Origin of the sequence: Gehongia tenuis, assembly GCF_014384795.1 — a bacterium.
GTDB classification, from domain to species: domain Bacteria; phylum Bacillota; class Clostridia; order Christensenellales; family NSJ-53; genus Gehongia; species Gehongia tenuis.
The window spans coordinates 115,344-173,014 of sequence record NZ_JACRSR010000004.1 but is presented as its reverse complement, the minus strand read 5'-3'; the positions used below and the strand labels follow the sequence as shown (position 1 = coordinate 173,014).

54 protein-coding genes and 2 tRNA genes (2 of these 56 cut by a window edge) are annotated in these 57,671 nt (G+C 56.9%); 18 read left to right on the top strand and 38 right to left on the bottom strand.

The annotated features are described in order from the left end of the window. Positions 1–403, top strand: partial view of a glutamine--tRNA ligase/YqeY domain fusion protein gene (locus H8696_RS09855; RefSeq protein ID WP_407926380.1) — the 3' portion only. The gene continues 1,277 nt to the left of window position 1, outside the view; only the last 403 of its 1,680 coding nucleotides appear in the window; the start codon falls outside the window, past its left edge; it ends in the stop codon at positions 401–403. Between the two features lie 36 nt (positions 404–439). Here the strand turns inward: H8696_RS09855 and H8696_RS09850 are convergent, their stop codons facing one another. Beyond that, complete coding sequence (locus H8696_RS09850; RefSeq protein ID WP_249317257.1) at positions 440–604, bottom strand: hypothetical protein; 165 nt, start codon at positions 602–604, stop codon at positions 440–442. Positions 605–742: 138 nt separating this feature from the next. Between H8696_RS09850 and H8696_RS09845 the strand changes: the two genes are divergently transcribed. Further along, positions 743–831, top strand: a tRNA-Ser gene (locus H8696_RS09845). Between the two features lie 41 nt (positions 832–872). Continuing rightward, a tRNA-Ser gene (locus H8696_RS09840) sits at positions 873–966 on the top strand. Between the two features lie 107 nt (positions 967–1,073). On the opposite strand, the gene H8696_RS09835 is transcribed toward H8696_RS09840, so the two are convergent. The 9 genes from H8696_RS09835 to H8696_RS09795 form a co-directional block, all read right to left on the bottom strand. Continuing rightward, positions 1,074–1,616 carry a pyruvate kinase alpha/beta domain-containing protein gene (locus tag H8696_RS09835; RefSeq protein WP_249317256.1) on the bottom strand — a complete coding sequence of 181 codons (543 nt, stop codon included), beginning with the start codon at positions 1,614–1,616 and terminating at the stop codon, positions 1,074–1,076. A gap of 258 nt (positions 1,617–1,874) precedes the next feature. Next, positions 1,875–2,855 carry an NADH-dependent methylglyoxal reductase gene (ydjG, locus tag H8696_RS09830; RefSeq protein WP_249317267.1) on the bottom strand — a complete coding sequence of 327 codons (981 nt, stop codon included), beginning with the start codon at positions 2,853–2,855 and terminating at the stop codon, positions 1,875–1,877. Then, the gene (locus tag H8696_RS09825; protein WP_249317255.1) at positions 2,855–3,820 is read right to left on the bottom strand and encodes a carbohydrate kinase family protein; all 966 of its coding nucleotides are present in this window, start codon (positions 3,818–3,820) and stop codon (positions 2,855–2,857) included. The genes ydjG and H8696_RS09825 overlap by 1 nt, the downstream gene beginning before the upstream one ends. Continuing rightward, positions 3,820–4,659 (bottom strand): class II fructose-bisphosphate aldolase, encoded by an 840-nt coding sequence (locus H8696_RS09820; protein WP_249317254.1) that lies wholly within the window; start codon positions 4,657–4,659, stop codon positions 3,820–3,822. The genes H8696_RS09825 and H8696_RS09820 overlap by 1 nt, the downstream gene beginning before the upstream one ends. A gap of 14 nt (positions 4,660–4,673) precedes the next feature. Next, entirely contained in the window at positions 4,674–5,717 is a 1,044-nt protein-coding gene (locus tag H8696_RS09815) for an NAD(P)-dependent alcohol dehydrogenase (RefSeq protein ID WP_249317253.1), read from the bottom strand. Between the two features lie 15 nt (positions 5,718–5,732). Beyond that, entirely contained in the window at positions 5,733–6,806 is a 1,074-nt protein-coding gene (locus tag H8696_RS09810; protein WP_249317252.1) for a zinc-binding dehydrogenase, read from the bottom strand. A 150-nt stretch (positions 6,807–6,956) separates the two neighbouring features. Continuing rightward, positions 6,957–7,718 carry a DeoR/GlpR family DNA-binding transcription regulator gene (locus H8696_RS09805; RefSeq protein ID WP_249317251.1) on the bottom strand — a complete coding sequence of 254 codons (762 nt, stop codon included), beginning with the start codon at positions 7,716–7,718 and terminating at the stop codon, positions 6,957–6,959. Between the two features lie 171 nt (positions 7,719–7,889). After that, positions 7,890–8,660 carry an IclR family transcriptional regulator gene (locus H8696_RS09800; RefSeq protein ID WP_249317250.1) on the bottom strand — a complete coding sequence of 257 codons (771 nt, stop codon included), beginning with the start codon at positions 8,658–8,660 and terminating at the stop codon, positions 7,890–7,892. 4 nt (positions 8,661–8,664) lie between these two features. Then, a complete protein-coding gene (locus H8696_RS09795) occupies positions 8,665–9,954 on the bottom strand; it encodes an L-cysteine desulfidase family protein (protein ID WP_249317249.1) in 1,290 nt (429 codons plus the stop codon). 121 nt (positions 9,955–10,075) lie between these two features. Between H8696_RS09795 and H8696_RS09790 the strand changes: the two genes are divergently transcribed. Beyond that, positions 10,076–11,302 (top strand): M20 family metallo-hydrolase, encoded by a 1,227-nt coding sequence (locus tag H8696_RS09790; RefSeq protein WP_249317248.1) that lies wholly within the window; start codon positions 10,076–10,078, stop codon positions 11,300–11,302. Between the two features lie 47 nt (positions 11,303–11,349). Here H8696_RS09790 and H8696_RS09785 read toward each other — a convergent pair whose 3' ends face one another. The 8 genes from H8696_RS09785 to H8696_RS09750 all read right to left on the bottom strand — a co-directional run bounded on the left by H8696_RS09785 (position 11,350) and on the right by H8696_RS09750 (position 26,579). Next, positions 11,350–12,573 (bottom strand): Gfo/Idh/MocA family protein, encoded by a 1,224-nt coding sequence (locus H8696_RS09785; RefSeq protein ID WP_249317247.1) that lies wholly within the window; start codon positions 12,571–12,573, stop codon positions 11,350–11,352. Continuing rightward, a complete protein-coding gene (locus H8696_RS09780; protein WP_249317246.1) occupies positions 12,574–13,401 on the bottom strand; it encodes a sugar phosphate isomerase/epimerase family protein in 828 nt (275 codons plus the stop codon). It lies immediately after the preceding gene. Between the two features lie 90 nt (positions 13,402–13,491). Further along, a complete protein-coding gene (locus tag H8696_RS09775; protein ID WP_249317245.1) occupies positions 13,492–14,043 on the bottom strand; it encodes a 4'-phosphopantetheinyl transferase family protein in 552 nt (183 codons plus the stop codon). Beyond that, positions 14,040–14,267, bottom strand: coding sequence for an acyl carrier protein (locus H8696_RS09770; protein WP_249317244.1), 228 nt, complete (start codon positions 14,265–14,267; stop codon positions 14,040–14,042). Before H8696_RS09770 ends, H8696_RS09775 begins: the two co-directional genes overlap by 4 nt. Before the next feature lie 16 nt (positions 14,268–14,283). Then, positions 14,284–15,933 (bottom strand): AMP-binding protein, encoded by a 1,650-nt coding sequence (locus H8696_RS09765; RefSeq protein WP_249317243.1) that lies wholly within the window; start codon positions 15,931–15,933, stop codon positions 14,284–14,286. Beyond that, entirely contained in the window at positions 15,930–17,384 is a 1,455-nt protein-coding gene (locus H8696_RS09760) for an HD domain-containing response regulator (RefSeq protein ID WP_249317242.1), read from the bottom strand. Before H8696_RS09760 ends, H8696_RS09765 begins: the two co-directional genes overlap by 4 nt. A 13-nt stretch (positions 17,385–17,397) precedes the next feature. Then, positions 17,398–19,254: a histidine kinase N-terminal 7TM domain-containing protein gene (locus H8696_RS09755; protein ID WP_249317241.1), complete on the bottom strand. Its 1,857-nt coding sequence runs from the start codon at positions 19,252–19,254 to the stop codon at positions 17,398–17,400. A 32-nt stretch (positions 19,255–19,286) separates the two neighbouring features. Next, on the bottom strand, positions 19,287–26,579 hold the full coding sequence (locus H8696_RS09750) for a non-ribosomal peptide synthetase (RefSeq protein WP_249317266.1): 7,293 nt from the start codon (positions 26,577–26,579) through the stop codon (positions 19,287–19,289). Between the two features lie 252 nt (positions 26,580–26,831). On the opposite strand from H8696_RS09750, the gene H8696_RS09745 reads away from it, so the two are divergent. Genes H8696_RS09745 through H8696_RS09730 form a run of 4 tightly spaced genes read left to right on the top strand, consistent with a single transcriptional unit; the run spans position 26,832 to position 29,540 of the window. After that, positions 26,832–27,320 carry an L-2-amino-thiazoline-4-carboxylic acid hydrolase gene (locus H8696_RS09745; RefSeq protein WP_249317240.1) on the top strand — a complete coding sequence of 163 codons (489 nt, stop codon included), beginning with the start codon at positions 26,832–26,834 and terminating at the stop codon, positions 27,318–27,320. A 3-nt stretch (positions 27,321–27,323) separates the two neighbouring features. Next, entirely contained in the window at positions 27,324–27,878 is a 555-nt protein-coding gene (locus H8696_RS09740) for a TIGR01440 family protein (protein ID WP_249317239.1), read from the top strand. 18 nt (positions 27,879–27,896) lie between these two features. Next, positions 27,897–28,169 carry an ACT domain-containing protein gene (locus H8696_RS09735; RefSeq protein ID WP_249317238.1) on the top strand — a complete coding sequence of 91 codons (273 nt, stop codon included), beginning with the start codon at positions 27,897–27,899 and terminating at the stop codon, positions 28,167–28,169. Between the two features lie 12 nt (positions 28,170–28,181). Next, positions 28,182–29,540, top strand: coding sequence for a PFL family protein (locus H8696_RS09730; RefSeq protein WP_249317237.1), 1,359 nt, complete (start codon positions 28,182–28,184; stop codon positions 29,538–29,540). Positions 29,541–29,586: 46 nt separating this feature from the next. Here the strand turns inward: H8696_RS09730 and H8696_RS09725 are convergent, their stop codons facing one another. Genes H8696_RS09725 through H8696_RS09715 form a run of 3 tightly spaced genes read right to left on the bottom strand, consistent with a single transcriptional unit; the run spans position 29,587 to position 32,179 of the window. Next, complete coding sequence (locus tag H8696_RS09725) at positions 29,587–30,774, bottom strand: aminotransferase-like domain-containing protein (RefSeq protein WP_249317236.1); 1,188 nt, start codon at positions 30,772–30,774, stop codon at positions 29,587–29,589. A 14-nt stretch (positions 30,775–30,788) separates the two neighbouring features. Next, a complete protein-coding gene (locus tag H8696_RS09720; RefSeq protein WP_249317235.1) occupies positions 30,789–31,343 on the bottom strand; it encodes a FumA C-terminus/TtdB family hydratase beta subunit in 555 nt (184 codons plus the stop codon). Then, a complete protein-coding gene (locus tag H8696_RS09715) occupies positions 31,340–32,179 on the bottom strand; it encodes a fumarate hydratase (RefSeq protein ID WP_249317234.1) in 840 nt (279 codons plus the stop codon). The genes H8696_RS09720 and H8696_RS09715 overlap by 4 nt, the downstream gene beginning before the upstream one ends. A 127-nt stretch (positions 32,180–32,306) precedes the next feature. On the opposite strand from H8696_RS09715, the gene H8696_RS09710 reads away from it, so the two are divergent. Beyond that, positions 32,307–32,765, top strand: a complete 459-nt coding sequence (locus H8696_RS09710; protein WP_249317233.1) for an SH3 domain-containing protein — start codon at positions 32,307–32,309, stop codon at positions 32,763–32,765. Between the two features lie 13 nt (positions 32,766–32,778). On the opposite strand, the gene tadA is transcribed toward H8696_RS09710, so the two are convergent. From tadA to H8696_RS11355, 12 genes are all read right to left on the bottom strand, one after another. Continuing rightward, positions 32,779–33,240, bottom strand: coding sequence for a tRNA adenosine(34) deaminase TadA (tadA, locus tag H8696_RS09705; RefSeq protein WP_249317232.1), 462 nt, complete (start codon positions 33,238–33,240; stop codon positions 32,779–32,781). 9 nt (positions 33,241–33,249) lie between these two features. Beyond that, positions 33,250–33,732 (bottom strand): 23S rRNA (pseudouridine(1915)-N(3))-methyltransferase RlmH, encoded by a 483-nt coding sequence (rlmH, locus tag H8696_RS09700; protein WP_249317231.1) that lies wholly within the window; start codon positions 33,730–33,732, stop codon positions 33,250–33,252. Next, on the bottom strand, positions 33,729–34,640 hold the full coding sequence (locus H8696_RS09695) for a CPBP family intramembrane glutamic endopeptidase (protein ID WP_249317230.1): 912 nt from the start codon (positions 34,638–34,640) through the stop codon (positions 33,729–33,731). Before H8696_RS09695 ends, rlmH begins: the two co-directional genes overlap by 4 nt. Next, a complete protein-coding gene (locus tag H8696_RS09690; protein ID WP_249317227.1) occupies positions 34,637–35,140 on the bottom strand; it encodes a Gx transporter family protein in 504 nt (167 codons plus the stop codon). Before H8696_RS09690 ends, H8696_RS09695 begins: the two co-directional genes overlap by 4 nt. Continuing rightward, positions 35,137–35,505, bottom strand: a complete 369-nt coding sequence (locus tag H8696_RS09685; protein WP_249317225.1) for a NusG domain II-containing protein — start codon at positions 35,503–35,505, stop codon at positions 35,137–35,139. The genes H8696_RS09690 and H8696_RS09685 overlap by 4 nt, the downstream gene beginning before the upstream one ends. Continuing rightward, on the bottom strand, positions 35,502–36,482 hold the full coding sequence (locus H8696_RS09680) for an FAD:protein FMN transferase (RefSeq protein WP_249317223.1): 981 nt from the start codon (positions 36,480–36,482) through the stop codon (positions 35,502–35,504). Before H8696_RS09680 ends, H8696_RS09685 begins: the two co-directional genes overlap by 4 nt. Positions 36,483–36,487: 5 nt before the next feature. Continuing rightward, entirely contained in the window at positions 36,488–37,744 is a 1,257-nt protein-coding gene (locus tag H8696_RS09675; protein ID WP_249317221.1) for a UDP-N-acetylglucosamine 1-carboxyvinyltransferase, read from the bottom strand. A 104-nt stretch (positions 37,745–37,848) separates the two neighbouring features. Then, positions 37,849–38,055, bottom strand: coding sequence for an FmdB family zinc ribbon protein (locus H8696_RS09670; RefSeq protein WP_249317218.1), 207 nt, complete (start codon positions 38,053–38,055; stop codon positions 37,849–37,851). A 21-nt stretch (positions 38,056–38,076) separates the two neighbouring features. Beyond that, entirely contained in the window at positions 38,077–39,012 is a 936-nt protein-coding gene (locus tag H8696_RS09665) for a magnesium transporter CorA family protein (RefSeq protein ID WP_249317215.1), read from the bottom strand. 306 nt (positions 39,013–39,318) lie between these two features. Next, positions 39,319–40,839, bottom strand: coding sequence for a peptidoglycan DD-metalloendopeptidase family protein (locus tag H8696_RS09660; protein ID WP_249317211.1), 1,521 nt, complete (start codon positions 40,837–40,839; stop codon positions 39,319–39,321). Between the two features lie 201 nt (positions 40,840–41,040). Next, a complete protein-coding gene (locus H8696_RS09655) occupies positions 41,041–41,598 on the bottom strand; it encodes a biotin transporter BioY (RefSeq protein ID WP_249317209.1) in 558 nt (185 codons plus the stop codon). Between the two features lie 76 nt (positions 41,599–41,674). Beyond that, positions 41,675–43,189, bottom strand: coding sequence for a M1 family metallopeptidase (locus H8696_RS11355; RefSeq protein ID WP_249317207.1), 1,515 nt, complete (start codon positions 43,187–43,189; stop codon positions 41,675–41,677). A 144-nt stretch (positions 43,190–43,333) separates the two neighbouring features. Between H8696_RS11355 and H8696_RS09645 the strand changes: the two genes are divergently transcribed. Next, positions 43,334–44,782, top strand: coding sequence for a DnaD domain protein (locus H8696_RS09645; protein ID WP_249317205.1), 1,449 nt, complete (start codon positions 43,334–43,336; stop codon positions 44,780–44,782). Between the two features lie 12 nt (positions 44,783–44,794). Continuing rightward, positions 44,795–45,736, top strand: a complete 942-nt coding sequence (locus H8696_RS09640) for an ATP-binding protein (RefSeq protein WP_249317203.1) — start codon at positions 44,795–44,797, stop codon at positions 45,734–45,736. Between the two features lie 27 nt (positions 45,737–45,763). On the opposite strand, the gene H8696_RS09635 is transcribed toward H8696_RS09640, so the two are convergent. Beyond that, positions 45,764–46,363 (bottom strand): YdcF family protein, encoded by a 600-nt coding sequence (locus H8696_RS09635; RefSeq protein ID WP_249317202.1) that lies wholly within the window; start codon positions 46,361–46,363, stop codon positions 45,764–45,766. A 13-nt stretch (positions 46,364–46,376) separates the two neighbouring features. Further along, the gene (gene radC, locus H8696_RS09630) at positions 46,377–47,102 is read right to left on the bottom strand and encodes a RadC family protein (RefSeq protein WP_249317200.1); all 726 of its coding nucleotides are present in this window, start codon (positions 47,100–47,102) and stop codon (positions 46,377–46,379) included. Between the two features lie 152 nt (positions 47,103–47,254). Between radC and pepV the strand changes: the two genes are divergently transcribed. The 6 genes from pepV to H8696_RS09600 all read left to right on the top strand — a co-directional run bounded on the left by pepV (position 47,255) and on the right by H8696_RS09600 (position 53,130). Next, complete coding sequence (pepV, locus tag H8696_RS09625) at positions 47,255–48,619, top strand: dipeptidase PepV (RefSeq protein WP_249317198.1); 1,365 nt, start codon at positions 47,255–47,257, stop codon at positions 48,617–48,619. A 61-nt stretch (positions 48,620–48,680) separates the two neighbouring features. After that, on the top strand, positions 48,681–49,532 hold the full coding sequence (locus tag H8696_RS09620; protein WP_249317196.1) for a mechanosensitive ion channel family protein: 852 nt from the start codon (positions 48,681–48,683) through the stop codon (positions 49,530–49,532). Positions 49,533–49,537: 5 nt separating this feature from the next. Continuing rightward, a complete protein-coding gene (locus H8696_RS09615) occupies positions 49,538–49,732 on the top strand; it encodes a DUF951 domain-containing protein (protein ID WP_330605420.1) in 195 nt (64 codons plus the stop codon). Positions 49,733–49,757: 25 nt separating this feature from the next. Then, entirely contained in the window at positions 49,758–50,309 is a 552-nt protein-coding gene (gene lepB, locus H8696_RS09610) for a signal peptidase I (protein WP_249317191.1), read from the top strand. Beyond that, complete coding sequence (gene cimA / locus H8696_RS09605) at positions 50,310–51,872, top strand: citramalate synthase (protein ID WP_249317189.1); 1,563 nt, start codon at positions 50,310–50,312, stop codon at positions 51,870–51,872. 28 nt (positions 51,873–51,900) lie between these two features. Next, a complete protein-coding gene (locus H8696_RS09600) occupies positions 51,901–53,130 on the top strand; it encodes a glycosyltransferase (protein WP_249317186.1) in 1,230 nt (409 codons plus the stop codon). Positions 53,131–53,208: 78 nt separating this feature from the next. Here H8696_RS09600 and H8696_RS09595 read toward each other — a convergent pair whose 3' ends face one another. From H8696_RS09595 to H8696_RS09585, 3 genes are all read right to left on the bottom strand, one after another. Then, the gene (locus H8696_RS09595) at positions 53,209–54,588 is read right to left on the bottom strand and encodes a M24 family metallopeptidase (RefSeq protein ID WP_249317184.1); all 1,380 of its coding nucleotides are present in this window, start codon (positions 54,586–54,588) and stop codon (positions 53,209–53,211) included. 67 nt (positions 54,589–54,655) lie between these two features. Next, positions 54,656–55,597, bottom strand: coding sequence for an ROK family glucokinase (locus H8696_RS09590; protein WP_330605419.1), 942 nt, complete (start codon positions 55,595–55,597; stop codon positions 54,656–54,658). Between the two features lie 43 nt (positions 55,598–55,640). Beyond that, entirely contained in the window at positions 55,641–57,428 is a 1,788-nt protein-coding gene (locus tag H8696_RS09585) for an alanine--tRNA ligase (protein ID WP_249317181.1), read from the bottom strand. 206 nt (positions 57,429–57,634) lie between these two features. Here H8696_RS09585 and H8696_RS09580 point away from each other — a divergent pair, with 206 nt between their 5' ends. Beyond that, positions 57,635–57,671: the 5' portion of a methylated-DNA--[protein]-cysteine S-methyltransferase gene (locus H8696_RS09580; protein WP_249317178.1), read on the top strand. 458 nt of this gene lie beyond the right edge of the window; only the first 37 of its 495 coding nucleotides appear in the window; it begins with the start codon at positions 57,635–57,637; the stop codon falls past the right edge of the window.

Here is a 57,671-nt window from a genome sequence, read left to right as displayed (position 1 = left end):
ATGCGAGGAAGTGCTCAAGGACGCCAATGGCCGCATCGTGGAGCTGCGCTGCACCTATGATCCCACCAGCAAGAGTGGCGAACCGGGCAGCGAGCGCAAGGTAAAGGGCACCCTGCACTGGGTGGACGCGTCAACCGCCCTTGATGCCACCGTTCGTCTGTACGACTATCTCCTGGACGAGGACGAAAGCAAGGATTATATGGAGCGGCTCAATCCCGACTCCGTTTCGATCGTCCAGGCAAAGGTGGAGGCCTCCTTGGCCAAAGCCCAGCCCGAGCAGTCCTTCCAGTTCCTGCGTCAGGGGTATTTCGTGGCGGACCGTCATCTTTTCACAGCCGGCAATCTGGTGTTCAACCGGATCGTGGGGCTTCGGGACAGCTGGGCCAAGGCCAACAAAAAATAACGAAGAAAAAGCGGCGTCCTTTGGACGCCGCTTTTTTTACTGCCGCCAGTAGAAATGATCCTCGTCTTCGTAGCAGTTTTCGCAATAACCGCCATAAGTTTTGGCGCATTCATTGCAGATATAAGCATGGCATTCGGGACACACTTGCATGGACCTGGAATCAAACTGCGCCTGACACACGCTGCAAGTTACTTGGGCCACAACCATCCCTTCCTTTCACGGATATTTGCCCTTAGTATAGCCATATTCATGCAAAATAAAATGATTTTATCCGGGGAATGCTTGTTCTAGGACCGTTGACAGTCCGATGGGTTTTTGTTATACTAATTAAGCCTTTATGGAGAGATGTCCGAGAGGTTTATGGAGCTGGTCTTGAAAACCAGTGATGCTGCAAAGCACCGAGGGTTCGAATCCCTCTCTCTCCGCCAGCATCTTCCATGATAATAGGAAATACTTGTAGGGCAAACGTGGAGAAATACCCAAGTTTGGCTGAAGGGGCGCCCCTGCTAAGGGTGTAGGTCGGGTTTACCGGCGCGAGGGTTCAAATCCCTCTTTCTCCGCCAAAACGCGCAGGCAATGAGTCTGCGCGTTTTTATTCGTTTCAGGCCGAATGGCCCCATTACGCTGTGCGCCGAAGCTCGCATCCGTTAAACTGCATGTCCGCAGTTACCTACAAAGACGGTTTGCAGATGATTTCATTTATTTTAAAGCTGAAGATATCCGCCGCGTGGGCAGGAGTTAGAATCATAGCCGTATCAGCGCCATGACCCGTTCCGGCAATCGCAACTATTTTTTCTCCATAGGGTATCAATCCCGCATCCAGAGCCATTATGGCAATCTCAACGCAGACCTTAACTCCCTGACCAAACATGTACAGCGTATTCGCAATCATTTCGGCGGGATAAATCCCGCTGAATTTTCTGCTTATGCCGCCCTCAACGCCGCTCAGCGCATGGGACGCGGTAAGCACCTTGATGCCCATTTCCTTCAGCCGCACACGCTGTTCCGAAGGCATCATATTTTCACCCTTGTTCTTAAATCCATTAACAAGTGTAACGCAGACGATATTCTCGTCCATTCCCGTGAAGCGCAAGGCTGTCTGCCCCGTCGTCGACGCCACTACAATGTGATGAATGTTCTTGTCTTTGGCAGCTTGACACGCCAGCTCCAAGGTCTTTTCCGTATTCATGCTGCCGGCCTTTTCAAAATACATGAAATTCAATCCTCCTTTTAAGTGCGCGGCTTCTTTGCTGAATGGAAGGGCTCCTCCGGTCCCTCCGTTAATTCATGCTTCGCGGGGCCAGACGCAAACCAGCCGCGCCGCTCAACCATTGTATAATTATATCTCCTTTTTTAAGGAAATGAAAGAAGCATCGGTAAGGCCGGCATTTCACAGCATCAATTTTTTCGGCAACAGCAAAGGCTCCTGATGTACAGGAGCCCTCGCACTTTTATAAGGATCTACAAGGATCTAGTTGTCAATATCCTGGGCCATCTTGCGCATGATCTCAGCATCCTCATGGGACAGCTCAATGTTGGCTGCATTGATATTCTCTTTAAGCTGATCCACGGTGATGGCGCCGGACAGCACGGTAATGAAGTCGCCCTGGGCCATCACCCAGGCAAGAGCCAGGGCGGGAATGGTGCAGTTGTATTTTTGGGTAAGCGGCGTCCAGGCATCCATCATATCCATGGCCTTCAGCATATTCTCCCGCTGGAACCATTTCTTATTGCACTGTGCACCCTGGGGCTCGTAGTCGCGGCCCAGAGCGCCGCTTAAAAGTCCCTGTTCCAAAGGGGAATAGGCCTGTAGGGTGATGCCATGCTTTTTCAGCACGGGGATGAGTTCTTCCTCCACCGCCCGGTCCAGTACGCTGTATTTTCCTTGGACGATATCCAGTTCCCCATAATTTGAATACTCCTCCACTTGAGCAGGAGAGAGGTTCGCCGCACCGATGGCTCGGATGAGGCCTTGTCTTTTGAGATCGTTCAGTGCGTCCATAGTCTCCTTGATGGGCGTATTGAAGGGTTCCACCGAAGGCCAATGCACCATGTACACATCAATGTAATCGGTGCCCAGACGTTCAAGGGACATTTGGATCTCCTCGAAGATGGATTCCCGGGTCAAATTTTTATAGAGCTGACGGTCGCCCACCTTGTTGAACAGGCTGCCCAGCCGCGTCCACACGATACCGCACTTGGTGATGAGCACCATCTCTTCGCGGTTCATCCCAGAAAGGGCTTTGCCCACGATCTCCTCGCTTTGGCCAAAGTTATAGCCCGGCGCCGTATCCACCAGATTGATGCCCAGCTCCGGACACGCCCGGATGGTGCTGATGCATTCATCGAGATCCTTATCCCCGCCCCAGGCAGGCCCGCCCCCAATGGCCCAGGTACCCAAGCCCAGACGGGAAATGGATCGGTCGGTCTTACCCAACTTGATTTGCTTCATCATCTATCCCCTCCTTGCATCCTGTACGCCTCGTAACGCTCCTTCACCTGTTCCCGGCTTCTCACGCCGGACGTGGCGCCCACACCCTCCACGGACAGAGAGGCCACGGCGTTGGCGTATTCGCCGCATTCCTTTACGGAACGGCCATCCAAAATCGCCCGGATAAAACCGGCGGCGAAATTGTCCCCGGCGCCGATGGTGTCCGCCATTTTTGCGCCCTTAAAAGCTGGGATAGAATAAGCCTGCTCAGCATTTTGAATATAGCAGCCATCCTTGCCCACCTTGATGATGATGTTTCGAACGCCCGCGACTAAAAAGACATCCGCAATCTCCTGCAGGCTTTCCTTTTGCGCCAAAAGCGCCGCCTCATCGCGGTTCGCAAAAAAATAATCCACATAGGATAGCGCTTCCCGCACATCCTCCAGAGTTTCACCCAGTCGAGGGAAGATCATATCCGCACAGATGATAAGGCCTGCATCCTTGGCCCTTCGGAAAACCTCCACCAGCGCTTTGCCGTCCAGTCTGGGATTGTTGAAGAAGCTGGCCAAAGACAGAACCCTGGCTTGCGCAATAAGCTCCATGTTCACATGCTGGAGCTCCATCTTCCACAGGCTTCCATTGCGGTTTGTGACAAAGGTTCTTTCGCCATCGGCGGCCACCAGGCCGATATTGATGGAGGTGTTCACCGCTTCATCCACCGTCAGGCCCTTGGTGTCCACCCCGTTTTTCTCACAGAAGCTTCGGATGTACCACCCTGCAGGATCGTTACCTACCAGAGCATTCAGCGCCACTTTGGCGCCCAGCCGGGACAGAATGGTCGCCTCATTGATGGCATCGCCGCCGATGGTCATGGCGATGTTATCCAGCGGATAGGACTCATGATCGAAGATGCTTTTGTCCACCGGTTTGAGGGGAACGTCCACCAGGGCCGCCCCCACGCAAATGACATCCCAGTTTTGGGCCATTACCGATCCGCCTTTCCATCGCTGCCAAACAGCAAAATCTTTTCCATGGCCCGCTGCTTGATGGCCGCCCGCACCTTCTGCTCCAAATCCAGGAAGGTGGTGCCGGGGTTCGCCGCCACAGCCTGCATGGCGGCTTCGCACAGTTCAGTATGAATATTGATCTTGGCGATGCCGAGGGAAATCGCCGTTTTGATATCCTCGTCACTGATTCCCGAAGCCCCATGAAGAACCAGCGGCACCGATACGGCTCGGCGCACCTTCCGCACCACGTCAAAGTTCAGCTTGGGCGGCGACGTGTAAACACCGTGCTGATTGCCGATGGCCACCGCCAGGGAATCGCAGCCCGTGCGCTCCACAAACTCCGCGGCCTGATCGGGATCGGTGTATTTGTAGTTGGCCAGCGCTTCCTCGTACACGGTTTCATTGCCCACATGGCCCAATTCTGCCTCTACCGGTACGCCCATGGGATGGAAATGGTCCACCACTTCCTTGGTCAGCCGGATATTGGTTTCAAAATCCTCGGCGGACTTATCAATCATCACCGAATTCATGCCCATGGCATAAGCATGCTTCACAATATCAAAGCTGCGGCCGTGATCCCAGTGCAGAATCACCGGTACCGGCGCTTCCATGCCTGCTTTCACCATGGCGGGAGCATAATTTTCAAAGACCGTATTTTGCAAGAAGCCGGTGCCCATGGAGATAATCACGGGGCTATGAAGCTCCGTGGCGGCATCCAAGGCTCCCTGCAGCATCTCCATATTCCATACGTTGAAGTGCGGCACAGCATAGCCCTTCGCCTGGGCATCGGTTTCCCAGAATTTCATATTGGCAAACATTGAGAATCTCCTCTCTAACCTTTGATTTCGATAGCGCCCTTGATGATATCGGCCTTATTCTTCACCGACTCCTCGAAAGCACGCTGGCTCTCCCCATAAGGGAAAATGTGGGTGACCATGGACGCCACATCCAAACGCTTCTCCGCAATGGCCCGGATGGTCATGGGATAGCGGTTGGCGTAACGAAAAACGGTCTGAATGCTCACCTCGCGGTTGATCTTCAGAAAATCGATGGGGGTTTCGCCGGGAATGGTACCCACGATCATAATTTTGCCGCCCCGCATGACCAGGCTGGGCGCCTGGGCCGCCGTGACACGGCTGCCTGCAGTTTCAAAGACGACATCCGCACCCAGCTCACCCAGAATGGCTTTGCAGGCGGAGACGGTGTCCTCCCTGGAAGCGTCCACCGTGGCCGTGGCGCCCAGGCGTCTGGCCATCTCCAGACGTTTCTCCATCATATCCACCACCACGATGTCATCGGCGCCCATGAGCCTGGCCGCCTGCAAGGTCATCAGTCCAATGCAGCCCGCGCCGAGAATGACCACCTTTTTGCCCGGACCCACCTGGGCCTCCATGGCGGCGTGCATGCCCACGGAAGCGGGCTCCACCAGTGCGCCCTCCAGAAAGCTCATGGTATCGGGCAGATGATAGGTCATGCTGGCGGGATGAACCAGATAGTTGGTCAGCGCGCCCCGGTAATTGGGCTGCGTAGCCATGAAATCCATCTTGAGACAAAGGTTGTAGCGTCCCTCATGGCAGAACCGGCATTCGCCGCAGGGTACGCCGGGCTCGATGCACACCCGGTCGCCGGCCTTAAAGTCCTCCACCTCTTCGCCCACGGACACCACCGTGCCGGCGCATTCGTGGCCAAGACCTATTTTCTGATTCGGATCTTTGGGCGGAATGAAGGGTCCCGATTCAAAGCTGTGCACGTCCGAACCGCAGATACCCACGGTGTCCACCTGAATCAGCACCTCGCCCCTGCCGGGCTTGGGCACGGGCACCTCCTCAATCTTGGTGGTGCCGGGAACGACCAGAGTCACTTGTGTATTCTTCATTGCTGCTGCCCCCGTTCAATCACAATCGTAATGCATGATAACCTTGATGGCCGATTTGTTGGCCATGGCCTCGAAGCCCTCCTCCCAGTGGGAGAGGCCGATGCGGTGGGTGATCATGGGCTTAACCTGAATTTTGCCCGCCGCCAATAGGCGCAGAGCGTTGCGCCAGGAAGTGGAGTCGTAAGCCATATGTCCGATGATGGAGATGGCATTGGTGCTGATATCATTGATGGAATATTCCAGGGGCTTGAAGCCCATGCCCACACGGACCACTTCGCCGTTGGGCCGAAGCATTTCAATGGCCTGCTTGAGAGCGATATTGGCGCCAGAGCATTCCACCACCAGCCCCAGGTTATCCTTGCCGCAGATCTTTTGGCAGGTGGCCACCACGTCCTCCCGGGAGCCGTTGACCACGTGGGTGGCGCCCAGCTGCTTGGCCACGCCGAAACGGACCTTGGTATCCTCCTCCAGACCCACCATCACAATATTGACGGCGCCCATGAGCTTTGCAATCTGCAGGGAGAACAGTCCAAGAGGGCCTGTGCCGAAGACCACCACGTCCTGACCGGGCAGCAGCGACGAACGCTGGGCCACAGCCTTGTAGGCGTTGCTGATGGGGTCCATGACGCACACCTCCTCATAGGAGAGGTTCTCTGGAACCTCCCAGATGGCGTGCTTATGAATGCGCAGAATTTCGCCCGGGATCTTGCAGTATTTGGTGAATCCACCGCCCCAGGTATTGTTGTCAAGGCCCAAATTCACCTTCTCCCGGCAGGTGAGAAAGTCCCCCGCGTCACAGGAGGGGCACACGCCGCATACGTGGCCGGAATTGTCCGAAACCACCCGCTGACCCACATGCCAATCCTTCACCTTTTTGCCCACTTCCACAATTTCGCCGGCAAACTCATGGCCGCGAATGGAGTTGAATTCGTCCGATCCGTTCTCCACACGAAAATGCTTCATGTCCGCGCCGCAAATGGCGGCCGCCTTGATCTCGACAATGATGTCCTCGTCCCCGCAGGTGGGTTCAGGCACATCCATAAACCGATAGCCTCCGAACTCCTTGCCAAATCGCGTCAGCGCCTTCAAGCAATCATCTCCTTCATGATGTTTCGTAGTCCTCTTCCAGAATACTCATTTGATATTGTATTGTCAACAAAAATAGCTTCATAATCAAAGAAAAAATGTCCGAAACAAAGATTATCGAATAAAAAATAGCCCCATTCCGGGGAGTGAGGTTCAACAGATCAGTTCAATATGGCGGTCCGCCAGAAAAGCGCACCACTCCTGGGAGGGCTGCTCATCGGTGATAAGGGCATGGACCTTCTCGAAACCCATCAGCCGTACGAAGGATATGCGGTCAAACTTGGTGTGGTCCGCCACCAGCACCACCTTTTGACTCTGCGCCACCATGGCGTTTTTGATCAGAGCCTCATATTCATTGGAGTCAAAAATACCGGACGTCATGGACAGGGCCTTGCAACCCAGAAAAGCTATATCCATATGATAATGCTGGATGGTGTTCTGCGCCGCTACGCCGTAAAGGGACATGGATTTTCGGTTGAGAAATCCGCCGGTGGACAGCACATTGATGCTGCTTTGGGAGGTTTCCAGCAGCACCTCCACCGAATTGGTCACCAGCGTCTTGCCCGCGCCGTCCCCCATATGCCGCACGATCTCCATGGCCGTGGAGCTGGAGTCAAATCCGATAGTCGTTTCTTTCGCCATAAGCTGGACGGCCTTCTCCGCGATAATCCGCTTTTCTTTCAAGTTAATCTGGGCCCTTTGATTGAAATGGATGGAGTTTTGATTGAGATAGTCCGGATTGAGCACCGCGCCGCCATAGGTGCGGGTAGCTATTCCCCGCTTCTCCAGTTTCTCCAAATCCCTGCGGATCGTCTCCTCGGTGACCCCAAAACGGCCGCTGAGCTCGGAGACCGAAACGGACCGATCCTGCAGGAGTGTTCTTTCAATGAGTTCAATCCGATCTTTTTGCGCCATGAAATATCCTCCCAAGTTATTACCTATTTCCATTATAGACCATGTACTTTATAATTCCAAGCGTATTTTTGTTGATTCCAAAGATTATTAATCTGGAAACAACAAATGTAGTATTTTCCCAATACCGGAGGCAATAAAAAGGCCGCCCCCTCCGGAAGCGGCTTTCATCTGCTATGACTGCATGGCCCGAACGATCTGATCGGCGGCCTGCTGGAGTTTTGGAATCACACCGCCCAGCAGCGGGATCAAAAGCGGCGTAGGCGCCACGATGCTGAGCGTACCCGTAAAATGCTCCCCTTCAAGAAGGGGGACCCCCACCCCGCTCATGCCAATATCCGTTTCCTCTCGAACCAGGGAATAGCCCCGCTCCCGGGTCTTTTGGATCTCCCTGGCAAAAAGCCCGGGATCGGTGATGGTGTGATCCGTAAGCTTTGGATAATCCATGCTTTGCAGGAGCGTGTCCCGCTCCCGTTCGGGAAGATAAGCGATATGGAGCTTACCGGAAACCGTCGCATGATGCGGAACGTTGGAGCCCGGCCGAGGCGTGTAGGTGTAATGCTTATCCGGCGCCTCAGCGATATCCACCGTATAGATGCGATCGAAAAGGCACGCCTGAAGCCAGACGGACAGATCAAACTCCTCGGCGATGCGCACCATATGGGGATAGGCCGCGGTGCGCATGAATCGAACATACTCATCGTAAACCTGCCGCCCATTCACCAAAAAGGAGAGGCCCAGATGATACCGGCCCGTTTCCTCATTGCGCATCAGATAGCCGCAGGACACCAGTGTCTGTGCCAAGCCCCGTACGGTGTTCTCATTGAGATCCAGCCGTCCGCTGATTTCCCGCAGGGTGAGCCCCTCCCGCGAACCGCCGATTGAGTCCACGATATCCAATGCCCGCTGAACCGATTGTATCGGCTTTCCCTTGCCCGCTGTCATGCTCTCATTCCTTTTCTCCGTCGGGCTCCTCGCCCAGCATGATTTTTAAAATTTCCTCGTCGGTGGACTTCATGCCCACCCGGCCGACATAGCCCAGGTTCTCTATCGTCTTTTCCACATCCTCCTGCACAAGCCCTTCTCCGGACTTAAAAAACTTTTCATGGGCACTCATATGATGGGCCAAAATGGCGGCGTCCACGGCGGAAGCAATCTTCGCCGCACAGGAGGGCTTGGCACCGTCGCAGACAATGCCGCCCACATTGGCGATGGTGTTAATAATGGTCTTGGAAATCTGTTCATAGTCCCCACCGTAAAGGTAGGTGATGGCGGCGCCGCTGCCGCAGGCCGCGCACACCGCTCCGCAGTATGCGGAAAGGCTTCCAATATACCGCTTTTGATGGAGGGCCACCAAATTGCTCACCACCAGCGCCCGGTACAATTTGTCCCCGTCCACCTTCAATTCCTTGGCATACTCGATCACCGGCAGCGATGCGGCCATGCCTTGGTTGCCGCTTCCCGAATTGATCACCACCGGTAAAGGACAGCCGCTCATCCGAGCATCGGACCCTGCCGCCGCCATGGCACAGGCCCTCACCTTCACGTCATCACCGTAAGCGCTAAGCAGGGTTTGTCCCACACATGCGCCATAGCTGTGATCCAGCCCTTCCCGGGAAATGGCCATGTTCATTGCAATTTGATCGTCTAAAACCGCCCGAACATCTGCTAGATCCACCTCATCAGCAAAACTGAGAATATCCCGCAGATTCAGCAGATCCTTGTCCGCTCCCGGGGATGCCGCCCGGAACGATTCATCCTGAAAAATGATCCCATCGTTTTTCCAGATGCGGGAAATGTGGGTATGACGGTTCACGATCTCCACCGCCGCCTTTTGGGCGCCGCACTCTGCCTGGACCAGGATATATAGATTGGCTACGCCCTCCGCCAGTTTGCAGGTGCAGTAGCCCGTTCCCAAAAGCTTTGATGTTTCAGCAACGGCTTCCGGCCTCACATCCTGCAAGGCCTCCAGCTCCCTTCCGGCGTCCCCGCCCAGAGCGCCCAGAATGGCCGCCGCCTCGATTCCCTTCAGGCCTCCCGAGTTGGGCACCACCACACCCTGCACATTCTTGATCACATTGCCGCTGCAATGGGCGGTCAGATGCTCCGGCCTCGCGCCCAGAACCTCCGCCGCTTTAGCCGCCGCATAGGCGATAGCAATGGGTTCCGTACATCCCAATGCCGGCACAAGTTCGCTATGAAGAATTTGAACGTAATTATCATAGATGCGTTGATCCATTTCCCAACCTCCCATGTGGCTCTTTCCCATTGACATTCTCGGTCCATGTTGTTATAATACAAAATATAAACGATAATGTCAATTTATTTTTTATATTGTCGTGCACGAAAGGAGCTTGTTCATGGCCAACGCGAAACGTATTCAAAAGGATTTGGAAACCCTGCGGGACATCTCCGCCGGTTCCGGCGAAGGCACCACCCGACTCAGCTATACACCTGCCTATCGAAAAGGGGTGGAGTATCTGAAGGAGCAGATGCGTGCTTTCGGTCTCGTTCCCCATGAGGACGGGGTGGGCAACCTTTATGGCGATCTCACGGGCCAAAACCCCGATGCTCCCAAGATCATTTCCGGCTCCCATCTCGATACGGTGCACTGCTCCGGTTATTTTGACGGCCAGGCGGGCATCATCTGTGCGCTGGAGGCGGCCCGGATGCTGAAGGAGAGCGGCGAACCTTTGAACAGCACTTTTCAGGTGATGGCCACCATTATGGAGGAGGGCGCCCGCTTTCCCAGTCTCGGCGGCAGCCGGTTCGCCATTGGCGAACACACGGAGGAGACGATGGAAAACACCTTCGATATGGATGGGGTCAAGCTGGGAGATGCCATCCGGGAATACGGTCTATCCGGGAATCTTGAGGAAACCCGGCGCCGCCCCGAGGATGCCAAGGCTTTTCTGGAGCTGCATATGGAGCAGGGTCTGAAGCTGGATCAAACGGGCACCGATCTTGGCATTGTGGAAACCATTTACGGTTCCCGCTGGTTTATTCTGACCTGCCACGGCGCCACTTCCCATCCTTCCACGCCCATGGATATCCGCAAGGACACGGCTCTTGCCGCCTATAAGCTGATCACAAACATTGCCGATACCGTCGCTCGGGACTATGCCGGCAAAGCGACGGTAACCTCGGGAAGGATGCAGCTTTATCCCAACGATATCAACGCCATTCCCAGCCGCTCCCAGTTCTCCATTGACTTCCGTTCCGGAAAGCTGGAGCATCTCGATGCTCTGGAGGCCCTGATGCGGGAGCAGGTAAGGCTGATCGAAAAGGCCTATCGGGTGCGCTTTGATATTGCCCTGCATTCCGCGGCCCCGCCCACGGACAACAATCCCGTTCTTTCCAAGATGCTGGAGGATTCGGCGGAGGAACTGGGTTACAGCCATATGCGCATGGATTCCGGCGCCGGCCACGACGCCATGATCTTCGCCAAGATCTGGAACATTGCCATGCTGTTCGTGCCCAGCAGGGACGGCTATACCCACTGCCGCCAGGAATGGACCGACTATGAGAACCTGGCCAAGGGCGCCGATGTCCTGTATCGCGCCATTCGCAAGATTGACAAGCTTTAAGTAATAAAAAGCGTAGGACCGCTGGTCCTACGCTTTTTTTATGGCTGTTAGTCGTCCAGGGTAATCTCCTGGCCGCGGCCGGCCAATGCGGAGGGACGAATGGGCTTCGGCCGCTCGCAGCGAGTGGTCATGTTGTAGACCTGACCGGTCTCGCCGGAGGTGATGATGCCATGGATGACCTCGATGGCATGATAGCCGATGTCGTAGTGGGCGCGGGGCCGGCGGTTGTTGCGAAGGGCATAAGCCATGTCCGCAAGGCCCACACCGCGGCTGGAATCGTAGTAGCCGTGAAGCAGGGGAAGCTTCATGGTGCCGATCTTGGCGCGTTCACCCAGCTGGGCAGGCTTGGAACCCGGTTCCGGGGGTACATAGTTGGCCACGTCCAGCGGTTCCTCAATGCCGGCGCGGCGCAGGTACATCTCACCGCCAAAGTAGTTGGGATTGCCCAGGATGATGGTTCCGTCGGTGCCGTTGATCTCGAAGATGTCGGAGATGGTGGCATCGGAGGTCACCTGGAAGGTGCCATGGCAGCCGTTCGCAAACTCCAGAGCGCCGAACAACGAGGTGGGCGTATCCACATGGAAGTTTTCCTTGTACTTGGGATGGGCCGGATGGGTGTAAGGCCGGTCGGGGTTGATGGTGCCGCCGAAGCCGGCCACACGATTGATCGTGCCCAGGAAATTGATCATGGCATGGAGATAATAGCCGCCCCAGTCAAAGGGCAGGCCGCCGCCCCGATGAAGCGGGAAGAAGAAGGTATCCGGACCGAGGTCAAACTGCTCGGTGTTGGGCTGATAGCTGCAGTTATGCTGAGCATGGATGGCGATGGGCGTGCCAATGAAGCCGTCGTCAATGTACTTGCGGGCGGACTGGATCCAGGCACCCAGGAAGGTATCGGGAGCGGTGGTGAACATCAGTCCCTTTTCCTCAGCCAGGTTGACCAGCTTGGTGGCCTCCTCAAAATCACAGGCCATCATCTTCTCACAGTACACATGCTTGCCGTGCATCAAAGCGTCCCGGGTTACCTCAAAGTGGGATTCAGGATAGGTGAGGTTGCAGACCACTTCGATTTCCGGATCGTTGTAGATCTCCTCGTTGCTCATCTGCTTGACGCCCCACTGCTCCGCCATGGCGGCCGAGCGCTCCGGAATGAGGTCGGCCACGCCCACCACTTCAATGATATTGAATTTGGTCATCAGATTGGGCATGTAGGTGCGCCTGCAGATCGTGCCGCAGCCGATCACGCCGACTTTCACTTTCTTCACTTGCATTTACCAGTTTCCTCCTTTAAGATAATCTAGATCTTCCTTTAAACTATCGAACGTATCGGGCAGATAGCTGTGCCGGCGCTCGACAATAAACTCTTTGACGCCGATGGCTTTGCCGGTGGGAATCACCTCGTTCCAATCGAGAAGTCCCTTGCCCAGCGGGCAGTCGGCCTCGTCCTTAACCTTTCGGAAGGCCAGTTCCTCCGGCGTAAAAATGGGCCTGCCATTCTCATCCAAATTCATCTTGGCGGGGAAAGGCTTTTCCGGCCCTATTTCCAGGTCGCTCTCATTGACATGGAGCAGCTCGATGCGGCCCGCATGTTCTTTGAGATAATTCACCACATCCACTCCCGCCGCCGCGGCCCAGCCGGCATCCAATTCAAAAATTACCGTTTCAGGATCCGTATTTTGAATGAGAATATCCAGCAGATAGTCTCCGCCGTCCCGGTGGAACTCCGGCGTATGGTTGTGGTAGCCCGCTTTAAGGCCCTCCGCCTTGCAGATGCGGCCCCATTCATTGAGGCTTTCGGCCAGTTTCAGGCAGTCCTCCCGGTTCGTCAGCCTGTGGGAGGCAATGATCATGTACCGTCCGCCAACCGCCTTCACATAGGGCAGGTCCCGAAGCAGGGTATCCGCACGCACATGGGCTCCCAGCGGCTCAAGCTTCAAATCCTTGAGCAGGTTCTTCATCCCGGCCTCGTCCATGCCGCCGTAATTGGAGCCGGCGAACTCGACGCCTGCGTAGCCCAGCCCGGCAATGCGCTCCAGCATTTCCGGCATGGGACGGGTCTCATTGTGGAGTGAAAACATCTGCAGATAAACCTTGTTCATCAAAGCCACCCCTTTCAGGTTGCAGGTCCAACGGTCGCTATCATTATACCAAAGTCCATCTTGAATTGGAATAGAAAAATGTAATGCTTTTTATTTTCTTAGAAAAATTTTGGAATTCACAGGACCGGACGAGCATACACACAGACTGTAGCCCGCCGCCAGGGGGAAATGGGTAAGGATTACATCTTTTCCTTGGATCTTACAGTCCCGCACCACGGAGAACTGGGCAAAACGATCGGTAATGCCTTCGCCCGTATACTTCACATAGCTCTCCTTCGCCGTCCAAAGATCAAAGAAGTCAAGATAGGCTGTGCTTTCAAGATAGGCCTGCTCTAAGGGATGAAAGAAACGTTTGGCAATGGCGGCCGCATCACAGGGGCGATGCTGCTGCACATCCACGCCGATAGGTTCCGTGCTGAAACCCAGCACCCAATATTCACCGCTGTGCGAAATGGAAAATTGGATTTGCGGCGCATGCGGGAAACAGGGCTTTTGGCCCTGGGAAAACTCGCCGAGACTGAGATCCGGCTCCAGGCCCAAGTGGGCGGCAAAAGCCTTCGCCCCCTCCGTCAGGCGGGGGGATGGCCGCACGCCGCCCGTCTGTTTGGGGTAGATATACAGCCATAATTCCGCAGGATTCACGGCTCGATTCCCTTTTCTTCCATGTATTCGATAACGTCCTTGACCTGATGCATCTGCCACACGTCCCGTGTGGGAATGGAGGTGTCAAAACGCTCCTCAAAGGCGCATACGATATTCATGATATCAAAGGAGTTGAGTTCCAGATCTTTAATGAAATCGGTTTCATAATTGACATTCCTTTTGCCCGTCACCTGATAGATAATGTCTTGAATCAGTTCCAACATGGGTCCGCCTCCTTGATTAAATCATTTGCCGCTTGATCTTGCGGGAGGAAGTTTTCTCAAATTCGCTCTCTCGGATATGGATCATCTGGATCTGTTTGTAGGAGGGCAGTTTGGCGTTGATGCGGTCAACCTCCTTTTGCAGCGTCTGAAGAATATCGTAGGAGGTCATGCCTTCCACCTCCCTGGGATTGGGATAAACCATCACCGCCAGTTTCACATCGTCCGTGGAACTGCCCTGAGTAACGCCGTAGGCGATCACTTCCTGGACGATGGGTATGGAACTCAGATATCCTTCAATCTCCTCCGGAGAAATCTTCTTGCCATTTTTCATCACGATCAGGTTCTTCTTTCGTCCGGTGATAAAAAGCTGCCCTTTCTTATTCACATAGCCCAAATCTCCGGTGCCGAACCAGCCGTCCGAGAGAGCTGCCTGCGTCAGTTCCGGCCGTTTGTAATAGCCATTCATCAAGGACACGCCCTTGACATAAATTTCTCCATCCCTAATATCTATTTCATAGCCTGGGACAACATACCCCACGGAGGCAAAATCATAGTCAAAGGGGTCGTTAACTGAGACCAGCGGCGAGCACTCGGTGATTCCGTAGCCCTGCATGACCAGGATGCCGAAAGCTTCGAGCTCCTCCCCGATCACGCTGTCCAGATGGGCTCCACCGCTCACAATGATGCGCAGACTGCCAATGGGGGAGCTGCGGATCCCCTCGATCAGCTTTGCAGGCATGAACATCGAGGGTCTTCCCAGCGCCCGGCCCATGCGGATAAGCCGCTGAACGGTACTTTTCTTCACCGATTTCTCAATTCCTGCCCAGATCATGCGGTGAAGGGTTTCCACAATAAGGGGCACCGCCACCAGCGTTCTTGGCTGAAAACGCTGGATATCCCGCAGGATGGTCTTTAGATTGCCGATGCAGATATTGTAGCCGCCGATCAGGCTTCCGATGACCGCGCAGGTCAGCCCGTAGGTGTGATAGAAGGGCAGAGAGCAGAAGGATTTCTTATCCACCGGCGCGATGGCAATGGAAACGGCCGCGTTGGCCATGAGCGCACGATGGCTGAGCATGACCGGCTTGGCTGTGCTGGTGGTGCCGGAGGTGTAGACGATGACCGCCGTCTGTTCACCGGACAGCTCCGGACGGGTCCAGCCCCCTCTTTCCTCATAGGCAGCCTCCCCCAGGGCAACGAAGGCATCAAAACCCTCCTCACCTTCCCGGTCCACCACCACCATCCGGTCCACATCTTCGTCCAAGAGAGGCTGACAGATGGACACAAAGTCGCAGGAGACCACCATGAGCCTGACGTCCGCCTCCCGAATCATGCTTTGTATGGTTTCATCGGACTGCTCCACGTCGATGCACACAGCCACCGAGCCGCTGGCAATGGTGCCGAGATAAGCGATCAGCCATTCATAGCTGTTTTCCCCCACAATGGCCACATGCTGGCCGCCGAATCCGGCTTCTATGAGGCTTTGGCCAAAGGCCATTGCGTGGTGCGCCACCTCTTCGTAGCTGAAGGTCCGTTCCTCCCCCCGGCGCGTGTAGCTGGTCACCGCCGGCCGCTTCGCGTATCTTGCAGCGATATCGCAGAGAAATGCCCCGAAATGCTCGTGATTCAGCACCGGCTTCGGGGGAATCTTGTGGATCGTATTCATGCTTCCTCCTTTGGCAGTTCGGGATAGGTCCAGGCGATATCTTTGCGGATGGCCTCGTAATTCTTCAGGATATCCAAAAACACATCCACCACCCGGCTGTCGAACTGGGTGGCCCTGCCCCGTTTGAGCTCCGCGACGGCCTCGTCCAGCTTGAGGCCGGCGTGGTATTTGCGGTCGGAGGTCATAGCGTCAAAGGCATCGGCCACGCTGATGATCCGTGCCTCGTCGGGGATCTCCTCCCCTTTGAGCCCGTTTGGATACCCCTTGCCGTCAAAGCGCTCATGATGACTTTCCACGATGGGCGCAATGGGCTTAAAACGGCTTATGGCGGACAGAATTTCGGCGCCCCGGGCGGGATGCTCCTTGATCACATCGTACTCGGTGGGGGTCAGCCGCGTATCCTTTTGCAGAATCTGATCGGCGGTGCCGATCTTGCCCACGTCATGAAACAGCCCGGCCAGCCGGATCCGCTCCAGGAACGCCTCATCCTTGCCCATTGCCTCGGCGATAAGCACCGCATAGTGACTCACACGGTCCGAATGGCCTCGGGTGTAGATGTCTTTGGCGTCCACCATCGCCCGGATAGCCTGCACCACCTCAAGGTAACTATCCCTGAGGGTGCCGTAAGCATCGCTCAGCGCATCATGCAAAAGGACGTTGCTGAGCGCCGCAGTCACCTGCCGGCCATAGATTTCAAATAGCTGCAGGCCTTCCGCCGGAAGATCCAGGCCAAGATCCGCAGCCAGAATGCCGATGCGCTGCCGCTGTTCATCCAGCAGGGGCACCAGCACCCAGCCCTTTTTGCATAGGAGCTCGCTCCCGAGTTCAGCCGCAAGCTCCTCGGGGAAAGCCGCCTCATCCGCCGCTTCCCTCAGCATGAGCTCCGGCCCATGCTGCAGCCGGATCCAGAACCTGCCCCTCGGGAAAATCTTTTTGGCCTCCATTAGAATCGTATCCAGGATTTCCTTCACCGGCTTCAACTGATGAACCTTGGCCGAGGAGGCCACCACCTGGCTCAGCCCCTCCTGGTAGCGCCGGATGGTGCGCATCTGGCGTATGGATTTGACGCAGGACTCCACCAAAAGCTCCAGCTGATCGAAACGGTCGCTCTTTTCATAGTAGCCCTGGATGGCCAGCTCCCGGATCGTCTTGATGGGCGGCGCCATACTCTTGTGACCGGTGAGCAGGATGATATAGAGCTCATCGTTGAATTCACGGATTCTCGAGACCACCTCATCGCCGCAGATGGGACGCATCAAAAAGTCCAGCAGCATGATATCATATCGGCCTTCCCGCACCCGCTCCACCGCCCGTTCCGGGTCGTTCTCCGTTTCCACACGGAATCCGGATGACTGGAAGTAAGCCTGCAGGGTCTCGGTCATGATGACGTCGTCGTCCACCGTCAGGATGGAAAACTCATTTTGTTGTTTGCCAATCTTATTCTTTCTCATGTCAACTCCCTCGTCAGCCCTTGGCCCTAAAAGCCACATTGGTTAATGGTATGGATATTCCAAAGATGGATCCGCCTTCCGGATTGTCCTCCAGCCACATGAATCCACCAAATTTTCCTTTGATAACCGCGTTGGAGATATAGATGCCAAGGCCCGTGCCCTGCGCACCCTTGCTGGTGATCATCTGTTTGAACAGCCGTTTTTTGATCTCCGGCGCCACGCCGCTGCCCCAGTCCTTCACCTGAATTTTGAGATGCTCCTCGTCCCTGTCGATCCCGATGACGATATCGCCATTTCTGCCCTTCTGGGCGTCAATGGCGTTGGAGACCAGATTGTTCAGTACCTGCACCATGTTATTGATATCGCCCTGAAGATAGATCTCATCCTTGAAGGCGTTCTCCACCCTGAGCCCGCAGTGGCTGTTCAACAGCTCATGGCGAAGAAGCAAAGACACCCGCCGGATGAGTTCACTGAGGGAGAACTCCACCCCCTCCGATACATTGGCGTTGGTGGCCTGTCCCTTCACGGCGCTGATGATATCGGACATGTAGGCGCAGGCTTCCCGGATCTTCACCAGCCACTCTGCGATCTCCTGCCGGATCTCCGCATAATCCTCCGCCGTCACATCGGGATCGCCCATGCTGAGCGTGCATTCCTCCACCAGATTCTCCACCGCCACCGCGCTGCCGGAAATGCTCATGATGGGGGTCTTGAGATTGTGGGCCAGTCCGCCCACCATCTGGCCCAGCGAAGCCAGGCGTTCCTGCTCCATGATGCGGGTATAACTGTCCTGAAGCTTTTGCATGCTCTCCTTGATCTTGGTCACATCCTTGAAGATGGCAACAAAACCATGGATTTCGCCATCAATGAAAAGGGGCGTGATTTCCACCATGTAAAAGAGTTTGACCGCTTCACCGTCCGTCTCCTTGAAGATGGACTGCTCATAGGAGATGTTTGAAGCCGTCCTGCGGCAGGACTCCACCGCTGAAATGAGATTGTAAAGACCCGTCCTGTTCTCCACCCCCTCCCGGGCGGCGCAGTCCTGGAGATAACGATTCTCGTCAATACCGTACTGCTTCCCAAAAAGATGGGCAAAGGGCAGGTTGTAGCTGATAATAAGGCCGTCCTCGTTGATGACCAGATAACAGTCGGAGATCCAGTCCAGCACCCGCTGGGTGGCCACCGGCTTGATGTCCAGCAAATGGAAGTGGTAGATGGCCAGCCCATGACAGACGATGGTCACGATAAAGCTGAGAGGCGTGGCCACGATGGAAAAGTAGGGCACCCGCAGCATGGCCAGAAAATTCACCACCAGCGGCACCGTGCTGCCAATGGAAAAGAGCACCGCCTGTTTCATATAGAGCTTGTTGTCATGCCGGAGGGCGAAGCTGTAAATCACCACATTGGTCATCACTCCCATGATGAAGCCATAGATACCGGACACGGCGACCATGGGTCCGAACACCACGGTGTTCACATCCACCGAGAACACCCTGTAGAACAGATGATGAAGGGGATTGGTCCACACCATGATGTTAATAAACAGGGGCACCGCAAAAAGGAGGTAGTAGCTTCTTGGCAGTTTCTCCAGGCTCTTCGCGTAGGTGAGCACGATGAGAAGTCCCAAAACCGGAGCGCCGGCACAGCCGATATACACCACGGCATCCCAAACGTACAGCATGGTGGTATCGGCGAGATCGGTGAACTTCATGGCGATGAGGGCCAGCATCCAGATGATGATGACCGCACCCACCGTGATGTACAGCCGATGGATCAGAAAGATCTTGGTGGACAGGCTGTTCCTGATGATAAAGGCCGCAATACATACCACGGCCATGATCAGGCACACCAGTTCGAAATCAGAATACACACCTGCACCTCCCTTCCCAATCCCCTGTACCTCTAAAACGCCTTGAGCAGCATCCCAATATCGGTCTTGGGCCAGATGAAGCCCAGCTTTTCCATCTCCTCCGCCGTCCGCTTGGCGGAGGGCCGAATGCGCATGGGCACGAGTTTGGTTCTCGTCCAAAAGTCAAGTAGCATGGAAAGCTCCTGGGCCAATCCTTCATTCAGCTTGGCGCCGAGATGGCGTTCAAAGACCTCCACCGGCACCTGGGGCACCGGTCCCCGAAAGGCCTCCACCATTTCCTTCAGCGTCAGCGTATCGGGATTGAAGGCGTGATAGACTCGTGCTTCTCCTTTGAGCAGCGTCACAATGGCTTCAGCGCAGAGATCCACCGCCGTCAGCTCCATGGGAAGCTCCCCATAGCCCTCCGGCATGCAGTCCATGTGCCGGATGCCCTGCACGAAAGCATAGAGGGAATTGCCCTCCGGATTTTTCTGAAACACACCGTCATCGCTTCGGCCGACCAGGTGACCCACCCGGAAGATTTTCCCGCGAAGGCCCCGGTCCATGGCCTCCCGCACCAGCTGTTCGGCCATGAACTTGCCCCGGACGTAGATGTTTTCCCGCCAATTCTGACCGATTTCAAAGTCATCCTCGGTGTAAACCACCTCCCGGCCGGGGTCCCGCAGCAGATGCTCGCCGCTGACGCTCACCGTGGAAATATGATACAGCGGCGCCTGCCGCTCCTCAGCGAATGCAATGACATGCGCCGTGCCCTCCCGGTTGGTCCGAAGGGAAGCCGCCTTGTCCCCATAGTGGCGCACATCCGCCGCCGCATGAAGCACGCCCGCTATGGGGCCGGGGTCCGCTGAAAGGCCGAGGCCCGCCAAGGAGATATCCCCGGCCAAAACCTCCACGTCCCGTTCATGGGCCGCCGTCCAGCCCTTTCCGAAATACCATATCAGCCCTTCAAGCAGCCGTTCGCGGCTTCCGCCCCGAATGGGGCAGATCACACGATAGCCCGCCTCCATCAGAGCGCGGATGAGATGCGCGCCGAGATAACCCGTGCCGCCGGTGAGCAGCATGGCCTTCCCCTTAGCAAATGCCGGTGAGGACAGCGACCGGTCCGCCGTTGAGGCCGACCCCGCTGAAAGGGGTCCCGCCGTCCCCCCCGACGGCAAAAACAGGTCCCCGTCCAAGGCGGCCGGCAAAGCCGCGGTTTTCTCCGGCGGCGCCGTTACTCCGATCTCCCCATCTCCAACCCGATTTCCTCCATCCGCCGCGCCCAGAAGCGCCGCCTGCTCCGTCAAAGTGGGATGATCATAGAACTGCTCCAAGGTCAGCGTCCAGTGCCGATTGAAGTACTGTCCCAGCAGATTGAGGGCGGACAGGGAGGTTCCTCCCTGTTCGAAAAAGGATTTCGCCGGATCCACCGGCCCGCCCAGCGCCTTCTCCCAAAGGGCGGTAAGTTCGCCGCAGGCGCTGGAGGACGCCGCCGCAGGCGCGTCCGCTGTCAGTCCCTTCTCCAGCGCCTTGAGATCGGTTTTGCCGCTGGCCGTGCGGGGCAGCGCCTCCACCGCCTCGATGCGGGAGGGCACCATCACCCGGGGCAGATTCTTGGCCAAATAATTTCGAAGCTTGTCCTCTCCATAACCGGCCTCCGGTACCACAAAGGCCCGCAGTTCCTTGGTGCCCGCCGAAGGCACGGCGATCACGGCACTTTCCCGCACCAGGCCGGAAGCCATCATCTCGCCGGCGATTTCCGACAGCTCAATCCGCTGGCCGTTGATCTTCACCTGACCGTCCCGCCGTCCCAGAAAGTCAAAGGTGCCGTCAAGGCGCAGCCGCGCCAGATCCCCGCTCCTGTACATCCGCTGACCCGGGAAAAAGGGGTCGGGCAGAAAAGCTTCCTCCGTCAGGTCCGGACGGTTGATGTATCCTTGGGCCAGGCATTCCCCAGCCAGATACAGCTCGCCCTGAGCCGTGGGCAGCGCCAGCCCGCCATCCTTGTCCAGCACATACAACCGGCAGTTGTGCAGGGGCTTTCCAATGGTCACCTGCTTTTCCTTGGTCATATCGCCCACCGTCACATACACCGCCGCTTCCGTGGGTCCGTACATGTTGAAGATCTGCACATCACCGGTATCCTGCAGCTTTTTCAGCAACTGGGCGGACAGGGCTTCGCCCACCAGAATGATTCCCTTCACCCTAGCCATAGCCCTGCGGAAAGCATCGTTGCCAAGACACATCTGCAATCGTGAAGGAGTGAACTGCACAAATTCGGCGCCCTGGGTTTCGATGAGCTCCGCCAGCTTCCAGGGCAGCATCATTTCCTCGTCATCGGCAAGCACCACACCCCTCCCCAGCGCCAAAGGCAGCAGGTTCTCCGTGATGAAGGTGTCAAAGACGATGCTGGTGGAACAAAGCACCGGGCCTGCCGACGGCGCCATGATCTCCTCTATGCTGACCAGAAGGTTTTCCAGCGCTCTATGCTGGAGCATCACTCCTTTGGGCTGTCCGGTGGAACCGGACGTATAAAGCACATACATCAGATCCTCGCCGGTGCGGCCTTCCACCGCCGGCACGCCCTCCGCCTCCGCCGCAGCAAGCGCGGGGCAGGGCAAATCAGGCAGTTCTATTCCCGGCTCGTGGAGCAGAAACTTAGCGCCGCCATTCTCCAGCATGTAGGAAATCCGTTTTTCCGGATAGGAAGCCAGAACGGGAAGGTAAGCGCAGCCCGCCTTCAGGATGGCCAGCATGGCCGCGATCATTCCCGGGGTTCTCGTCATAAGAAGGCCGATCACATCCCCCCGCAGGGCGCCGGAACGGATGAGGTGCATGGCCAGCCGGTCGGAGCGCGTCTTGAGCTCGCCAAAGGATATCCGCTCTCCATGGAAGACAAGGGCCGTTCGTTTTGGATCCACGGCTGCCACCTGGTCAATCTGCCGGTCCAGCGGCAGATCCATGTAGGGCGTGCGCCGCCGCCACGGCTTTTCAAAAAATTCGTATTGGTCGGCAACGGGCAGAATCTGGAGTTTCTCCACCGGTCCGCCCGCCCGAACGGCATCCAGAAGCGTCAAATAGCACCGCCCGTAAAAATCAATGGTTCCTTCATCGAACAGAGCGGTGGCGTATTCGAAATAAAAGTCCAGCCCGTCCTCACTCTGGGCGGCCTCCAGGCTCAGATCCAGTTTGGCCGTACCCGTGTCAATAGCAAGATAGGAAAGGGCGTGGCCATCCAGCGCGAAACCCCTGTCCGAGATGGGTCTCAGTGAGAAAAGCGTGTTATAGAGCACGTTCTGCCCAAAGCTGCGCCTGACGCCCGCCGCCGTCATCACATCGTCCAGCGACACGTCCTGATGGTCCAGCATGGCGATCACCCGGCGGTGGGTCCCGGCAAGATACTCCTCCACGTCCCCTTTCGGGCAAAGACGCAGGGGCAGAGTCTGTATAAACAGGCCCAGCATGTCCTGCAGCTCGCTGTGGCCGCGGCCCGCCACCGGCGTGCCGACGGCAAAGTCACCGTTCCCGGATACCCGGGAAAGAAGAATGCCGAACGTCCCCATGAGCAGGGAAAACAGGGAGATCTGCCGCTTTTTGCAGTAGACAAGAAGATCTTCCGTCTTTTCCTTGTCCAGATGGAAGGCCCGCTTCCGGCCCCGGCCGTCCGGGGTCTTTGGCCGGGGATGGTCCAGCGGCAGTTCCAGGGAGGGAACATCCCGAAGGGCCTCCTTCCAGTAGTTCAGCTTCTCCGGCTTCCTGCCGTGTTCGGTCCTCCAGCAGGCATAATCAAGATAATTCAGCCGCCGCTTCACTGATCGTCCAGCCAATAAATCGTTCAGCCGCTGGGTCACCAGCGCACTGGATAGTCCATCACTGACAATATGATGGATATCCATAAAAAGCACATCCCCCTCCGAATCCCGCCACAGGGCGGCACGGATCAGGGGCGGCGCACTCAGATCAAAGGGTCTCACGAAGGCCCGAACAGCCTCATCGTAGGTGCCGCTTAAAATATTCACATCGAAAGGAACGCTGTCCAGCACCACCTGGCGCAGCTCGTTTTCCTCCAAACGGAAAGCGGTGCGGAAGATGGGCTCCTCGTCGATGAGCCGGCGGAAGGCCTTCTCCAGGACCTCCCGGTCCAAACTTCCCTGCATGCGGAAAGCACCGGGCATGTTGTAGCTGAGCCCGGTGGGATCGATGCGGGTCTCGAAATAGATGCTCTGCTGCGCCGGCGTCAGGGGATAGCTGGATTGAGCCGGCGCCGGCTGAATGCCAGATGCCGCCTGGACGCCGCCGTCCAAAAGCCGCTCCAAGCGGCGGGCCGTGCGGCAGGTGGCCAGGTCCTCCACCTTCAGCAGAACGCCCAACTTCTTCTCGATTAATCCCAACGTCTCCAGCGCGTTCAGCGAATCCCCGCCAAAAAGGAAGTAATCGCTGCTCCCGTCCATTTCCGGGCGGCCCAGCACCTGTCGAAAGATCCCCACGATCCGTTCCCCCATCTCGCCCACGATGGACAGACCCGCTTCTTCCTCCGGTTCCGGCAGCCTGTCGTAGTCCACCTTGCCATTGGCGGTGAGCGGGATCTCCCGAACCCATTGCAGACGGGAGGGAATCATGTAGCCTGGCAGATAGCCGGCCAAAAAACGCAGAAGCTCCGTTTCCTCAATGGCACTTTCCGCAGCATAATAAGCGATGAGGACCGTGCTTTGCCCGCTCACCTTCGCCTTGACCGCCGCAGCCTTCACCGCGGGATAGGCCTCCAGTCGGGAGGCGATTTCCTGGGGCTCGATGCGAAGGCCCCGAAGCTTGATCTGGCTGTCCCGACGCCCCGCCAGCATCACTTCTCCCTCCGCGGTCCAGCAGGCCACGTCCCCCGTGCGGTACATGCGCTCGCCATGGACGAAGGGGCTCGGCATAAAGGCGCTTCTTGTCAGCTCCGGCGCCCCATGATAGCCCCGGCCCACACACAGCCCGCCAATGTAGAGTTCGCCATAGACGCCCACCGGCAGAGGATGCCGCTGCTCGTCCAGCACATACAGCCGGCAGTTGTCCATGGGCCGGCCGATAGTGATGGCGGAAGCGCCGTTCATCCGTTTATAGCTGACCCCTATGGTGGCTTCCGAGGGGCCGTATTGGTTGTAGATCCGCGCAGAGGTAACATTTTGAAGCTCCTGCAGAAGGGAGCCCGTCAGGCTTTCGCCACCGCACACGATGCTTTCTATGCGCTGCAGCGCCTTCAAAAAATCGGGATGTTTCATGTAGGCGGCGAGCCGCGAGGGGGTCAGCGCCAAAAAACCCACGCCGTAGTCCCGGATAAGGCGGGCCAAGCCGGCCGGTCTATGCTCATCCTCCTTTTCCGGCAGAACGATGGTCTGCCCGTTCAAAAGGGACACCATGCTCTCCAGAATGAACACGTCAAAGCCAATATTGCAAAGGGACAGGACCGCTCCGTGCCCGTAAAGGGGCCTCATGGCGGCGGCAAAATTGATGAGATTGCGGTGCTCGATCTCCACACCCTTGGGTTTGCCCGTGCTGCCCGAGGTGTAGACGATATACGCCAGGTCCTTGGGCGACGCCGGACAGGCATAGGGCGAGCACGCCCCCGCTTTGGTGAGATCGAGGTAGGGACCGCTGGGCAGCCGCTCATCCCGTTCCCCCTCGCCCACCATCACAGCCCCGCTGCTTTGGAGTATCTCGTGAATTCTGCCCTCCGGCAATTCCGGCGGCACGATCACCCAAGGCCTGCCCGCCGCCGCCGCGCCGGCCATGGCCTTGAGAAGGGCGTAGCTCCTGGGTAAAAACAGTGCCACCGGTTGATCCGGTTCCGGCGTCATTGCCAAGATTGCTCCGCCGATTCTGCGGGCATCCTCCAGAAATGCCCGGTAGGTGTGGCGCACGCCCCTTTCAATCACCGCAGCGCGGCTGGGGAACTCGCCGGCCACCCCTGCAAGGCGGCCATAGACCGTGTCCTCCTTCAGGGGGCGGTTGGTCCGATTGAACCGGAAAAGCACCGTCTCCTGTTCCTCAATGCCCACCACCGACAGATTTTGAATGGGCTCCTCCGGATGGGAGAGCGCCTGAAACAAAATGTTGACCAAATATTGATGGAGGCTTTCAATCTCGGGATCGGTAAAGAACTGGGCCAGATAGTCATAGCTCACCGAGTAGTGGCGAATATCTTCCATATTACTGAGATGAATACACAGCTGTTCCGCCTGATAGCCGCTGTAATGCCATTGACCGGAGAAGCTGACTGACGCGTCGGCGCCGGTGATCACCGTTCCGTTCTGGTAGGACAGCACGATGTGGAACAGGCGGTCCATGGCGGGATGATGCTCTCTGGCCAGCCTTCCGATCTCCTCAAAGGGGAACCGCTGATGGCGCAGCAGTTCAAACCAGGCTTCCGCCAGATGGTCATTGAATTCCACAAGACTCCAGCTCTCCTTGAGTTCCCCAAAAAAGGGCAGGGTACTCACGAACATGCCGGTGGTCTCCCGGTCGGTGCGGTCCGCACGGTTGAAGATGGGAACGCCAATGCTGAACGCATCCCCGCCGCCCATCCGTTTCAGGTAGATGGCAAGGGCCATATAGAATACGGCAAAGGGTGAAACCCTAAATTTTTCACAAAAACCATAGATGGCGAGGTTGAGCACCTCTGGAAGCTCATAGGATTTGCGCTGGCCCACCGGACTGATATGGGCGCTTCGGCACTCCTTGAGGGCGGCGGGCTCCACTGGACCCGCCACTTTCCCGCTCCAGAATTTCAGATCCCGGCCATATGCCGATGAATCCATGTACGCCCGCTCCTTTTCAAGATGCAGACGGTAGCTGGGCGTTCCTTCCAGCTGGGGCTTTTTGCCCGCCAGAAGCTCCAGATAGACCTTTGCGATGCGGTTGCTGATCAGCATCTGGGACCAGCCGTCGGAGATCAGATGATGGGTTTTGAGCAGGATCCCCCCCTCCGACTCCCCCAGCCGAAAGATATAAAAATGGAAAAGGGGCGCGTCAACGAGCCCCATCACTTCCCGGGTGACCGCCTGCTCCCAATGATGGAAGCCGCTTTCCGAGGCCATGGAAAAATCATACACCGGAAAGGTGCTGTTCTCAAAGGGCACGACGTACTGCAGGGGCGTGCCCTCCACCACGCGGATGCGGGTGCGCAAGGTCTCGTCCGCCTCCAGAATGAGATTCAGCGTCTGCTGGATGCAAAAGATGTCGAACCGGCCCTTAATCCGAATGGTCTCACAGATATTGTTGATGGAGGTAGCAGGAAAAGATTTTTCTAAATTCCAGATATTGCTTTGGTTTTGGGACAAAAGATAGGCGTCCTCCATCCTTCCCATTGTATTCACCACCGCAATCATCCTTTATATTATAATTATCATTATCCATGATTCGACAGATACCTATGTTAATTATAAATTTTTTATTACAAATAGCAAGCTTTTTGTAACTTATTTTTGAAGAGATTGGCTTCGCATGGCCAAAATGCTATAATGTCTTTGATTCAAGGGTTTAAAAATGGACCGCTTATTTGAAGGGTGCTATAATAAATCATTGAGAAAAAGTTATGATTCCAATAAGGAGTGAGCAAAATGGCAGCTGAAAAGGATAGGGATCTCGATCTCGAACCGGTATCCATGTATGTTTTGTTTGCGCGGCTGTTCGCGCATATCACCAAGGAAGTGGGCGAGCAGTGCGGTGAGGTGGGCATCCAGGCCGTGCGGGAAGGCGTGCGTCAGTTTGGCCTCGAGCGGGGCCGGGACATCGCCCGGCGAGCCAAGGCTCTCGGTCACGAGAACGACCTTGAGCATTATCTGTCCAGCTATGACATGGGCCGGGCCGACGACTTCAATTCCGTGAACACCCTCTGCGACGAGGGACTGATCCAGGATTTCTCCGGCTGCGTCTTTGCCGAGCAGTGGCAGAAGGACGGCACCGAAAAGTATGGCATCCATTACTGCGAGGTCATCGATCCCTCCATCGCCGAGGGCTATAATGCGAACATGGAATGCATTCACGACCAGCATTTCTTCAAGGACGGCAAATGCCATTTTTGTTTCCGCATGAAAAAGGAGTCTTAAATCATGTACGATACTTTGAAAGCCGAGGCCCGCAAGGCCATGAGCGAGCTGGTGGAGGCGGCCAGGCTCAAAGAGGGCGATCTTGTGGTGGTGGGCTGTTCCTCTAGCGAAGTGGCTGGCCGCGACATTGGTTCCTATTCCAGCGTGGATATCGCCGAAGCCCTCTTCGACGGTCTGTATCCGGTCCTTGAGGAACGGGGAATCTATCTTGCGGCCCAATGCTGCGAGCATTTAAACCGCGCCCTCATTCTTGAGGCTGAAGCGGCCGAGAAGCGGGGTCTTGACGTGGTCAATGTGGTGCCCCAGCCCAAGGCCGGCGGCTCCTTCGCCACCACGGCTTACCGCGGGTTCCGTCATCCCGCAGCCGTGGAGGGCGGCGTTCGGGCTGATGCGGGTATGGATATCGGCGGTACGCTGATCGGCATGCATCTCATGCCCGTGGCCGTGCCCATCCGGCTTTCCCTTTCCCGCATCGGGGAAGCCATCGTGCTCTATGCCCGAACCCGGCCCAAATACATCGGCGGGGAACGGGCCCACTACGACGAAACCTTAGCTTGAAAAGAAAGGGGAGCGCCCATGCGAGCCATTGTAACGGTCATTGGCAAGGACCAATACGGCATCATCGCCAAGGTCAGCCAAAAGCTTTTGGACTACAACATCAACATTCTGGACATCACCCAGACGGTCATGCAAGGTAATCTTTTTACCATGATTCTGCTTGCGGATATTGCCAAGATGAATTGCCCCTTTGAGGTCCTGAAGGACGGCCTCAAGGAGCTGGGCGACAGCCTTGATCTGTCCATTCGGGTGCAGCGGGAGGAAATCTTCCAGGCCATGCACCGCATCTAGAAGGAGGCCGTCATGATCGAACAGCAAGAGATCCTGCAAACCATGCGGATGATCGATGAGCTCCATCTGGACATCCGCACCATCACCATGGGCATCAGTTTATTGGACTGCGCCCATGCCGATCCCGCCGTGGCCTGCCGGAAAATCCGGGATAAGATCAAAACCCAGGCGGAGCGCCTCGTTCAGGTGGGCAATGAAATTGAGACCGAATATGGTATTCCCATCATCAATAAGCGCATCTCGGTGACCCCTGTCTCCATCGTGGCTGCGGCCAGCGGCGCAAAGGACTATCTGCCCTATGCCCTGGCGCTGGACGAGGCGGCTCAGGAGGTGGGCGTCAATTTCATCGGCGGGTTTTCCGCCCTGGTCCACAAGGGCTACACGCTGAGCGACCGCACGCTCATCCAAAGCCTTCCCCAGGCCCTCGCCGAAACCCAGCGGGTATGCGCCAGCGTCAATGTGGCCACCAGCCGCACGGGCATCAATATGGATGCGGTAGCCCAGATGGGGCGGATCATTAAGGACACGGCCGAAGCCACCCGGGACAGCGGCGGGCTTGGCTGCGCCAAACTGGTGGTCTTCGCCAACGCCGTGGAGGACAATCCCTTCATGGCCGGCGCCTTCCATGGCATCGGTGAGCCCGAATGCGTGATCAACGTGGGCGTGAGCGGACCCGGGGTGGTGAAAGCCGCTCTGGAGAACGTGAAGGGCGCTCCCTTCGATGTGGTGGCGGAAACCATCAAAAAGACCGCCTTCAACATCACCCGCATGGGACAGCTGGTGGCCCAGGAGGCTTCCCGGCGGCTCGGCGTTTCCTTTGGCATCGTGGATCTTTCCCTTGCCCCCACGCCGGATAAGGGGGATTCGGTGGCGAGAATCCTTGAGGAAATGGGACTTGAGGTGTGCGGCACCCATGGCACCACCGCCGCATTGGCTCTGCTCAACGATGCAGTGAAAAAGGGCGGCATCATGGCCTCCTCCCAGGTGGGCGGCCTGTCCGGCGCTTTCATTCCCGTCAGCGAGGACGAGGGCATGATCGCCGCCGCGGAAGCGAATGCCCTCACCCTGGACAAATTGGAAGCCATGACCTGCGTTTGTTCGGTGGGCATCGATATGGTCGCCGTGCCCGGCAGCACATCAGCGGAAACCCTGTCCGCCATCATTGCCGATGAAGCGGCTATCGGCGTGGTCAATCACAAAACCACCGCCGTACGCGTCATCCCCGTGGTGGGCAAGGGCGTGGGCGACCGGGTGGACTTCGGCGGACTTTTGGGCAGTGCGCCGGTGATGCCGGTGCATCCTTTCTCCAGCGAAGCCTTCATCCGTCGGGGCGGGCGCATCCCCGCGCCGTTGCACAGCCAGCGAAATTAGCTCAATAAAAAACGGCATGAATGATCATGCCGTTTTTTTATACCCCTTAGTCGATATATTCCCTGAGCACCTGGCCCATGAGCTTCAGGCCTTCCACGATTCGTTCCTCGGGCATATTCGAAAAATTGATGCGGAAGGTGTTTTCATGGCCGCCGTTCGGGAAGAAGGAACCTCCGGGCACAAAGGCCACATTCCGCTGCAAGCATTTCTCCAGAACATCCCTGGCATTCACCTTCTCCGGCAGCACCACCCACATGAACAGTCCGCCATGGGGCTTTTCAAAGCTGACGCTTTTCGGAAACTCCTCCATCATGATCCGATAGGCCAGATCCCGGCGGTGTCGGTAAACCTCGCGGATTTTGGCGATATGCTCGTCGATATCATAGAGCTCCAAATATTTGGCGATATCCCGCTGGGCCATGGTATTGCACTGCAGATCCGTGCACTGCTTGACCAGCACCAGCTTGCCGATGACCGCCGGATCGCCGGCTACCCAGCCGATGCGGTATCCGGGACAGAAAATCTTGGAGAATGTCCCCATGCAGAGCACATTTCCGGCTTGATCGAAGGACTTCACCGCCGGTAGGAAATCGCCTTCATAGCGCAGTTCACCATAGGGATTGTCCTCCAGAACCATCACTTCATGACGGGCAGTGATCTCTGCGAGTTGTCGACGGCGTTCGAGGCTCCAGGTGCGGCCGGTGGGGTTTTGGAAGTCAGGGATAACATAGATGAGCTTCACCCGATCCGTCCTTTTCAAAATCTCCTCCAGCGCGTCCATCCTCATGCCCATGGAATCGGTGGGCACCTCCACAAAGTTGGCGCCATAGGCCTTGAAAGCGCTGATCGCCGCAAGGTAGGTGGGGCTTTCGCACAGCACCACATCCCCTTCGTCCAAAAATACCTTGCCCGCGAGATCCAGAGCCTGCTGGGAACCGTGAACCATCAAAATGTTCTCCCTGGCAAGTTCCGTGCCAAGTCTCTGGTTCATCCGTGCCGCTGCCCAATCCCGCAAAGGATCGTAGCCTTCGGTGGTGCTGTATTGCAGGGCGTTTTTCCCATCCTCATCCAAAACAATCCGATTGACCCGCTTGATCTCCTCGATGGGAAAAAGCTCCGGCGCGGGAAGCCCGCCCGCAAAGGAAATCACCTCGGGCCGGGCCGTTACCTTCAAAATCTCCCGGATCTCCGACGCTGTGAGGTTTGCCATCCTTCTGGCAAAAGAATAGTGCATGGGTTTCACTCCTATCATTTATGTTTGCGATACTGGGCCGGACCGGATTCAAAAAGGTTGTTGCCTATCGTATCCATAGCCACCACCAAGGGAAAATCCTTCACTTCCAATCGATGAATGGCCTCCGTTCCAAGATCCTCAAAGGCCACCTTTGCGGCACTTTGGATGCAGTTTGCAATAAGCTGGCCGGCTCCGCCCGTGGCGCAGAGGTAGACTCCGCCATTGCGAATCAGGGCTTCCTGAACCCCAGCGCTCATCAGACCTTTGCCGATGACCGCCTTGAGTCCCGTCCTTTCAAACATTCCCGGAGCATAAGCGTTCATCCGGGCGCTGGTGGTGGGACCGCAGGCGCCGATGGGTGCATCCGGCGGTGCCGGGCAGGGACCCGCATAGTAGATAACCTGGCCCGCAAAATCCACCGGCAAAGCCTCACCGGCTTCCAAAAGCTTGGCCATCCGGCCATGGGCGGCATCCCGTGCGGTGTAGATCACGCCGCTCAGGGCGACCGTATCCCCGGCTCTGAGACTTCGTACCATTTCATCGGTAAGCGGGGTCGTCAAAGCTATCATAGGATCACCTCCTCATGTCTTGCCGCATGGCATTGGGTGTTGATGGCCACCGGCAGCCCCGCAATGTGGGTGGGATAGGACAGACAGTGCACCCCCAGACAGGTGACCCGCCCACCAAGGCCCATGGGTCCAATGCCAAGATCGTTGATCCGTTCGAGACATTCCTGCTCAATTTCCTGGAGAACCGGATCGTCACTGGGTTCTCCAAGGGGCCGAAGCAGCGCCTCCTTGGCCATAATGGCGGCCTTTTCCATGGTGCCGCCAATACCTACGCCCAGAATAATTGGAGGACAGGGGTTGGGCCCTGCCAGCCGTGCAGTCTCCACGATGGCATCCTTGACCCCTTCGATACCTTTGGACGGGGTGAGCATCACAAGACGGCTCATGTTTTCGCTGCCAAAGCCCTTGGGCGCTGCGCGAAGGCGCACCTTGTCTCCCTTCACCATGCGAAGATGGACGATGGCCGGCGTGTTGTCCCCGGTGTTCTTTCGATCCAACGGTGTGAGCACGGACTTGCGAAAATAGCCCTTATCGTAGGCCGCCCGCACTCCGCGGTTCACCGCCTCCTCCAGCGTATCCCCTTCAAGCAGAACCTCCTGGCCCCAATCGACGAACACCACCGCCATACCTGTGTCCTGACACAGGGGCCGTCCCGCCATCTCCGCCATCTCGGCATTTTGTATGAGCTGACTTAAGATTTCCCTGCCAAAGGGCGATTCCTCCCGGGCCGCCTCCTCTTTGAGCCGCATCAGTACCCTCTCATCCACTCTGCAGCAGGCTTTCAAAAAAAGCCGCTCCACAGCGGAAGCGATCTTATGATCCTCAATCCTACGCATCCCAGTCCCTCCTTTTTTTCAGTATAACTCCCAGGCGCAACCTTGACAACCGCCATCCTCAACGGTATGATGAGGACATGCTGTGTGCATAATCAATAAAACAATACTCATGAAGAAGGTGAAATCCATGAAAAAGATAGCTTTGCTGGCCGGCGCATTGATGCTTGCCGTCGGTCTTCTTGCCGGTTGCGGCGGCGGTGACGGCGACGCTGCCACCCCAACGCCCATCGTCATTCCTTCTCCGCTGAACAGCGAAAATCCGTTATCCACGGCCCAGCCCCAAAACATCCCCAGCGTGCCCTCCGCGACGGGAGGCGCCTCCAGTGGCGATGTAGGAGATGCTACTCACACGGTGAATGCGGACAGCCTCAACATTCGTTCTGAGCCCAACACTGACTCCGACATCATCGGTTCTCTGGACCGAGATCAGAAGGTTAAAGTGCTGGAAGAGGGTGAATGGTCCAAAATCCAATACAACGATAAGGAGGGTTATGTGAAATCTTCCTATCTTCAGAAAATCGAAGGCACATCGCCCACCAATCCTCCCGCCGATGATCCCATGGCCACTCCCACAGCTGGTGAATAAGAAAGGACCGGTCTTAAGACCGGTCCTTTTTTTCTCTCTTTTTTCGAAAGAAATCCTTCAGCACCTTAGCGCAGGCCTCCTCCAGCACCCCGCCGACCACCGGCGCCCGGTGATTGAACCGTTCGTCCTCCGTCAGACTCATCAGCGTTCCGCAGCATCCCGCCTTGGGATCTGCAGCGCCATAATAGATATGCCGCACACGGCTGTTAATCATAGCCCCGGCGCACATGGGACAGGGCTCCAGCGTCACATAAACGTCACAATCCATGAGCCTCCACCCGCCCAGCGTTTTCGCCGCCTGACGAAGGGCCAGAATTTCGGCATGCGCTGTAGGGTCCCCGTCCAGCTCCCGGCGGTTGTGCGCCTCGCCCACCACCTGGCCGTCCCGGACCACCACGGCGCCCACCGGCACCTCATCCAGATCAGCGGCCTTTCTCGCCCATGCCAGTGCCAGCTCCATGTACTTTTCCTCCATGGCCCCTCCTTATTTATGATAGGTTTCGTGGTTCATAATCTTAAATGCCCGGTAGAGCTGTTCCAGCAGTACGATGCGAAAAATTCCATGGCTGAAGGTCATGGGCGAGAAGGAAACTCGAAGATTCGCCCTGGCCAGTACCTCCCCCGACAGGCCGTTGGAGCCGCCGATCACAAAGACCATCCGGCTTGCCCCCTCCACCATACGTGTCTCCAGCATCCGGGAAAAAGTCACCGAATCCATCGTTTTTCCTTCGATGGCAAGAGCCACCACCTCGTCCCTGGCTTCAATCCGGGCAAGAATATCCCGTCCCTCCTGCTCCACCACCTGCTTCACCTGAGCTGCGGAATATCTTTGCGGCGCAGGCCGGTCGGGCAGTTCCACCAGCTCAATCCGGGCAAACCGTGAAAGCCGCTTCAGGTAGTCCCTGCAGCCTTCCGTCAGATATTTTTCCTTCAGCTTGCCCACGGCAAGCACTGTAATTGCAATCATCCCAGCACCCCAAATGCTTTAAAGAACCCCAATGTCAATACAGATCCGATGATCATCAGCGCCAAAAACAGCGGTATGCTGGATAGGACAAGCCTTCCGCCCTTTATCGCTGCGGGAGCGCTGTCCCTGTTCCCGGTGAGCATGCGGAACACCGCCATGAACCCAGCAAAGAAAAGACCGGACAGCCCAAGAACAATAAGAGCCGCAAGAACCGTGCCAAAAACAGGCGCGGGCGTCCCCAGCTGCAGCGGGCCCGTCCCGCTCCGGGCCGCCGCCGACAAACCGACGGCGATAAGATTGTTCACCCCATGGTAGGTCATGCCCACAAAAAGGCTGCCGGAGCGATGAACCAGATAGCTGATCACCACACCCAGCGCCATATGGGCGATGAGGTTTTGCGCCTGCATGTGCAAAAGCCCAAACAGAGCGCCGCTCAGGAGAATGGCATGCCATTTGCCGAGGGGCTCACAGCTCCTCATAAAAACGCCCCGAAAGAAAAATTCCTCGCAGAAGGCGGGTATGAGAGCCACGCATACCACCGTCAGCACAATTTCCAGAGGCCCCTGAAGGGGCAGTCCCCCGCTTTGGGGAAAATGGGCCCCAAGGCTGCGCATAAACAGATTCCATAGCACATTGACGCCGGAAGCCAGCCCATAGCCGGAAAGTGCGAGCCCCGCGGCCGTTAAAATGAGGGAGGGGCGGACCCGCACGAAACCCACACTGTTCACCGGCACCTTGAATAGGCAAAGAAACAGAAGGGCCAGCCCCAGTACCGCGCCTTCCACCAGGACGTTTCGGCCATAAAAGCCCAGGGCTGATGTCGTCTGGGAGACAGCAGAGATGGTGATGAGCGAAGCCAGCAGCAGCAAAAACAGCGTGTTGGAGGCCCACAGCGGCAGCCGTTTCATTCCCCCACCCCCTTTGCCGATTGGCTCTTGAGCCTTCTTGCCACCAGGCCCGCCGCGAGGCCCACCGCAATCCCGGAAATGAGGCCCGCCGCCATCAGCCAGGGCAGATAGGCCAGAATTCCCGGGCCCATGACCAGGGCGGCCACCGCGATCTGGCCCGCATTGTGGCAAACTCCGCCGGCAGCACTGACTGCCGTCAGGGAAAACCTGCCCGTGCCCAGCAATAGCGCCATGACTGCGAGGCTCAAAAGGCCTCCGGCCAAACTGAACAAAAGGGTGGAAAAGACTCCGAATATCGCCGTCAACAGGCAGCGCAGCAGGGTGATCCAAAAGGTCTTTTTCCATCCCAGGGTCACCAGCGCCACCACGGTCACGATGTTGGCCAGGCCCAGCTTGATTCCCGGCACGCCCAACGGCAGCGGGAACAGACTCTCCACATAGGAAAGCACCAGGGCCACCGCCAGATACAGGGCCATTCGGATCCAGTCCCGCGTCGTCATTGCGCCACCCCATCCAGCCGGCCGCCTTCGATGCGCACAATCACCCGCTGGGGCAGACACACCGCCTGATCCATAGGTTTTTCCAGCCAGCCCGTTCTTTCACACAGCTTATCCGGGCAAGCCGCTTCCACCACCCGGGCCCGGCCCCGCTCAATTTCAAGAACCAATTTTTCGGGTTCCTCCAAAAGTGTCATTTGATAGGGCGTCTCCACCCGTGCCAGATCCATTCGGCAGATTTCCCGGCCATCCTGCAAAACTACCAGCATCGTGCCCTCTCCGCCTCGGCTCAGGGCCCAAAAAATGAAGGCGATCCCTATGAGCAGCACCAGTCCGCCAATGAGCCAAAGATCCCCCTTTTTTTTCATGGCGCTTCCTCAAATCGATCCGTCAAACCGGCGGTCAACTCGACGGTCCCGTCATCCATCACAAAAACACCTTCCGCGCCAAAGTGCTCCAGCAGGCTTTTGCCGGCCTCCAGTCCTTCCACAAAACAGGCCGTGGACAGCCCGTCGGCCAGAGCGCCGTCCGCCGCGACCACGCTCACCGAAGCCAGACCGCTCTTTGCCGGATAGCCCGTATTGGGATCCAGCACGTGATGATACCGCACCCCATCCGCCTCAAAATAGCGTTGATAACCTCCGGAAGTGGCCACAACCTCGCCGTCGGTCAGCCGCAATACGCCGAGAATCTCCCCCGTTTCCCCCAGGGGATCCTGCAGGCCAATGCGGAAGCCGTCCTTTTTCTCACCCATCACGCCCACGTTGCCGCCAAGGTCCACCACCGCGGCCTTGGCGCCCCGGCCGCGGAGGTCCTCCAGCATCTCGCTGACCGCCGCGCCCTTGGCGATGCCGCCAAGATCGATTTCACCCTCCGCCAAAAACGCCCTTCCCCCGGCCACCTTGAACTCGGCCGACAGATAGGCTCTGGCTTCCTCAATTTCCCTTTCGCCGGGAACAGCCGAACCCGTTTTGAATTCGCCCCACGCCCGCACCAGAGGGCGGACCCTCACATTGAAGCCGCCGGAAGCCTCTCCCACCTCCAGCGCCTTTTGGAGCAGCTCTTCCGTGCGCTGGGAAATCTGCACCGGCTGATGTCGGTTGACGGCGGAAACCTCGCTCTCTTTGCTATGGACATCCCATAGGCGATCCAGTTCCTCCAGCAGCTCCAGCGCACCCTCCACGTCCTCCCCGCCAACGCCATAGGCGGTCACCGTCACAAAGGTATCCATGGCAAAAGCGTCCCTTTGAACCGCCGCGTCCTTGGCGCATCCGCTCAGCAGCAACAGCCCCAGCGCCATAAAAACACAAAAAGGATGGCTAACCATCCTTTTGTCATTTCTCATGCGTTTCATCCCTTGACCCGCTTCACGTCGGCGCCGAGCCCGATGAGCTTGCCCACCATATCCTCATAGCCCCGATCAATGTATTTGACGTTGCCAATCTCCGTAACGCCCTTGGCCATGAGGCCCGCCACCACCAACGCCGCACCGGCCCGAAGATCCGTCGCCGTCACCGGCGCCGCCGTGAGCTGATCCACGCCTTCCACGATGGCAACCCGGTCCTCCACCTTGATGCTGGCGCCCATGCGCCGGATCTCATTGATGTGTTTATAGCGGGATTCAAAGATGTTCTCTGTGATCACCGACACACCGGCTGCCGTGGAGAGCAGCACCGTCATGGGCTGCTGCAGGTCCGTGGGAAATCCGGGATAGGGCAGCGTCTTGATGTTGATGGCCCGGGGACGGCCCACGCAGTACACCCGCAGGGAATCCTCCCCTTCATCCACCTTGACGCCCATCTCGAGGAGTTTTGCCACCACAGCCTCCATATGCACGGGAATGATGTTTTCCACCACCACGTCCCCGCCGGTAGCCGCCGCCGCAATCATCCAGGTCCCTGCCTCGATCTGGTCCGGAATGATGCTATAACTGCATCCCTTAAGCCTCGGCACGCCGGTCACCCGGATGGTATCGGTGCCCGCGCCCTTGATCTTGGCGCCCATATTGTTGAGAAAACTGGCCAAATCCACCACGTGGGGCTCCTTGGCCGCATTGACAATGGTTGTCACGCCTTCGGCGTACACCGCCGCCAGCATGATGTTGATGGTGGCGCCCACGCTCACCACATCCAAATAGACTTCCGTGCCCACCAGTTTATCGGCCCGGCCGATGAGCATGCCGTGTTCCACTTCAATCTTGGCCCCAAGAGCGGTGAGCCCTTTAAGGTGCTGGTCGATGGGCCGTGCGCCGATGTTGCATCCGCCGGGAAGCGCCACTTCCGCCCGGCCGAACCGGCCCAGCAGCGCGCCCAAAAGGTAGTAGGACGCCCGCATCTTCTGCACATGCTCAGGATTTGGGGAATAGTCATGGATACCCGCGGCGTCAATCACCGCACGGCCGTCCTTGCCAAACTCCACATCCGCGCCCATGCTCTTCAAGATGTCGGCAATGATGATGGTATCATTGATATAGGGCAGATTATCGATGGTGCATACGCCGCCGCTCAGGATGGCGGCGGGCATGATGGCCACCGCCGCATTCTTGGCGCCGCTGACCCGCACCTTACCCTTCAGGGGAATCCCCCCGCGAATTAAGATCTTTTCCAAACTAAGCCCGGCCTAAGCCGGGATCACCTCCCGCGGTTAATCCTTGTGGAAAACTTTTGTACAATCTTTTCGATTATAGCACACTTGCGCCCGTTTGCCTAGCCCTAGTGGTGACAGCCGGCGCAGGTCGCACAGGAACCGCTGCAGCCGCCCGTTCCGGCGGCGCCGGAGGAACCGAAGTAGCACTTGCCCTCATAGGCCCGTTTCACCCGGGCGCTCTGGCAGTCCGGGCATTTCACGGTCTTGCTGCCCATCACCAATTCCTCAAACTTCTTGCCGCAATCCTCACACTGAAATCTCAGCAGTGCCATGGCCCTCATCTCCTTTGATGACTAAAACATATTCTTTTTGACCATGATGAGGGCTACCACGCCCACGATCACAGCCACGCCGCCGGTAACCATCCAAAAACCCATGGGATTGTTCGAGAGCGGTATCACATCAAAATTCATGCCCCAAAGTCCGCTGACCACCGTGGGAAGCGCCAAAAGAATGGTCACCGCCGCCAGAAACTTCATCACGATATTGAGGTTGTTGGAAATCACCGACGCAAAAGCATCCATCGTACCGGAGAGAATGTCCCGGTAGATGGTACACATCTCAATGGCCTGTTTATTTTCAATGATGGCATCCTCCAGCAGATCGGTGTCCTCGGGATACTTTTCGATATAATCCATACGAAACAGTTTCTCCAGAACCAGTTCATTGCCCTTAAGAGACGTGGAAAAGAACACCAAGCTCTTTTCCAAGCGCAGCATCTCGATGAGTTCCTTGTTCTTCATGGATTTATGGAGCTCTTCCTCCACTCGGGTGGACGCCTTATCAATTTGTCGAAGGTACGCCAAGAATTTGGTGGCGTTGTTGTAGAGCAGCTGCAAAATGAACCGCGTACGCTTGGTGGTGTAAAAGTTGCGCACCCGGCCGCTGAAAAAATCATTGATAAGGGGCGTCTCCTTCAGACACACGGTGCAGATGCAGTCCTCCGTCAGCACGATGCCAAGGGGCAGCGTGGTGTACATGCTGGTTTTGCTGCCCTTTTCCACAATGGGAATATCCACGATGATCAGTGTGTGATCGCCGTCCACCTCCACGCGGGCCCGTTCCTCTTCGTCCAGCGCGGCCTTGACCAGGTCCATATCCAAGTTGAGCAGCGAGCTGACTTCCTCCAGCTCCCGAGCCGTGGGCGCCGTCAAATGAGCCCAGATACCCGGCTCAAACTCCTCCACGTCCACCAGTTTCCTGTCCACCGTTTTCGTGATCCGAACCATCGCTTTCACCTTCTTCCACAAAATCCTCGAAAAAGCATAGGCATTCCGAGGTTTGCGCACGGACAAAAGCCCATGGATCAGGCAAAAGCAAGACCCGTGGGGTGACCGGCGCGAGATCGCTTCTCTGTTCTTCGACTGCCAGGATCGTCCACGCCCATCACCCCCATTTTCAATCTGGTTCCATTTTAACACCGTCAACTGGCCGAATCAAGCGCTTTCACCTGGACAAAGCACCGTTTTATGCCATTTTTGATGTTGAACCCATACAAAAAGCTCCAAAGCGGCACAGCTTTGGAGCTTTTAAATTTAAGGCAGATACTTCATGGGATTTACCGGCGAGCCATTGATACGGATCTCGAAATGGCAGTGGGGACCTGTACTGTTTCCCGTGTTGCCGGACAGACACAGGAGCTGGCCCTTGCTCACCTTGGTTCCCGTGTTCACCAAAAGCTTGCTGTTGTGAGCGTAATAGGTGACCTGGCCGTTGCCATGGTCCACTTTAACCAGCTTGCCGTAGCCCGAATACCAGCCGGAGGCGATCACCGTACCGCTCTTGGATGCGTATACGGGGGTGCCGGTGGCCACCGCGATATCGATGCCGGCGTGCAGCCGGCCCCAGCGTGTGCCGTAGCCGCTGGTCAGCGGACCGGAGGTGGGCCAGCCAAAGCCAGAGGCGGACGTTCCGCCGCCGCCGCTGGACGCAGGCGTATCCTTGGGCGGCTCCTTGGTTCCTTTCGCGATGATCTCGTTCACCGCGGGCTCCAGCACCGTTTCCTGAACCACCTTGTTGCTCACTTCCACGCCGTTGACCTTGGTCACTTCCGTCACCACTTGGCGCTTTCCGATCTTGCCCTCCTGGATGACCTTCTTTTGGGTGTTGTACATGGTGTCATCCTGCTGGACCTCGGTCTCATATTTGAGCTCCTCTTCCCGGGTGAGGGTTTCCACATACTGCACATTGACCAGGTTCTGGGTCACCGTCAGATCCAGTTTCTGTCCCACGTTAATCACGTCCGTGGCGGAAACTTCGGGGTTGGCCTTTCGAATATCGCTGATGCGAATATCGTTGTTCTGCGCAATACTCCAAAGGGTGTCGCCCTTTTTGACAGTGTATTCCTGGTGCTCATTGGAGCCAACGGTGAGGGTGGTGTAAGCCTCCTCCTTTGCCTGGACACGTTCGTAGGAGACCTCCACAGGCTTGGTTTCCACGTTCTCCAGGAATTTGATATCCTTGACATCCTTTTCCGTCTTGATTTGTTCGTAGGGCTCCAGCGCCTGTTCCAGCACCCATTGAGCATCCTCTTCCGTCTGGGTTACCACGGCCAGCTGACCGTTCACGTAAACGCCTTCCGCCTCCACCGTATCGGTGAGGTAGCGGGACAGATTGGACTCAATCTGGTCCTCACTCGCCACGTTTTCCGCCATGACCTTCACCGGCTCAATGGTCAGTTCCTGATCGCGGACCAAGGGCACGCCGATATCCTGCTCCTTCTCGTCCTGCAGCGTCCCAAACAGCTCGGGCAGCTGAGAGGCGTCGGCCACCACGCCGATCTCAAACCCATCCAGCAGCACCTGATAGGCGGTCATGTGGGGATCGTACAGCAGCTTAAAGCCCGTAAAGCCTAGGGTGAGTGCAAGAATGCACACCAGCACATAGATAAACGGACGCTTGATTTTTCGTTTTTTCTTGGGCTCCTCCACCTTCGGCTCCTCGGCCTTGGGCAGTTCGGGTCCCCGGCCCGGTCCCATGAAAAGACCGGAACTTCGCGTGCGGATACCGCCGGACGCGTTGGGGACATATTTCTTATCGCCCCGTATGGGCAGCAAGGCAATTCCTCCTTTTCAGGATGCTGAGCATCCAGGTTACATAATCATCTCAGTATTATAACGAAATTGTTGCGAAAAGTCAAATTTCTGGACTTTTTTCATTATGGACAGCCCCAGAACATTTTAAACTATGCCTGTCCTCCTCCAATTATGACGCAAAAAAGGACCGGCATTTGGGGCCGGTCCAGGTTCATCAAAGGTTTAATGGGGCAGCCTCCTACGGATCAGCTGAGCAAACCAGGCGGCCAGCGCCGCCTTCACCAGATCAAGGGGCAAAAAGGCGGCGCTCACCACGCCGAAAGCCTCCCCCAAGGGTCTGGACATCACCAGCGAATATTGAACAACGCCGAAAATATGGATAACCAAAATGCCCAGGATCATGGGAACGAGCAGCGCAGCATAGCGTTTGAAGGGTGTCGTGCCTTTCTCTTCAAAACGGCGGCTCATCCAGCCCACCAGAAACGCCGCTAAAAAGAATCCCACAATAAAACCGCCCGTAGGCCCCACCAAGGCTCGAAGCCCCGCATTCCCCTGGGAGAATACGGGCAGTCCAACCGCGCCGAGAAGCACATACACGGCCAGCGTCCACAGGGACAGTCTGCTTCCCAAAATGCCCGCGGTGAGGAGCACCGCAAAAACCTGCATGGTAAAGGGTATGCCAAAGGGTGTGGGTATGGATATCTGGGCCATGATGGCGATCAGCGCCGCGAAAAGGGCGACCATCGTCATATCCCGTACCGGCAGTCTGGTCTTCTTCATTCGTATTCGCCTCCCTTTTCATACTATAAAGGAAGGCGGCTCTATTGTCAACCAATATGCGATCGTACAGTTTACATTACTCCAAATCATTTTTCAGCCAATCCTGAATGACTGGATCCCAGTTCTGTCCGGTTGCTTCCCGGGCTGCGGCAACAAAATCGGCTTCCGTGGCGTTTCCAAATACATTTTGATCGAAATAGCTGCCGAGGAACCGATAGAATTTTTTCTCACCCATCTGATCCCGAAGATCCAGCACCATCATGCCGCCCTTGCCATAGACGATGCTGTCATACTCGGCAGAATTTTGGAACTCGGTGATGGGGCGGTCCACCACCTGAGACCCGCTGGGGAAAAAGTTTTTGCCAAGCTTGATGCGTTCAAAGCTGCTTCTTAGATAAGCATCATAAGCCACCTCCTCCCTGGCCTTGCCGTACCGTTCGCCAAAGTACAGCACGGTGGAGGCCTGCGTCAATGCCTCGTCCAGCCAGGGCTCCTTCACCTCATTGTTGCCCACCAGCTGATACCACCACTGATGAGCAACCTCATGGGCCACCACCATCTCCAGCCAATCCTCGTTCCCCGGGCCGTACAGGCTGGTATCGATCATCACCAGGTTGGGAAACTCCATGCCGCCGATATAGAAATTGGCTTCCACCACGCTGAGTTGGCGGTATGGATAGGTGGCAAAAAGACGGTTGTAAATTCGAAGGGCGGCGGCGCCGGCGTCCAGCGCCCTCTCCAGATTTTCACCGGTGAACCCATAGGCGTAGACGGTGGTTTTCCCTACCCTTCGCTCCAGGCGCTGGAACTTTTCGCTGCCCACAATGGCATAATCCCGCACTGCTTTGGCCTCATAGGTGCGGATGGTTACGCCCTGGCGGCTCTCCTCCTTGGTAAGATCGCCGGTTGCCGCCACCACCATGCTCTCCGGCGCGGAGAAGATCACGCGGTAGTTGGCCATATCGCTGTAAAAAGGATCGCCCACTGCGGTATAGGGGTCCCGGTTCCACCCGTTTTCATCGTATACGCAGGCGATGGGATAGCAGTTTGCCAGGTTATAGGTGTCCGTTCCGTAGCCGAATCGGCCCTCGCAGTGGGGAAGCTGAACGATGTAGTCCATCTCCAGCGTGATGCGTTCCCCATGGGTCAGGACGGCGGGCAGCACCACCTTGAGGTTGGTGTTTATCTCCCCTTCCACGGCATAGACCACCGGCTGGCCGCCGGCGGTGACGCGGCTGATCTTAATGCCGCCGGGCGAGAAACCCTTGGGATAGGCAAGGGACCACTCATTTTCCGGAAAGGGCGCCGTCTCCGCTTTGGCAAAGGCATTGGGATATAAATGGAAGTAGAGGGTGTCCATCTGGGCCATGGCGCCGTTCACGTAGTCCAGCCTGAGCCGTCCACTGAGAGTCTGGGTGACCGTATCTAGGCTCAGGGAAAGCTCATAATTTGACAGATCCTTTGAAGCTTTGTCCACATTGGGCGCGGGTTTCGCCCCCGGCCAGAAACATACGCCTATTAAAATCAGTGCTGCAATTGCCAGGGCCAGATAGCTCCAGCGCCGGCGGTTCATTTCTTTTAATCCTTTCACTGCCGCCCCTTTCCGGTTGTTCACCATCCCTTTTTAACTAAATTATTCCCTTGCCTCTCCAAATAGTATGGATGATTTTGCCCTTCCCCAACGGACGGAAATCCGCTATAATAGTTTGTACCATCATGAAAGAAGGTAGAAGGCTTGAGTGCAATTTGCAGCTTTTCCAAGGAAAATCATATGCTGGATATCACCCCGGTGGAAAATCTTTTTATCGAGGAATTCATGCTGCAGGCGCCGGGCGAATACGTGAAAGTCTACCTTTATGGTCTTAAGATGTGCTATTACGGCGGGGGGCACAGCGATCTTGCCGCCATGGCCCGGGCCCTTCGGATGGAGCCCCAGGCGGTGAGGGATGCGTTTTATTACTGGCAGCAGCAGGGTGTGGTCCTGATCGTGCTGGACGATCCCTTTACCGTGCAATACTGCAATGTAAAGGGCGTCATGTTCCAGGACAGGGCGCCGGAGCCGGAAATCTTCTCCCGCTATCGGTCCTACACGCAGAGTCTGCAGGCCCTTTTTGGCAGCCGTCTATTGGTGCCTCAGGATCTTCAAACGGCTATCGGATGGCTGGAGGATTACAAACTGCCCCAGGAAGTGGCTCTTCTCGCCGTCAAATACAGTATCGATACCGCCAAAAATGGGCAGGACGTGTCCATCAAGTATATCGATAAGGTGTGCCTGGGCTGGGCCAAGGATGGCATCAACACGGCGGAGGCGGCGTGGAATTACCTGGAGCAGCAGGCGCTTCTTCGAAGCGATATTTCCCGGATTTTGAAGCATCTTGGCCTCTACCGCCTGCCCACCAAAGACGAGGAAAAACTTTATCAGAAGTGGATGGCTTGGGGGTTCACGGCGGAGGCCGTTTTGGCGGCCTGTGCCGAATCCACCAAATCCCGCAATCCCAGCTTTGGCTATCTGGACAGGATACTTGCCGACTACAGGGACGAAGGATTGATCAGCGCCGAGGCCATTCAAAATAGTGAAGGCCACCGGGCCTATGATGAGGCCAAAAGGCTTTTATTGGAGCTGGGCAGCACCCGCACCGATCCCACCCGCCGTCAGCTGGAGCACTTCAAAAGCTGGCAAGCCGGCAAGGCGGACCCTCAAGTTCTTGTGCTGGCCGCCCGGGAATGCAACCGGCAGGGGCGCCACCGTTTCGAGGATATGGAGTCCCTCCTTGCCGAATGGTCGGAGGCAGGCCTCGTGCGCCCCGAGGAGATTGAGCGGCATTTGACGGTAAGGATCGAGGATGAAGCGGGCGTGGCGGAGGTCCTGAAGGCCCTTGGCCTCGTGCGCCGGCCCACGCAAAATGATCGGAACCGTTTTAACCTTTGGAAGAAGGAATGGGGCTTCTCCCAGGAGATGCTGGCTCTTGCGGCGGAATACGCCCAGGGCGCCAAAAATCCCTGGCCCTTTATGAGCAAGATTCTCCAGGGGTGGCGGGAACACAATATCACCTCCGTGGAGGCCGCCCGACAGGAGCACGACAGTCACGAACAGCTGTCCATTCGCTCCCCGCGCCCGCAGGATTTTATTTCCCGGGAGGACGGGGACGACAGCAAGCTGGATGAACTCTACACCAAATTATAAAGAGGGTTGATGATGGCCAATCTTTCCGATATCCTAATGGAATATACGCAGTACCGCGACGAACAGCAGCGGGCCATCGAGACCAAAAAAGCCGAGCTGCAAAGATCGCTTCCCGGCTTTGGTGAATTGGAGAACGCCCGGCAAAAGGCCCAGCTGTCCCGGGTCCGCGCCGCCCTTCTCGATCCGGAAAAGGCCAAGGCCTACGGCGAGGAAGCGGATCGGATGATCGAGGAAATCCACCGCCTTTTGACGGCCCATGGTTATCCCGAGGACTACCTGGAGCCGGTTCACCGCTGTCCCCTGTGCCGGGACACGGGTTATGTGGGCCGGAAGGAAAAGCGGCTTTGCAGCTGCGTGCGCAAAACGCTGCTCATGGACGCTTACGCTCAATCCAATCTCATCGATCCCCTCCACCAAAATTTTGAATCCTTCGATCTGCATGTGTACGACGAGGAGCTTTGGCCTTATATGACGAAGGTCCATGAGCTGTGCTACAGCTATGCTGAAAACTTCCCCCACACGGAAAAAAAGAATCTGCTCTTTTTCGGACCCACCGGGGTGGGTAAAAGTTATCTTCTCTCCTGCATCGTTAAAAGGGTGCTGGATGAGGGGCACTCCGCCATGAAAATCACCGCTTTCAACCTGTTCGAGCTGTTTCGCAGCCGTCACCGGGGAGAGAACGTCTCCTTGACGCCTCTTGTGGAGACGGAGCTTCTCGCCCTTGACGATCTGGGGACCGAGCCCATGATGAACAACATCACCGTGGAATATCTGTTCAATCTCTTAAACGAGCGCATTCAGCGGGGCCGGCACACTTTGGTTGCCACCAATCTGGCTCCCTCCCAGATCAAGCGCCACTACGGTGAGCGGCTTGCCTCCCGCCTCATCAATCTCGAGGCAGCCCATGTGATCCGCTTCGAGGGCCGGGACCTTCGGCTGGGTAAAAATCAATAAAAAACACCCTTTTGGGTGTTTTTTCTTTTACAGGCTGCCCTTCAGCTTATTGTAGCCATATTTAACCACGGACACCGATTCCTGAAGATGATTGGCAATCTTGGTGGCCCAATTCTTGGGCGACTCCGCCGCCACCACCAGCATATTTTCGTACCCCTGATCCTTCAGCATCCATTTCGTGCGGGCGACATGAAAATCGCTGGTCACCACCAGCACCGAGCCATAGCCCTGATCCTTGGTGATGGCTCCGCACCGTTCAAGATTCTCCCAGGTATTGAGAGCGGTTTCCTCGGTGATGATGGCGTCCTCCGGCACCCCGTTTTGAACAAGATAGGTCTTCATTGCCTGAGCTTCTGAAATGAGTTGGCCCACCTGCCGTCCGCCGCTGACGATGAGCCGGGGCGCATAGCCGTATTTGTAGAGCTCCACGGCCTTATCCAGCCGGGTTTTGAGGCTGCCCTCCACCTTACCTTCATCGTCCAAAGCCGCGCCCAGCACCCAGGCTATCTCCGCCTTCTCCGCCTTGTCCCCCGTGTAATCGATCAAAATCAGTACCTGAATCACGCATTCGGCCACCACCACAATGCTTGCCAAGCTTAAAATAAGTTTTATCAGTCCACGAATCATTCAGTCACTTCCATTATCCTTTGTAATATTCCGGAACCGGTTCCGAGACTATATTATCCTCCAAAAGGTGCTCTTTGGCAAAGCTAAAAAACTGATCGCCCGCCACCACGATATGATCCAGCACATTGATGGAGATGGGCTTGAGGGCCCGGCGGATCACATCGGTCACATGCACGTCGGCTACGGAGGGATTGAGTGTTCCTCCGGGATGGTTGTGGGCCAGAATCACGCTGACCGCATGGTGACTCAATGCCGCCTCCACCACCGTTCTTGGATAAACCGGCGATTGGTCCACCGTGCCCTTATGGATGAGATCGGCATGTATGAGGCGGTTCTGCGCATCCAGGCAGACCACATAGAAAACTTCGTAAGGCCTGCCCATCATCAGCGTCACCGCAAACTGACCGGCCTTATGATAACTGTCCAGGCGCGGTCTGTCGCCCCAGCGGCTTTCCATGTATCGTCTGCCCATCGCCGGCAGAGCGCTTAAAAAGATGGCCATATTCTGTGTAAGGCCGCCCTTCTCCATCAGGATTTCCGGCGGCGCTTCCAGTACGCCGTGCAAAGAGCCGAAGGTATCGAGCAGTTTGTAGGCCATGCCCTTGGTATCCTTTTGCGGAACGCAGTAGAACAGCAGAAATTCCAGAAGCTCATGATCCTTGAAATGATCCAGCCCCTCCCGGAGATAACGGTCCTTCACCCGCTGTCGATGTCCCCTGTGATGATTGGCCTCGTCCAACCTGCTCACCTCCTAACCATCAATATTTCGACATGCTTTTTGAAATCCCTTTGCCTCTTGCCCGATGGGCGAAAGAAGTGTATCATGAAGTCGTGGAAACGAGGGCGTATAATCCTTACGATTATGCGCCATTTTCATAAAGGAGGAACGGCATGTTTGAAGGGTTTGTTGAAAAAAGATTGGCCGGTCTGGTGCGCGATCTGCAGCGGCTGGTCCGAATCCCGTCGGTGAAGTCCAAACCCAGCCCGGGCGCCCCCTTCGGTTTTGAATCGCGGCGCTGTCTTAATGAGATGCTGCTTATTGCCGCGGAGCTTGGTTTTACAGCCCGCAGCATCGACGGTTACTGCGGCGAGGTGATCTATGGCGAGGGCACGCGCAGCTTGGGCGTGCTCACCCATTTGGATGTGGTGCCGGCGGAGGATGGCTGGCGCTGTCCGCCCTTCGCCGGTGAAATTGTGGACGGCCGCATGGTCGGCCGGGGTACGGCGGACGACAAGGGGCCGGCGATTGCCTCCCTCTATGCTCTGGCCGTGCTAAGGGACGCGGGGTTTCAGCCCAAAAAGGAGATCCGCCTCATTTTTGGCACCGATGAAGAAACCGGATCGGGGGACATGGCTTACTATCGGGAGCACTGCCCCCTGCCGGATATGAGCTTTTCCCCGGACGCCCTCTTTCCGGTGGTCAACGCGGAAAAGGGCATCACCCATCTTCGGCTGAGGAAGGCCCGGACCAGTTCCACGCTCCGGTCCTTTCGCTCCGGTGTGCGCCCCAACGTGGTGCCGGACACGGCCTCCTGTGAGATTGTCTGTGGCCGGGCCGTGCTGGCACGGGTCCTGGAGGCTCTGCCCCATCCCTATACCCACGAGCTCGCGGAAAAGAACGGAATCCTACGGGCCGCCGTTTATGGGCGCTCCGCCCACGGCAGCAGTCCCGAGCTGGGCGCCAATGCCGCCATCGCGTTGGCAAAGGCGCTTAAGGAAGCAACCGATGACCCGGCCGCAGCAGATCTTTGGGCGCTGGCCCGGTGCTTCGACGCGCCCCACGATGGGGCGAGGCTCAATATTCCCTTCCGGGACGAACCTTCCGGCGCCCTCACCGCCAACCTTGGCCTCCTCGGCTTTGACGGGCAGGTGATCACCGGGGACGTGGATATTCGCTACCCCGTCACCTACACCTATGAGGATGTAGCCTCAGGAATGATCTCCGTCCTTCAGCCCATGGGATTTACGCTGGAACCTCTCTCCCGCACAGCGCCGCTGTACGTGCCGGAGGATAATGAGCTTGTCTCCACGCTGCTTGCCGTATTCAAAGAGAAGACCGGCCGGGCGGAAAGACCCCTCGCCATCGGCGGCGGCACCTATGCCCGGCACATTCAAAACGCCGTGGCCTTCGGCGCTCTGCTGCCCGAGCAGGAAAACGTCACGCATCAGAAGGATGAATACACTGAGCTGTCCCACCTGGCCTTCCTGACGGATATTCTGGCTTTGGCTATGCTGCGCCTCACGGAGCGCCCATAGGTTTTACAACCTCCCTGCCTTTTGATATACTGATACCGCATCATAAAAGGAGGAACAGGGTTTGACAAGCTGGTTTCATTTTCTGACCAAGGACCTGCCCGAGGGTCTGGGGACCGTGATCAACGTGGTGCTCAGCATCATTGTGATCCTTCTGATCGCCAAGGTTGTCATCTGGATCGGACAAAAACTGATCCGGAAGTTTTTCGTGCATCGCAGCAAGGGCCCCTTCCGCATGGAGGAACGAAAATACCAGACGCTGCTGTCGGTAACCCTCAACATCTGGAGGGTAGCCGTCTATTTTCTGGCGGTGGCCAGTATCCTGGATGTACTGGGCCTCACGGTGACCACCCAATCCCTTTTGGCTACGGCCGGCATCGGCGGTATCGCCGTGGGCATCGGTGCCCAAAGCGTGTTCAAGGATCTTCTTGCCGGCATTTTTCTTATTTTTGAGGACCAGATTGCCATCGGAGACTGGGTGGAACTGGATGGTGCGGTGGGTACGGTGGATCATATCGGCCTGCGCACCACGAGGATTAAGGGTTTTCGCGGAGAACTTAACATTATCCCCAACGGCAGCATCACCCGGGTCATCAACTATTCCCGGGACAACATCCTGGCCGTGGTGGACCTGGTGGTCAGCAATGAAGCCAACATCAACGCCGCTCTTTCTCTCATGAAGGAAGGGTCGGAAAAATATGCCCAGCACAATGAGCTTCTGGTGGAGAAGCCGGAAGTGATCGGCGTGACGGATATTTCTCCCGCCGGCACCACCCTCCGGGTGATCTGCAAGGTGCTCCCCCTCAAGCATTGGGTGGTGGAGCGGGAACTCCGCCGGGAGATCAAAAACCTGTTCGCACAGCATGGCGTGCCCCTGGCCGAATCAGCCATGGTCATTCCCATGCAGAAAGGATGACCTCAATGGATATTGAACTGGGCGATGTTGTGCGCACCAAAAAGCCCCATCCCTGCGGCGGCGACCTTTGGACAGTGATCCGGGTGGGCGCCGACATCAAAATCAAATGCAACACCTGCGGCAGAATCGTGATGCTGGAGCGTCCCGCCTATGCCAAGCGGGTCAAACGCCTGGTGGAACGGGCCGGTGAACCGGTCTGACACCAGCCGGAAGGAAGGTCTTAGGTTGAGTCAAAAAGAAAAGAAATCCCCGAAGAGTGAAGCCAAGGAGTGGCTTATTTCCATCGCCTGGGCGGTGGGTATCGCTCTTGTGATCCATTTCTTCATATTCTCCTTCACCCGGGTGGACGGCCCGTCCATGCAGCCCACGCTTTTCACCGATGAACGGGTTCTCATCACCAAGTTCGACTACTGGTTTGGCGGCATGCCCGACCGCGGGGATATCGTCATCGTACGCTTTCCCGGCCAGAGCGGCTACTACGTGAAGCGGGTCATCGGACTGCCTGGTGACACCCTGGTCGTCCGGGACAGCACCGTGTATGTCAACGGCAATCCCCTTAGCGAGGATTACGTCCAGTGTGGGCCCTATGAGGACATGGCGTCGGTAACCGTTTCCCAGGACTGCATCTTCGTGATGGGGGACAATCGGGCCAATTCCACCGATTCGAGGATTGTGGGAGAACTGAACAGGTCTCAGATCGTGGGCAAGGCCCGGCTGGTGGTCTGGCCTTTCGACCAGTTCGGTGCCCTGAGCCATACCGATCCTTTGGAGGAATAAATGCAGAAGATCCATCTTTTTGATACCACGCTCCGGGATGGAGCCCAGTCGGAGGGCGTGTCCTTCACCGTGGAGGACAAGCTGCGCATCGTCAGGCTTTTGGATGAATTTGGCATCGACTATGTCGAAGGCGGCAACCCCGGCTCCAATCCAAAGGACGTGGAGTTTTTCCGCCGTGTCTCGGAAATTCCATTAAGAAACAGCAAGCTCGTGGCCTTTGGCAGCACCTGCCGGCCGGGCATGGAGCCCGATGAGGATCCGGGCGTGGCCGCTCTTCTTCGGGCCAACACGCCCTGCTGCGCCATATTTGGAAAATGCTGGGATTTCCATGTGGCCACCATTCTGCGGACTTCTCCCGAGGAAAACCTGCGCATGATCGAAAAGACCATTCGTTATCTGGTGAGGCTGGGCAAGGAAGTGGTTTTTGATGGTGAGCACTTTTTTGACGGTTATCAAAACAATCCCGAATACGCCTTGGCCGCCCTTCGGGCTGCGGAGGCCGGCGGCGCTTCATGGCTGGTCCTTTGCGACACCAACGGCGGTACCTTTTTGACGGACATAGAAAAAATTACCCGGAAGATGGTGGAGACGATGAAAACGCCCATCGGCATTCACTGTCACAACGACTGCGGTATGGCCATCGGTTCCAGCCTCCTGGCGGTTCGGGCCGGTGCCGCTATGGTGCAGGGCACCATCAACGGGTTTGGTGAACGCTGCGGAAACGCCGATCTCATCCCCATCATTGCCGGGCTCCACTTCAAGATGGGCCTTTCCTGCGTGGCACAGGAGAGTCTGCCCCAGCTCTATCATCTGGCCCGGGAAGTGAGCAATGTGGCCAACATCACCTTCAATGAACGCTCCCCCTATGTGGGCAACTCGGCTTTTGCCCACAAGGGCGGCATGCATATGGACGGTATTTTGAAAAATCCCGCCACCTTTGAACATCTCAATCCCGATGCGGTGGGCAACAGCCGACGGTTCCTGCTTTCCGAGGTGGGCGGCAGGAGCGGGCTTGTGGCCAAACTCCATCAGATCGAGCCCCGTCTTCGGAAGGACAGCCCCGAAACCCAGCAGATCATGGACGCGCTCAAGCAAAAGGAGTTCGAGGGCTATCAGTTTGAAGGCGCCGAGGCCTCCTTTGAGCTGATGGTGATCAAATGTCTTGGACGGTACAAGCCGGCCTTCTCCATTTTGGACTTTACGGTCTTCTGCGAGCGGCCCGAGGGCGAAAATTCCGCTAAGGCGGTCATCAAAGTGATGGTGGGCGGTAAGGAGCGCCTGTCCGCCGCCGAGGGGGACGGCCCGGTAAACGCCATGGATCTGGCGGTGCGGGACGCTTTGTCCGTATTTTTCCCCTCCCTCCAAGCCATGCATCTGACGGACTACAAGGTGCGGGTGCTCAATTCGGAGGGCGCCACGGCAGCCCGGGTGCGGGTGCAGATTGCCTCCACCGACGGAAAGCGGACCTGGCGCACGGTGGGCGTCTCCACCAATATCCTGGAGGCCAGCTGGATTGCTCTCATCGATTCCCTGGAATACAAGCTGATGCTGGAAAATAAGTAACTTGGCTTTTATAAAGGAGACCTGACCCATGCAGATCGGTGAATACATCGACTCCTATTCGCCCGTAATCGACGGCGTGGTGACCTGCGTAAAAAACTATGCCTACTGGCTGAACCGGAAACACGGAAGCTGCTACGTGGCGGCGCCCCGCTGCCCCGGTTATGAGGACACCGATCCTTTTTCGGTGTATCGCTTCACCTCGGTGCCGGTTCCCAAGAAGCCGCCCTACCGTTTTGGCGTATCGGCGCTGGACTATCGCTATCACAAAGCCATGACCGCCCAGTATCCCCAGCTGGTGCATGCCCATTCGCCCTTCACGGCAGGCTGGGATGCGTTGCGCTTCGCCAAGCGCCGGGATATCCCCATCGTGGCCACATTCCACTCCAAATTCTATGACGATTTTCTGGAAGCGGTGGGCAGCCCCTTTCTGGCCCGTCAGGCTTTAAGGCCCATCGTCCGTTTCTTTACACTGGCCGACCATGTATGGTCGGTAAATGAGGCCACGGCGGAAACCCTCCGCTCCTATGGCTACAAAGGCGAAATCGAGATCATGCCCAATGGGGTGGACATGGCCGTGGACCTCCCCAGCCCCGAACTGCAAGCCCGGGTGCGGGCTCAGCTTCAGCTTACTCCTGGCAAACCTCTGCTTTTGTTCGTGGGCCAGCAGGTCAATCAAAAGAACATTCCCATGCTGTTGGAAGCCCTGGCCATTGTCAAAAAGAAGGGCGTGGACTTTCAGATGCTTTCCGTGGGCGAAGGCAAGGATCGCGCCCATTACCGGGAACTGATTGAAAATCTTGGCCTCGCCGATTCGGTGCGCCTGCCCGGGCCCATCCGCGATCGGGACATGTTGAAAGGCCTCTATCAGTGCGCCGATCTTCTAACCTTTCCCTCTCTCTATGACAACGCGCCGCTGGTGGTCAAGGAAGCGGCGGCTATGGCCTGTCCCGCCCTGCTGGTCAAGGGCAGCAATGCGGCGGCGGAAGCCTCCCTGGACAACATCAACAGCTTCCTCTGCGATGAGGCTACGCCCGAATCCATTGCCCAGCGCATCGTAGAAGCGCTTTCCGATCGGGACAAGCTTCTGGAGGTGGGACAAACTGCCCAAAAAACCTTGGTTCAGCCCTGGGAAAAGATTGTGGACCGGGTGGCCGCCCGATACCGTCAGATCATCATCGATCACAAGCCCCGGCACCGCCGGCCCCAAAAGATAAAGCTCCGGGTCAAGTTCAATATCCGGACTAAAACCAGAAGCTAACGTTCCATCAAAAAGCCCCACCTGCTCCTTCGGGAACAGATGGGGCTTTTGTTTTTGCATTAGGCCGCGGAACCGTGCTCAGTCCTGGGCCACGGCCAGCGCCCAGCCTTTGTTCAACAGATAGGGCCTGAGATAGCCCACCGTGCTGCACATGGGCAGAACGTCCTCAGACAGGTTGATATGGAGCTCCTGGCGAAGATAGGCGGCCCGCGCCTGCATCCGTCCATAAAGCTCCGGATACTGCTCCCGCAGCTCCTTCTTCAAAGCCTCATCCGCAAGCACCACCGTGCTCTCAGCGCACACACCGCCGTAGCCGGGAACGGAGGGAATGATGTCAATCTGGAAGATCATGCCGCTGCGCAGAACCTCGCTAGACCCTTCATAGACGGGCGAACAGAGCCATTCCTCCTCCGCCACCAGATGGCCGGGACAAAGGCCCCAGTGATACTCGCTTCGGGGAAGGACCTCCTCGATTTTCTGGAACAGCGCATCACCCTTCATACCGATCCGGATGTTTTCCAGCCAGGTGGCATAGGCTCCAAAATAGGGTTTGGCTACCCGGTCCAGGTATTCCTCACATCCCGCGGGAAGCTCCTCCTGCGTATGCACCGCATAGCCGGAGCGGCTGGAGGAGCCGCCGGCATAGCCCACCGTAAGCGAAATGGGGTCGCCCACCTTCACCCTGTTGTCCGTTGGGAACATGTTGGCCTTCACAAACCTGGGCCCGCTGGCTGCAATGGTGACCACGCTGGTATGCTGGCCGCTGCGCACCAGGGCATCGCCCAGCTCCAGCTCGCTGACACCCGCCTCCAGTTTATCCATGGCATCCAGCATGCAGTCGGATGCAAGAGCGGCGCCGTATTCATAGTGGGCAATTTCGTTGGCGTTGTTGGTGACTCGGGCGCCATCCTCGCCGATGAACAGTGCCGTAGCGTTGACAAGCTGGGCATTCCCGGCAATCTCCCGAATGGTCTCCACAATATAGGCGGGAACATCGAACATCCGCTTGTTTTCCTCCACCACGCTGGTAAACAGCTTCCAGCCGACAATGCCGATCCGTTTGTCCGCCCCGATGCCCGCTTCCGCCAGAAGCTGCTTCAAGGTGCAGTCCTTCCGGTTCGGCTGATTGGGCAGCGAGAACAGCGAAACATGGACCGGATCCGCTTCCAGCCGGGATTTGCCGCATTTATTCAGGTTTTCGTTGCCCAGGGCCAGCACCGCCGTACCATCCTGGTTCAGGATCAAAAGCGCCTCTTCAAAGCGGGTGAAAAAGCCCGTCAGATACATGAAATTGTTGGCATGCTCCACATCGTCATAGATCACCAGCTGATCCAGGTTGTGCTGGCGCATCCTCGCAAGAATCTTCTCCTTGCGTTCCTTCATGGTTTCATCGCTGAGCAGCACCGGCGCCGCGGCATCCTTTTGAGGCTTGTTCACTTCCTGATAGGTGATTTTCATAGGTCTTCCGGCTCCTTTCTTCATCGGGGGTCGTCGATTGGGATGGGGGAGCTTTGATCTCACACGATTATTTTTCTTCGAGAGCCAGCCGTGCTGCGCCGTACATGCCCGCATCGCCGCCCAGCTGAGCGAGACGGAAATCGGACAGGCATTTCTTCAATTTGGGATACCGCTTGTAGTGGTTGTAAACCACGTCTAGCAGATACTGTCCTGCCTTCGAAAGTCCGCCGCCGATCACGACCACTTCCGGATCGATGACATAGGTCACGTCCGCGATGTTCTTGCCTAAAAATCCCATGCAGTAATCCACGGTCTTTTCCGCAACCTCGTCCCCGGCCTTGGCCGCGTCAAAGACATCCTTGGCGGTAAGGTTGTCAAACTTTTCAAGCGCACTGGGCTTTTCGGCCTTCGCCATAAACCGCTTGGCGTTGCGCACGATCCCGGTGGCGGAGGCCATCTGGTCGAGACAGCCGTGTCCTCCGCAGTTGCAGGTCTCCGGCTCATCCGGATTGACCCAGATGTGACCGATCTCGCCGCCCAGTCCATGGGCGCCGTGCAGAATCTTTTCATTCAAAATGATGCCGCCGCCCACGCCGGTCCCCAGCGTGACAAACAACAGGCTTTTGTATCCCCTGCCGCCGCCCTGCCACATCTCGCCCAGCGCAGCCACATTCGCATCGTTGGCCGCTTTTACCGGGATACCTTCCAAAAGCTCGGAAAGTTCCTTTCCCGGATAGAAGTCATACATATCCAAATTGACCATCACATCGGCATAGCCCGTCTCGTCGATAGGGCCGGGAACGCCCATGCCCACGCTGCAGTCCGAAAGCGCGGCTCCATGATCTTGGGTAAGCGTTCGGATGCACGCCGCGATATCCTGAAAAACGCTTTTGCGCCCCATCGCGACGCGGGTCGGGATTTCTTTTTTGTCCATCAGCTTGCCCTCCGATGAGAACAGGCCGATCTTCGTCGTCGTGCCGCCCATATCAACGCCAATGCAATATTTCACAGAAAATCCCTCCAATGGTTATTTATAGTCGTTCCTGCGCCGTTCAACCATCATTTAGAACGGCCTTGATCCGTCTTACGCCCGCCGAAGAACTCTCCTCCTTCTTGATCTTGAAGTGTTTGAGCTCGCCGGTGTGGGCGGCATGGGGGCCGCCGCAGATCTCCTTAGAGTAGCCGCCGATGGTGTACACCTTCACCTTCTCGCCGTATTTGGATTCAAACAGGCCAATGGCGCCGGAGGCCTTGGCCGCCTCCAGATCCATCTCCTCCATGGTGACCGGCACATCGGCAGCGATCGCCTCGTTCACCCAGGCCTCCACCTGACCCAGTTCCTCCTTGGTGACCTTGCGGCCGAAGGAGAAGTCAAAGCGCAGGCGCTCAGCGGTGATATTGCTGCCCTTTTGGGCCACTTCATCGCCAAGGTAATGGCGCAGGGCAGCGTGCAGCAAATGGGTAGCCGTGTGCAGACGGGCCGTCTCCTCGGTCTGATCGGCCAATCCGCCCTTGAAGCGCTGTTCCGCCCCAGCCTGCGACTTCTTCTGATGCTCCTTGAATGCTTCCTCAAAACCCTCCACATCCACGGTGAGCCCCTTCTCCTTGGCCAGCTCCACCGTCATTTCAATGGGGAAGCCAAAGGTATCGTACAGGTGGAAAGCGGAGATACCGTCGATTTCTTTGCCGTCCTTGAGACGGCCCACCACCTTTTCAAACTCACGAAGGCCCTGACGCAGGGTGCGCTGAAAGCGGCCCTCCTCCTTTTTCAGCTCATCCATGATAAAATCACGGTGCCGCGTCAACTCATCATAGGCGTCTTGGTACTGACTCACCACCACTTCCGCCACCTCCGGTGTGAAGCCTTCCGCCATGCCCAGCTGCATGCCGAAGCGGATCGCCCGGCGGATCAGCCTCCGCAGCACATAGCCCTGATCCACATTGGATGGGGTGACTGCCCGGTCGTCTCCTAAGAGAAAGACGGCGCTTCGGATATGATCCGCCACAATGCGCATGGCCCGGGTGATCTCCTCCGTCTCGCCATAGCGTTTACCGCTCAGCGCTTCAATCTTTTCCAGCAGGGGCAAAAACAGATCGGTGTCGTACACGGAGGATTTGCCCTGGAGAATGCAGATGGTGCGTTCAAGCCCCATGCCCGTGTCCACATTCTTTTGCTCCAGCGGCTCATAGTCGCCCTCAGCCGTCTTGTTGTATTCCATGAACACGTCGTTCCAAATCTCCAAATACTTACCGCAGTCGCAGGCGGGCGAACACTCGGGGCAGCATTTCTCCTTACCCGTGTCAATGAACATCTCGGTATCCGGACCGCAGGGACCGGTGATGCCCGCCGGGCCCCACCAGTTGTTCTCCCGGGGCAAGAAAAAGATCTTTTCTTCCGGCACGCCCATGCTCCGCCAAAGCTCATAGGACTCCATATCCCTTGGCGCGTGCTCATCCCCGGCAAAAACCGAAAAAGCCAGCCGATCCGGGTCCAGCCCCAGCCATTTTGGAGAGGTCAGGAACTCGTAACTGTTGGCAATGGCTTCCTTCTTGAAATAATCGCCCAGGGACCAGTTGCCCAGCATTTCAAAGAAGGTCAGGTGGGCATCGTCGCCCACTTCGTCGATATCGCCGGTGCGGAGGCATTTCTGAGCATCGGTGAGCCGGGTACCCATGGGATGCTTCTCCCCCATCAGATAGGGTACCAGCGGATGCATGCCCGCCGTGGTGAACAGCACCGTGGGATCGTTCTCCGGAATCAGGGAAGCGCTTTTAATGACGGCATGTCCCTTCTCCTGAAAGAACTGGATAAACTTTTCACGCAATTCTTTGGCTGTCATAACTTGCTGCTCCTTCATGAAAAATCAGCGGAAGCCTCCGCTGTATTTGGGGCCGGTCAAAGGTCTCAAAAGCCTTCAGACACGGCGTTTTTCTGCCTTTATACGAACGAATGTATTATACCTTGCGGTTAGAAAGCTTGTCAACATGGCTGGCGCTTCTTCCAGGTCCATGCTATACTAAAACCATCAATTCGAAGGAGGCTGCTATGGCCAAACTTCATGTGGTGCAGCAATGGATTCCTT

Coding starts and splice junctions, on each gene's coding strand:
- H8696_RS09730 (WP_249317237.1), top strand. CDS start 28,182: ATGATCGAACAGCAAGAGATCCTGCAAACCATGCGGATGATCGATGAG.
- H8696_RS09585 (WP_249317181.1), bottom strand. CDS start 57,428: ATGACAGCCAAAGAATTGCGTGAAAAGTTTATCCAGTTCTTTCAGGAG.
- H8696_RS09795 (WP_249317249.1), bottom strand. CDS start 9,954: ATGGATCAACGCATCTATGATAATTACGTTCAAATTCTTCATAGCGAA.
- H8696_RS09740 (WP_249317239.1), top strand. CDS start 27,324: ATGTACGATACTTTGAAAGCCGAGGCCCGCAAGGCCATGAGCGAGCTG.
- tadA (WP_249317232.1), bottom strand. CDS start 33,240: ATGGAGGAAAAGTACATGGAGCTGGCACTGGCATGGGCGAGAAAGGCC.
- pepV (WP_249317198.1), top strand. CDS start 47,255: ATGTTTGAAGGGTTTGTTGAAAAAAGATTGGCCGGTCTGGTGCGCGAT.
- H8696_RS09600 (WP_249317186.1), top strand. CDS start 51,901: ATGCAGATCGGTGAATACATCGACTCCTATTCGCCCGTAATCGACGGC.
- rlmH (WP_249317231.1), bottom strand. CDS start 33,732: ATGATTGCAATTACAGTGCTTGCCGTGGGCAAGCTGAAGGAAAAATAT.
- H8696_RS09720 (WP_249317235.1), bottom strand. CDS start 31,343: ATGATAGCTTTGACGACCCCGCTTACCGATGAAATGGTACGAAGTCTC.
- H8696_RS09615 (WP_330605420.1), top strand. CDS start 49,538: ATGGATATTGAACTGGGCGATGTTGTGCGCACCAAAAAGCCCCATCCC.
- H8696_RS09805 (WP_249317251.1), bottom strand. CDS start 7,718: ATGGCGCAAAAAGATCGGATTGAACTCATTGAAAGAACACTCCTGCAG.
- H8696_RS09825 (WP_249317255.1), bottom strand. CDS start 3,820: ATGGCCCAAAACTGGGATGTCATTTGCGTGGGGGCGGCCCTGGTGGAC.
- H8696_RS09750 (WP_249317266.1), bottom strand. CDS start 26,579: ATGGGAAGGATGGAGGACGCCTATCTTTTGTCCCAAAACCAAAGCAAT.
- H8696_RS09685 (WP_249317225.1), bottom strand. CDS start 35,505: ATGAAAAAAAAGGGGGATCTTTGGCTCATTGGCGGACTGGTGCTGCTC.
- H8696_RS09680 (WP_249317223.1), bottom strand. CDS start 36,482: ATGAGAAATGACAAAAGGATGGTTAGCCATCCTTTTTGTGTTTTTATG.
- H8696_RS09655 (WP_249317209.1), bottom strand. CDS start 41,598: ATGAAGAAGACCAGACTGCCGGTACGGGATATGACGATGGTCGCCCTT.
- H8696_RS09735 (WP_249317238.1), top strand. CDS start 27,897: ATGCGAGCCATTGTAACGGTCATTGGCAAGGACCAATACGGCATCATC.
- cimA (WP_249317189.1), top strand. CDS start 50,310: ATGCAGAAGATCCATCTTTTTGATACCACGCTCCGGGATGGAGCCCAG.
- H8696_RS09815 (WP_249317253.1), bottom strand. CDS start 5,717: ATGAAGAATACACAAGTGACTCTGGTCGTTCCCGGCACCACCAAGATT.
- H8696_RS09670 (WP_249317218.1), bottom strand. CDS start 38,055: ATGGCACTGCTGAGATTTCAGTGTGAGGATTGCGGCAAGAAGTTTGAG.
- H8696_RS09800 (WP_249317250.1), bottom strand. CDS start 8,660: ATGACAGCGGGCAAGGGAAAGCCGATACAATCGGTTCAGCGGGCATTG.
- H8696_RS09780 (WP_249317246.1), bottom strand. CDS start 13,401: ATGAACAAGGTTTATCTGCAGATGTTTTCACTCCACAATGAGACCCGT.
- H8696_RS09760 (WP_249317242.1), bottom strand. CDS start 17,384: ATGAGAAAGAATAAGATTGGCAAACAACAAAATGAGTTTTCCATCCTG.
- H8696_RS09820 (WP_249317254.1), bottom strand. CDS start 4,659: ATGTTTGCCAATATGAAATTCTGGGAAACCGATGCCCAGGCGAAGGGC.
- H8696_RS09785 (WP_249317247.1), bottom strand. CDS start 12,573: ATGCAAGTGAAGAAAGTGAAAGTCGGCGTGATCGGCTGCGGCACGATC.
- H8696_RS09690 (WP_249317227.1), bottom strand. CDS start 35,140: ATGACGACGCGGGACTGGATCCGAATGGCCCTGTATCTGGCGGTGGCC.
- H8696_RS09635 (WP_249317202.1), bottom strand. CDS start 46,363: ATGATTCGTGGACTGATAAAACTTATTTTAAGCTTGGCAAGCATTGTG.
- H8696_RS09710 (WP_249317233.1), top strand. CDS start 32,307: ATGAAAAAGATAGCTTTGCTGGCCGGCGCATTGATGCTTGCCGTCGGT.
- H8696_RS09725 (WP_249317236.1), bottom strand. CDS start 30,774: ATGCACTATTCTTTTGCCAGAAGGATGGCAAACCTCACAGCGTCGGAG.
- H8696_RS09835 (WP_249317256.1), bottom strand. CDS start 1,616: ATGTATTTTGAAAAGGCCGGCAGCATGAATACGGAAAAGACCTTGGAG.
- H8696_RS09745 (WP_249317240.1), top strand. CDS start 26,832: ATGGCAGCTGAAAAGGATAGGGATCTCGATCTCGAACCGGTATCCATG.
- ydjG (WP_249317267.1), bottom strand. CDS start 2,855: ATGAAGCAAATCAAGTTGGGTAAGACCGACCGATCCATTTCCCGTCTG.
- H8696_RS09765 (WP_249317243.1), bottom strand. CDS start 15,933: ATGAATACGATCCACAAGATTCCCCCGAAGCCGGTGCTGAATCACGAG.
- H8696_RS09595 (WP_249317184.1), bottom strand. CDS start 54,588: ATGAAAATCACCTATCAGGAAGTGAACAAGCCTCAAAAGGATGCCGCG.
- H8696_RS09665 (WP_249317215.1), bottom strand. CDS start 39,012: ATGGTTCGGATCACGAAAACGGTGGACAGGAAACTGGTGGACGTGGAG.
- H8696_RS09715 (WP_249317234.1), bottom strand. CDS start 32,179: ATGCGTAGGATTGAGGATCATAAGATCGCTTCCGCTGTGGAGCGGCTT.
- H8696_RS09695 (WP_249317230.1), bottom strand. CDS start 34,640: ATGAAACGGCTGCCGCTGTGGGCCTCCAACACGCTGTTTTTGCTGCTG.
- H8696_RS09640 (WP_249317203.1), top strand. CDS start 44,795: ATGGCCAATCTTTCCGATATCCTAATGGAATATACGCAGTACCGCGAC.
- H8696_RS09790 (WP_249317248.1), top strand. CDS start 10,076: ATGGCCAACGCGAAACGTATTCAAAAGGATTTGGAAACCCTGCGGGAC.
- H8696_RS09770 (WP_249317244.1), bottom strand. CDS start 14,267: ATGTTGGAACTGATTCAAGACATTATCTATCAGGTGACGGGCAAAAGG.